Here is a 45405-nt window from a genome sequence, read left to right on the forward strand (position 1 = left end):
GCGCCGCTGCACCGACCTGCTGCCGCAGCTCCTCGCCCTCGCCGCGGCCGAGGTCCGCCACACCCTGCGCGGCACCCGCTCCCACCTGGACGCCCGTGCCGCCCGCGCCCTCGACACCGCACTGAGCGCGGTCTCGCTGGACGGGCACGCCGACGCGGCGGCCGCTTCCCTTGCCAGAATGGGTGAATGAGCGGGCGCTGGGAGTTCTGGATCGACCGAGGCGGCACCTTCACGGACGTGGTGGGCCGTCGGCCCGACGGACGGCTGGTCACCCGCAAACTGCTGTCGCACAACCCGGAGCGCTACCGGGACGCCGCGGTCGCCGGCATCCGGCTGATGCTGGGCCTCGGCCCGGACGCCCCGGTGCCCGCGGACCGGGTCGAGACCGTCAAGATGGGGACGACGGTCGCCACCAACGCCCTGCTGGAACGCCGCGGCGAACCCACCGTCCTGGTCGTCACCGAGGGGTTCCGGGACGCCCTGCGCATCGCCTACCAGAACCGTCCGCGGCTCTTCGACCGCCGCATCGTGCTCCCGGAGTCGGTGTACGACCGGGTGATCGAGGTCCCCGAGCGGGTCGCCGCCGACGGCACGGTCGTGCGGCCGCTGGACCTGCCGGCCGTCACCGAGGCGCTCCGCGCCGCCCACGAGGACGGCTTCCGCAGCGCCGCCGTCGTGATGATGCACGGCTACCGCCACCCCGCCCACGAGACCGCCGTCGCCGAGGCGGCCCGCCGGCTCGGCTTCACCCAGGTCAGCTGTTCGCACGAGGTCAGCCCCCTGATCAAGCTGGTGCCGCGGGGCGACACGACCGTCGTGGACGCGTACCTCTCGCCGATCCTGCGCCGGTACGTCGACGACGTGGCCAAGGAACTCGACGGCATCCGGCTGATGTTCATGCAGTCGAACGGAGGCCTGCGCGAAGCAGCCCACTTCCGCGGCAAGGACGCCGTGCTCTCGGGGCCGGCGGGCGGTGTCGTCGGCATGGCGCGCACCGCCGCACAAGCGGGCTTCGACCGGGTCATCGGCTTCGACATGGGCGGCACCTCGACCGATGTGTCGCACTACGCGGGCGAGTTCGAGCGGGTCTTCGGCACCCAGGTCGCCGGGGTGCGGATGCGGGCCCCGATGATGAACATCCACACCGTCGCGGCCGGCGGCGGCTCGGTCCTGCACTTCGACGGACAGCGCTACCGCGTCGGTCCCGACTCTGCGGGCGCCGTTCCCGGCCCGGCCTGCTACCGCCGCGGCGGCCCGCTCACGGTCACCGACGCCAATGTGATGCTCGGCCGGATCCAGCCCGCCCACTTCCCGGCGGTCTTCGGCCCGGACGGCGACCAGCCCCTGGACGCCGAGGCCGTACGGTCCGGGTTCGCGGAACTGGCCGCCCGGACCGGGGGCGGCCGCAGCCCCGAGGAAGTCGCCGAGGGCTTCCTGGAGATCGCCGTGCTCAACATGGCGAACGCCGTCAAGAAGATCTCCGTCCAGCGCGGCCACGACATCACCCGGTACGCCCTCACCAGCTTCGGCGGCGCGGGCGGCCAGCACGCCTGCGCTGTGGCGGACGCGCTCGGCGTCGACACGGTTATCGTGCCGCCGCTCGCGGGTGTGCTGTCCGCGTACGGGATCGGGCTCGCCGACGCCACCGCCATGCGCGAGCAGTCCGTCGAGGCCGAGCTCGACGACACGGCGCTGCGGCGCGTCCGTGAACTCTGCGACGCCCTGGCCGGCCGCACCCGCGCCGAGCTGCGCGCCGACGCCGTCCCGGACAGCGCGATCAGCACCCGGGCGAGGGTGCTGCTGCGGTACGCCGGCACGGACTCGAGCCTCGCCGTCGACCTGGGCACCGTCGCCGGCATGACCGCGGACTTCGAGACCGCGCACCGCGCGCGTTACGCCTTCACCATGGACAAGCCGCTGGTCGTCGAGGCCGTGTCGGTCGAGGCCGTCGGCTCGGCCGGGCCGCACGGCCCGCTGACCGCGGGCGGCGGCGACGGCGCGGGCCCGGTCGCGCCCCGGGCGACGGTCCGGATGTTCGCGGAGGGCCGCCGGCAGGACACCCCGCTCTTCCACCGCGAGGACCTGCGGACCGGGGCCACGGTCGAAGGCCCCGCGATCATCGCCGAGGCCGACGCCACCACCGTCCTCGACCCCGGCTGGAAGGCCACCACGGGGGAGCTCGGGCACCTCCTGCTCGCCCGTTCCCGCCCGCGCCCGGCGCGCACGGCGGTCGGCACCGACGTCGACCCGGTGATGCTGGAGATCTTCAACAACCTCTTCATGTCGATCGCCGAGCAGATGGGCGTCCGTCTGGAGAACACCGCGCACTCGGTCAACATCAAGGAGCGGCTGGACTTCTCCTGCGCCCTCTTCGACGCCGAGGGCAACCTCATCGCCAACGCCCCGCACATCCCCGTGCACCTCGGATCCATGGGCGAGTCGATCAAGGAGGTACTGCGACGCAACGAGGGCGCCATGCGCCCGGGCGACGTCTACGCCATCAACGACCCGTACCACGGCGGCACGCATCTGCCCGACATCACCGTGGTGACCCCCGTCTTCGACGAGGCGGGCGAACGGCTGCTGTTCCTCGTCGCGTCCCGCGGCCACCACGCCGAGATCGGCGGCATCACCCCGGGCTCCATGCCCTCCTTCAGCCGCACGGTGCACGAGGAGGGCGTGCTCTTCGACAACTGGCTGCTGGTACGGGACGGGAGACTGCGGGAGGCCGAGACCCGCGAACTCCTCGCGAACGCCCCTCACCCCTCCCGCGACCCCGACAGCAACCTCGCGGACCTGCGGGCTCAGATCGCCGCGAACGAGAAGGGCATCTCCGAACTGCGCCGGATGGTCGACCAGTTCGGACTGGACGTGGTCCAGGCCTACATGGGGCACGTCCAGGCCAACGCCGAGGAGTCGGTGCGCCGGATCGTCGCCGGGCTGAACGACGGCTCGTACCGCTACGAGACCGACAACGGCGCGGTCATCGAGGTCGCGGTGCGCGTCGACCGCGCGGCGCGCAACGCGGTGCTGGACTTCACCGGGACCTCGCCGCAGCAGCCGGGCAACTTCAACGCGCCCAAGTCCGTGGTGATGGCGGCCGTCCTCTACGTCTTCCGCACGCTCGTCGCCGACGACATCCCGCTCAACAGCGGCTGCCTGGCGCCGCTCGAGGTCCGGGTGCCGGAGGGGTCGATGCTCGCTCCCGAGTACCCCGCCGCCACCGTGGCGGGCAACGTGGAGACCTCGCAGGCCGTCACCGGCGCCCTCTACGCGGCGCTCGGCGTCCAGGCCGAGGGGTCCGGGACCATGAACAACCTCACCTTCGGCAACGACCGGGTGCAGTACTACGAGACGATCGCCAGCGGCTCGGGGGCCGGGGACGACTTCGACGGTGCGGACGCCGTCCAGACCCATATGACCAATTCGCGCCTCACCGACCCCGAGGTGCTGGAGTGGCGCTACCCGGTCCGGGTCGAGAGCTTCGCCGTCCGCAGGGACAGCGGGGGCGCGGGCCGCCGGCACGGCGGGTGCGGCGTCGAGCGGCGCATCCGCTTCCTGGAACCGATGACGCTGGCGCTGCTGACCGGCCACCGCCGGGTCCCGCCGTACGGCATGGCCGGCGGCGCCCCGGGGTCCCTCGGCGAGAACCTCGTCGAACGCGCCGACGGGACGGTGACCCCGCTGGGCGGCTGCGACACGGCCGAGGCGGCGACCGGGGACGTGCTGGTCGTCCGTACTCCTGGGGGCGGCGGCTACGGGTGGCCCGACGGCTCCTGACTCCCCCCACGACGCCTCGGCGCCCTTTGGCGGCGGCGCCGGTCTGCGCTGTTTCGACCGTTGTCGGTGCGAGGACCTAATCTGTGCACCGTGACTTCGCCTGCCGTACGGGATTCCGCTCCGCCCCAGCTCAGCATGGCGTCGCGGCCCGCACCGGGCCCGGCCGCCGACGAGGGCCTGGCGCGGCGGCTCCGTGCGCTCGCCTGCACCGCGCCGCTGCACGACCTCGACGTGCGCAAGGCCAATCTGGCCGGTGAGTACTCGGTGTACGCGATGGCGGAGGTCGCCCTCGCGGCCATCGACCTCGTGACGCTGAACATGGACTTCGACACCGGCGCCGACCACGACCAGATAGTGGCCAGGCTGGTGCCCCGGGTCGCGGCCCAGGCGCCGGACCGCCCGGCCGCCCAGCACGAGCGGGTCGCCCGCTGGGTGCTGGAGAACCTGATCAACGTCGGCAGCGTCGACCGCGGGTTCCGCGCGGTGTACGGCACCTTCGACGCGGACGGGGCGTACGTCCGCAGGGACTACGACTTCAAGCTCGTCGAGGAGGTCCCCGGGCACGGCGGGAGCGTCTACCTGCGCACCACCGACGAGGCGGTCAACGTACTCGTCGGCGCCCTCGACACGGACGTCACGAGCGCCCAGATCGCCGCCGAGGTCAAGCTGGAGGTGCTGATCAGCCGTGGCAGGCTCGCCGACGCGCAGCTCGCCGCCGAGCAGGCCCGCTACCGCACGGTGCAGTACGCCGAGACGCTCCGCAGGACCCTGGAGGCGACCCGGCGCAATGTGCGCGCGGTCGACTGGTTGAACGCCGTGCCCGACATGATCGCCGAGGCGCTCGACCACGTCGCCGACCGGTACCGCCACGAGAACGCGATCCTCACCAACATCCGCAAGGTCCGCGACGAGGCTGAGACCGGCAACGACCCGAGGACGGGCGAGCACAAGCGGCGCGCGGCCGAGCTCGTCGACATAGTCAAGGACTGCATCCGCCGGCACACCCAGCTCCAGTCCCGGCTGCTGGAGGCCGGACCGCTGTTCCGGGCCGAGCAGGACCGGCAGGCATTCGCCCAGCCCACCGTCCGCTCCGGCCTCGATCTCTACGGACAGCTGGTCGCCCCCCTGATGCCGCTTCCCGTGGAGCAGGCCACCCGGGTCACCGACGCGTTCTTCGCCCGCGGCACCGGGCTGCGCACCCCGGTCTCCGTGCGCGTCGCCGACCTCGTCGACATCCTGCTCACGCCGCCGGCCGAGCGGGAGCACCTGGGCGCGGAGATGCCGGAACCGGACCTCATCGCCACACCGGACGACAGCCGGTTCAGCGAGGAGCAGCTCGCCGCGGCCATGGAGCTGCTCGACCTGCCGCACGACGCGCCTCGACGGCTCTCCGGCCTGCTCGCCGAGGCCCGGCGCCGCGACCCCGATCTGCCGTATCTCGTCGCCCTGCTCGCCGTCCACGCCGCCAGCCCGCCGGTCGGCACGGCCTACCGGCAGGGCGAGGAACGGCTGCTCTTCGCCGTCGACGACGGCACGCGGCTGGACGACCCCGAGTTCGGCGGCGCGGACCTGATCGTGGGCACCGCCCTCCTGGACGCGGCCGCGATGGCGGCGGACCGGACGGACGCGGCATGATCATCCCGTCCACGTCGATGATCTTGAAGCAGGACCGGTCCGCGGACGACCGCGTGGACCACCGCACGAACCACCCCGCCGAGGAGCACCAGTGACCGACCAGCAGCACGCCGCCGACCCCGCCGCGCGGGTCGCGTCGGCATTCGATGCGGCTGCTGAGCCGGACTCGGCGCCTGCCTCCGTGGGCCGGGACGGCTCGGACGCCCGGGGCGGCTCGCGGACCGAGGCGGCAGCGGAGGCGCTGTCCGACGGCCTTCCGGCGGAGGCCGTTCCGGCTGTGGCCCCCGTAGCCGGGCCCGGCGATGCCGACATCGACCCCACCGCGCCCGGCGTGCCGACCGTGGACCACGACGAGGACGGGTATGCCGAGGACCGGCCGTCCTCGGGTTCCGAGTCCGCCCGCGGAGGGACGACCGCAGCCCGTTCCGCAGGCGCGGCCGGTGCCCCGCGCGCCGGCGGCATGTCGTGGGCCCGCTCCGGCGGAGGGGCCACCGCACACACGGTGGCCGAGACGTACGGAACGGCCCCCGAAGGCCCCGGAGGGAGCCGGATCACGCCCGCCGACGCCGCGGACGCCGCGCGGCTCGTCGCGTTCGGGCTCCAGCCCAAACTGCTCCCCGCCCGCGACGCCGAGTACGCCGAACTCCTGCGCCGCCACCGCGAGGACCCCGCCTTCGCACGGCTCGCGGACGCCGTCGCGGCGGGCCTCGGACTCGTGGTCCTCGAAGTCTCCCCGCGCGCCGGCATGGCGGTCACCGCAGCCGAGGACTCCGTCTTCGCCGTCCGCATGGGCGACTACGCGCGTCGTGCCGCCACGGACTCCGCCGACCGCTTCCTGCACGGCCTCGCGCACCTGGCCGTCGCTGCCATGGCCTTCCCCCGCCCCGAGGACCTCGCCGACGACGGATATATCGGGCGGATCACCGTCAACGGCGTGGACGCGTTCGTGCGGCAGGCGTGCCGTCGCCTGGAGGAGCGCGCCGAGGAGCTCGGCGAGAACACCGACCCCGAGACCGGTGCCCCGGGACTCGAGGCGGCCTGGCGCACCTACGCCCGGCGCAGCGCCACCGGAGCCACCAAGGACGCCCGGCGGCTGGCCGGTTCCACCACCGGCATCATCGCCAAGGCCGTGGTGTTCCTGACCGACTCCGGATTCCTCCAGCGCACCGGCGACGACGCGGGCGGCACGTACCGCACCACCGCCCGTTACCAGCTCCAGGTCCGCGACATGGCCGGCAGCGCCGCCATGGCCGAACTCCTGGCACTGGGCGTCGTCCCGGTCGGCGACGGCACCGCGACGCTGCTGCCGGCGCCCGACGTCGACGACCTGGAGCTGGCCGCAGACGCCGGCCTGCCCTTCCACGCCTGAGCCACGAGAACGACGAGAGTACGCCGCCATGTACGAGCTGTCCCGGGTCCGCCTCTACTCCATCGGGCCTGCCGGCGCGCGCTACGCCGACACCGTGCTCGACCTGCGCGGAGTCGGCGAGCCGGTGCCCCACCCCGCCCCGGCCCAGGCGGAGTTCTTCGAGGAGGAGCCCGTCGGCCCGCCGCGCCGGCCGGCCCCGGCGGGTGTGCTCTTCCTGGAGAACGGCGGCGGCAAGTCCGTCCTGCTGAAGCTCATCTTCTCGGTGATGCTCCCCGGCCACCGCAACACCCTCGGCGGCGCCAGCTCCGGCGTGCTGCGCAAGTTCCTGCTCGCCGACGACTGCGGCCACGTCGCCCTGGAGTGGCAGCACACCCTCACCGGTGAGCTCGTCGTGGTCGGCAAGGTCAGCGAGTGGCGCGGCCGCCAGGTCTCCAACGATCCGCGGAAGTTCGCCGAGGCCTGGTACTCCTTCCGGCCCGGCCCCGGTCTGAGCCTCGACTCGCTGCCGGTCGCCGAGTCGACCGCCGTCCGCGCGCCCGTCGAGGGGGCCTCCGGTGCACAGGGCCGCCGCCGCACCATGAAGGGCTTCCGGGACGCGATCACCGACGCGGGCAAGGCGTACCCGCACCTCGACGTGCACTGGGAGGAGATCCACGACCGCTGGAACGAACACCTCGGAGAGCTCGGCCTCGACCCCGAACTGTTCCGCTACCAGCGCGAGATGAACGCCGACGAGGGAGAGGCGGCCGGCCTCTTCGCGGTGAAGAAGGACTCCGACTTCACCGACCTGCTGCTGCGCGCCGTCACCGACACCCGTGACACGGACGGCCTCGCCGATCTCGTCGGCGGCTTCGGCAACAAACTCGGCCGCCGTGCCGAACTCACAGCCGAACGGGACTTCACCGCCGGATCCGTCGATCTGCTCGGCCGGATCGTCGAGGCCGCGGAGACCCGGTCCCGCACCCGTGACGTCCACGCCGCGGCCGAACACCGCACCCGGACACTGGCCCGCCGGCTCTCCGCCCGTGCCGGCGTCGAACGCGGCCGCGCCGCCGACCTCGCCCAGCAGGTCACCGCCTCCGCCCACGCCGTCACCGAGGCCGAAAAGGCCCGCGGCCGCAGCGCCCTGATCGCCGCCGAACTCGCCTACCGCAACGCCTCGCTGGCGCTCACCGCCGCGGAGAAGGCGGCGAACGCGCAGCGCCGCGAACTGGCCGACGCACGCACCCTGCACGCCGCCTGGCAGGCCGCCGAGGCCGTGCTGCGGCACCGGGCCGCCGCCGACCGCTCGGTGCGCGTCGCCGCCGCGATCCGCGAGGCCGAGCGGGACGCCGCCCCGGCCCTGGCCGCCCGCGCCAGGGCCGCCGCCGACCTCGTCCGGGCCCTGCACTCCGCCGCCGAGGACGGCGAGCGCATCGCCAACGAACACGAGGAGCGCTCGGCGGCGCTCCAGGAGGCCGGCGAGGCCGCGCACCGCGACGCCACCGCCGCCGCCACCGAGGCCCAGCGCGCCCGGAGCGAGACCGGGCACCTGCGCCAGCGCCTCGCCGAGGTCGAGCAGGAGACCGCCGAAGCCGTGCGGGCCGGCTGGCTCGACGACACGGCCCCCGACGCCGACCCGGCGCGGGCCGCGCTCGCCGCGAGCGACGCCGAGAAGACCGCCGTCGCCGCCTTCGAATCGGCGAAGGACGCGGCCCGCTCGACCACGGACCGGGCCAGGGAGGCCGCCGCGGCCGAGTCCCGCGCCGAGCTCGCCGCCGCCCGCGCGGAGGACGCCGCCCGCGCCGCCGGGAACGCGTACGAGGCCGAGCGCCGAGCCGCCGAGTCGATCGCCTCGGCGGAACGCCTCGCCGAACTCCTCAGCCTCCCGTCGCCGCACCCGGCACCAGCAGGTCCGGGGGTGCCGCACCCCCGCCGCGGCGGCGCCGAGGAACCGGCGACGGGCGACGCCGGGCACCCCGTCGTCCCGGGCCAGGGAACCGGGGACGACGGCCACACCGGCACCGCCGCGGAGCACACCGCGACCGGAGCGGCGGGACGGACGTCCAGCGGCGCGAGCGCCGGCGGGGACGCCCCGCGCATCGTGCGGCCGGCCGCCGGGGGACCGCTCACCGCCCCGGAACTCGACCGGTACGCCGACGAGTTGCGGGAGCTGCTCGACCAGGGCATCGCCTCGGCAGAACGCCAGCTCTTCGATCTGCGTACCGCGGCGGCCGACGACGCCCGCATCCTGGGCGCCCTCGGCGACGGAGGGCTGCTGCCGCCTGGCCCGGACGTCCTCGCCACCGTCGAGTTCCTGGGCGAGCACGGCATTCCCGCCCTGCCCGGCTGGCGCTACCTCGCGCAGGCCGTCGACCCGGCCGACCACGCGTCCGTGCTCGCCGCGCGGCCCGAGCTGGTCGACGGCGTCGTCATCACCGACCCCGCCTCGCACGGCCGCGCCCGCGAGGTGCTGGACGGTGCCGCGCTGCTGCCGCGGTCCGCGGTCGCCGTCGGCACCGCCGCCGCGCTGCTCGCACCAGTGCCGCGCGGCGGCGAGGCGCTCGACGGGGACGTGTTCCTGGTGCCGCCGAACCCGGCCATGCACGACGAGCACGCCGCCGACGAGGAGCGGCAGGCGCTGAGGGCGCGGGCCGCGGCCCGCGACGAGGAGATCCGCCGTCTCGCCGCCCGGCTCGCCGGGGACCGCGCGCTCGCCGCCCGGCTCGGAGCGTGGCGCGCCGACTGCCCGGCCGGCATGCTCGACGAACTGGCCCGGGCCGCCGAGGCGGCGAAGGAGGCCGTCCGTACCGCGGACGAGCAGCTAGCGGAGGCCCGTACGCTCCGTGCCGAAGCCGAGGAGACGGCCGCGGAGGCGGCTCGGGTCCGGGACGAGAGGCAGGAGACGGCCCAGCGCGCCCGCCGCGCCGCCGACGCCCTCGCGGGGCTGGCCTTCCGGCTTCGGGAGCGCGCCGGCTGGCAGCTGCGGCTGCGTGAACTCGCCGAGGAGGCCACCGAGTCCGAGGCCCGGGCACAGGCCTGCCTGGAGCGGGCACGCGCCGCCGACGAGGACCGCCGGGCCGCCCAGCGGGCCGCCGACGACGCGCGGCGCACCTCCCGCGCGCTCCGCGCCGAACGCGCCGAGATCGCCGGAGCCCCGGACCCCCTCCCGGACGAGGACGACGCGACACCGCGCGCTGCGCTGCCCGCCCTGCGCGAGGCGTACCGCGCCGCCAGCCAGGTCTACGAGAAGGTCGGCGTCGGCGCCGATCTGCGGGCCGAGCAGGCCCGCGCCGAGAGCGACGAGAGTGCTGCCCTCGCCGAGCTCGACCGGCTGACCAACAAGGTCCGCACCCGGGCCGAACAGCTCCTGCTGAGCCCCGACGGCGCCGACGGGCCGTCCCGGCAGGCCGCTGCCGCCCGCGCCGAGGCCCTCGTCCAGATGCTGGAGTCGCGGGCGTCGACCGCGTCCGAGCAGCTGGGCCGGCTGCGCGGCGAGGCGGAACGCCTCGCGCCCGGGAACGGCGAGGAGCACACCGCGCTCCCCGAGCAGCTGGTGCCCGCGGACGTCGAGCAGGCGCAGACCCTGCTGCGTACGGCCACCGGTGAACTTGCCTCCCGTACTGACGCGTTGGACACCGCGCGTGCCGTGCACACCGAGCTGCTGCGGGCGCACCGCGCGGCGGAGGACGCCGCCGGGGGCTTCGACGAGACGGCCGCGCTGCTGCGCGACCTGCTCAGGGACCACTCCGCGGACGACGAGAACGCCGAGGCACCCGAGCCGTACCCGGGCGCGCCCGAGGAGGCGCGTACGGCCGCGGCCGAGGCCAGGCGTTCGCTGCGCGGGTGCGCCGCCGACCTGTCCGCCGCCGACGGCGCCGTCCGTGAGGCGTGCGACGTGCTGGTCCGCCACGCCAACTCGACGCGCTACGAGCAGGTGCGCACCCCCGCCCGCCAGCAGATCCGCGAACTGCCCGCGGCCGCGCTGCCCGAGCACGCCGCGAAGTGGGCCGAGGCGTTTGCGCCCCGACTGCGGGTGCTCACAGACGAACTGGCCCAGCTGGAGCGCAACCGCGACAGCATCGTCGACCGGCTGCGCGGCCTGGTCGAGTCGTCGCTCGCGACGCTGCGGTCCGCGCAGCGGCTGTCCCGGCTGCCCGAGGGGCTGGGGGAGTGGTCGGGGCAGGAGTTCCTGCGGATCCGGTTCGAGGAACCCGACCAGGCGGTCCTCGCCGAACGTCTCGGCGAGGTGATCGACGAGGCGACCCGCGCCGCCCTGCGGAAGAACTCCGATCTGCGCAGGGACGGGATGTCACTGCTGCTGCGCGGCGTGCAGGCGGCGCTCCAGCCCCGGGGCGTGGCGGTGGAGATCCTGAAGCCGGACGCGGTGCTGCGCGCGGAGCGGGTGCCGGTCGGGCAGATGGGCGACGTGTTCTCCGGTGGCCAGCTGCTGACCGCGGCGATCGCGCTGTACTGCACGATGGCCGCGCTGCGCAGTAACGACCGCGGCCGTGACAAGCACCGTCACGCGGGCACGCTGTTCCTCGACAACCCCATCGGCCGGGCCAACGCCACGTATCTGCTGGAGCTCCAGCGGGCCGTGTCCGACGCCCTCGGGGTGCAGCTGCTGTACACGACGGGTCTGTTCGACACCACGGCGCTCGCCGAGTTCCCGCTGGTCATCCGGCTGCGGAACGACGCGGACCTGCGGGCAGGACTGAAGTACATCAGCGTCGAGGAGCACCTGCGGCCGGGCCTGCCGCAGCAGAACCCGGCCGAGCAGACGGTGCACGGTGAGATCACCGCGACCCGGATGTTCAAGCGGCCCGCGGAGTCCCCGTCGCGTCCTGCCTGATCATGTCGGCGCACTTCTCGCCGATCATCATGGTGGTGATGCAGGGGTTGACGGTGACGAGCTCCGGCATGACGGAGCCGTCGGCGACGCGCAGTCCGTGGACGCCCTTGACGCGCAGCCGTGCGTCGAGCGGCGCGGACCGGTCGTCGTCGGCGCCCATCTTCACCGTGCACGCAGGGTGGTAGACGGTGTTGTGGGTCCGCTGGATGTAGTCGAGGAGTTCGTCGTCGGTCGTGACGTCCGGGCCGGGGGCGAGTTCCGCGCCCGCCCACGCGGCCATGGCGGGGCGGCCCACGATGTCCCGGGCGAGCCGCAGCCCGAACGTCATCACGCGCACGTCGTGTTCGTGGGTGAAGTAGCGCGGGTCGACCCGCGGCTTGTCCCGGTAGTCGCGGGTGCGCAGCCGGACCGTGCCGCGGGACCGGGCCCGGGTGACGTTCGGGGTCAGACAGAACGCGTTCTCGCTGGTCGGGTAGCCGTGCCGGGCGGTGTTCATGTCGAAGGGCACCGAGCCGTAATGGAACATCAGGTCCGGCCGGTCCAGGCCCGGTTCGGTGTCGGCGAAGACCCCGATCTCCCACCATTGGTCCGAGGAGGTCACCATGGGCCGCTTCGCGTCCCACATGATGACGCCCTCGGGATGGTCCTGGAGGTTCTCGCCGACGCCGGGGGAGTCCACGACCACGTCGACGCCGACCTCGCGGAGGTGCTCCGCCGGACCGATCCCGGACAGCATCAGCAGTTTGGGCGTGTCTATGGAACCGCAGCTGACGATCACCTCCCGGCGGGCCGTGATCCGGCGGGTGTGGACGAGGTCGGGGTCCAGGTACTCCACGCCGGTGCAGCGCCGGTTCTCGTCGAGGAGCAGCTTCTTGGCCCGGATGCCGGTGCGCACGGTCAGGTTGGGCCGCTTGCCCATGACCGGATGGAGGTAGGCGACGGACGAGGACTGACGGATGTTGTTCTCGTCGGAGTTGATCTGGAACCAGTTGGCACCGCGCACCACGGTGCTGCCCGTGTTGAACGGGGTGGTGGGGATGCCTGCCTGGGCGCAGGCCTCCAGCAGGGCGGCGCCGCAGGGGTCCTCGCCCTTGATGGTGCGGAGCCTGACCGGACCGCTGCGGCCGTGGTGTTCGCCGGGTGCGTCGTTGTTCTCCAGCCGTCGGTAGAGCGGGAACGTGTCGGCGGCGCCCCAGCCCGTACAGCCGGCCGCCTCCCAGGCGTCGAGGTCCTCGGCCGGCGCCCAGAAGGCGATGCAGGAGTTGTGCGAGGAGCAGCCGCCGAGCACCTTCGCACGGGCGTGCCGGAGGAAGCTGTTGCCGCTGGCCTGGGGTTCCACCGGGTAGTCCCAGTCGTAGCCGGACTCCAGCAGCCCCATCCAGCGTTCCAGCCGCAGGACGTTGTCGTCGCCGACGTCGGAGGGGCCTGCCTCCAGGATGCAGACGGTGACGGAGGGGTCCTCGCTGAGGCGGGCGGCGACGACGTTGCCGGCGGTGCCGCCGCCGACGACGACGTAGTCGAACTCGTTCATGACTCTCCTTCTCCCGTTCAGGCAGCGGTCCGGTGGTCGGCCGCGTGGTCGGCGAGGACTCCCGTGCGGTGCCGCTGGACGAACCAGTAGTAGGCGAAGCCGCCCAATGTCACGAGCCCCACGAACAGCACCCCGCCCCAGCGCAGGTACCAGTGGTAGGGGGCCGTGGCGTTGTAGACCTCGGCACGCGGCCAGAGGAGGTTCAGCGTCATCCCCGCGCCCCACAGCACGGCGAGGACGTTGACGGGAAGGCCGAAGCGGCCGAGCGAGAAGCGTCCCTGGGCGGGCTGCCAGGTGCCGCGCAGCCGCTGAACCAGCATGGGGAGGGTGACCAGCAGGTACGCCAGATAGATCATGATGATCGCGATGCTGGTGACGACCGAGAAGATCTGCGGCTGTTTGATGTTGACCAGCAGGATCGCGATGGCCACCACTCCGCACACCACGGCGGGGGCGACGGGGGTCTTGAACCGCGGGCTGACCTTGGCGAGGCGCGCGCCGCCGGGCAGGTTGTTGTCGCGGGCCATGGCGAACATCAGCCGGATGCCCGCGGTGTGCACGGCGAGTTCGCACACCACGACGGCGATCACGACGCACCACAGCAGGGCCTGGCCCATCGTGGCGCCGAGGGTGCTGAGCACGACGTACTGCAGTCCGCTGACGGACAGTTCGGGTGCCGACAGGTCCGGGGTGGCGAGCAGCGCGAACAGCAGGATGAGTCCGCCGATGACGAAGGACGCGACCAGCGCCCGCAGGATGGCGCGGGGAGCGTTGCGGCTGGGGTCGAGGGACTCCTCACCGAGGGACGACGCCGTGTCGAAGCCGTACATGACGTATGCGGAGGCGAGCGAGGCGGTGAGGAACGCGCCGAAGTAGCCGAGCGACTGGCCGTCCCCGAGGCCCTGGGTGTCCAGGACCGCGCTGGGTCCGCGGGTGATGTGCGCGGCGAGCAGCACCACCAGGATGACGGCGGCGATCAGCTCGATGAACACGCCCGCGGTGTTGATACGGGCCATCAGCTTCACGCCGAAGGCGTTGACCAGCGTGGTGAACAGGATCAGACCGCAGGCCAGGACCACGGCGTTGGTCGCCGCGTCGTATGTGCCCGTGCCGTCGCCGACGATCTGGAACCACGCCGAGATCTGCGGCAGCGTCAGCTGCAGGGCGAGCGCCACGGCCGAGAGCGACACCATGGTGGCGATCGTCATCATCCAGCCGGCCAGCCAGCCGATGTGCGGGCCGCCGAGCCGCTTCGCCCAGTTGTAGACGGAGCCGGCCACGGGGTAGCGGGCGGCGAGCTCGCAGAAGCACAGCGCCACCATCAGCTGCCCGGCGAACACCAGGGGCCAGGACCACCAGTAGGCGGGCCCGCCGAAACCGACGCCGAAGTAGAACATCTGGAAGGTGCCGGTGAGGATCGAGATGTAGCTGATCCCGGCGGCGAAGGTGTGGAAGTTGCCCAGGGTGCGTTTCAGGCCGGGTCTGTAGCCGAGTTCGGTGAGTGCCTGGTCGTCCGAGTCACCGGTGGGCGGTGGGGGGACCGGAAGTGTCGTGGTCATGACTAATCACTCCTTGTGGGGGGAGGCAGCGGCGTCGCACCGCGCGCGACGGATGCGGGGACGGGAACCGGCCACCGCAGGGGCCCGGGGCCGGCCGGAGGCAGGCTCCCGGGGGTTCGGTCAGTCGAACCAGTGCTGGGGGCGCGGATCCGTGTTGCGCCAGATGTGCTTGATCTCCTGGTACTCGGCGAGCCCGGCCAGGCCCAGCTCGCGCCCCGTACCGGACTGCTTCATCCCGCCCCACTCCGCCTGCGGCACGTACGGGTGGTAGTCGTTGATCCAGACCGTGCCGGCCCGCAGCGCCGCGGCGACCCGCGCCGCCCGCGCCTCGTCACGGGTCCACACCGCCCCCGCCAGCCCGTACTCCGTGCCGTTGGCCAGTGCCAGCGCCTCCTCCTCGTCCCGGAACCGCTCGACCGTCAGCACCGGCCCGAACGACTCCTCGCGGACCACCGACATCGACGCCCGGCACTCGTCGAGCACCGTCGGCAGGTAGAAGTGCCCGCCCGCGAGCGCGGGATCGTCCGGCCGGGCACCGCCGCAGCGCAGCACCGCGCCCTCCGCCACCCCGGCCGCCACATACGCGTCGACCTTCGACAGATGTGCGGCCGAGATCAACGGCCCGGTCTGCGCCCGCTCGTCGAAAGGACCGCCCAGCCGGATGCCCCGCGCCCGGCGCACCACCTCGTCCACGAACCGGTCGTGCAGCGAGTCCTCCACCAGCAGCCGCGCCCCCGCCGAGCACACCTGCCCCGAGTGCAGGAACACCGCAGTCAGCGCATAGTCCACGGCCGTGTCGAAATCCGCGTCCGCGAACACGATGTTGGGGTTCTTCCCGCCCAGTTCCAGCGCGGTGCGCTTCACCGTGGCGGCGGCCGCGGCCATCACCCTCCGGCCGGTCGCCAGCCCGCCGGTGAAGGACACCAGGTCCACCCGATCGTCCTCCACCAGCGGAGCACCCACCGCGGCACCCGTACCGAGGACCAGATTGGCCGCGCCGTCGGGCACGCCCGCCTCGCGCAGCAGCCGCATCAGCATCACGGCCGTGTGCGGTGTCAGCTCGCTCGGCTTGAGGACGAAGGTGTTGCCCGCGCCCAGCGCGGGGGCGACCTTCCACGCCGTCTGCAGCAGCGGATAGTTCCACGGCGTGATGAGCGCGCACACGCCCACGGGCTCGGTCACGGTACGGCTGTCCGCGCCGGGCACGGCCGTCTCGACGGTCCGGCCCGGAGCCTGCGCGGACACCAGGTGCCCGAACCAGCGGAAGCACTCCGCGATGTCCTGCATGTCGTACTCCGACTCGGACAGCCGCTTGCCGGTGTCCAGCGACTCGGCACGGGCGAGCTCCGCCTTGTCGCGCCGGATCATGTCCGCGACCCGCAGCAGCACCCGCGCCCGCTCGGCGGACGGGGTGCGCGGCCACGGGCCGCTGTCGAAGGCCTCCCGGGCCGCCGCCACCGCGGCGGCCGCGTCCTTGGGGCCTCCCTCGTCGACCACGGCGACCAGGCTCCCGTCGGCGGGGCAGCGGATCTCCCTGCTGCCCCCGTCGACGGCGACGGTCCACTCACCGCCGATGTAAAGCTCGGGCATCTGACTCCTACCTCCCGGTCGTGCTTGCGGGCGCGCCTCCCCGGCCGGAGCCGGGTCATGCGGAATGTGACGATCAGCACGTCGTCCGGGGTGGCGGCACGGGCCGGCCCAGCCGCTCGTTCACCCAGTCGTGGAAGGCCCGGATGTGGTGCTCGCTCGGCACCAGCACCCCACCGCCGCGGTAGGCCCGGGAGTCCATCGCGGGCTGGGTCCGCTCACAGGCGTCGAAGTCCTGCACGTTCACCCGGTGGAACAGCTCCACCGACTTGGACAGGTCCGCACCCGACGCGACCACTTCGGAGGCGAACAGCCAGTCGCACTCCACCACCGTGCGGTCCGCCGCCACCGGGAACATCCGGTGCACGATCACGTGGTCCGGCACCAGATTCACGAACACCTGCGGCTTCACGGTGATCGCGTAGTAGCGGCGGTCCTGGTCGTCGCCGATCCCCTCGAGCCGGCCGAAGCCCGCGCTGCCGTCGACCGTGAAGCCCTCCGCGCCCCGGGCGAACTCCGCCCCGTGGCCGACGTAGTACTGCGCGGCGTACCCTCCGGCGAACTCCGGCAGCACACCGGTGAGTTCGGGGTGGATGGTCGCGCAGTGGTAGCACTCCATGAAGTTCTCCACCACGAGCTTCCAGTTCGCGCCCACGTCGTAACGGATGCGGCGCCCCAGGGCCAGGTCCTCGGCCCGGTAGCGCTGCACCGCCGCCGGATCGCCGAGCCGCTCGGCCGCCGCACCGACCACCGTGTCCTCGAACGACGGCGGCTCGTCCGCCAGGCACACCCACGCATAGCCCAGCCACTCGCGCAGTGCGACCCGCACCAGACCGCGTTCCTCGCGGTCGACGTCCGGCATCCTCACCAGGTTGGGCGCGGCGATCAGCTTCCCGTCCAGGTCGTACGTCCACGCGTGGTACGGGCAGCGGAGGCTCCGGCGCACCTCACCCGCCTCCTCCGAGCACACCCGCGCGCCACGGTGCCGGCACACGTTGAGGAACGCCCGCAGCGCGCCCCCGTGGTTGCGCACGACCAGGACGCTCTCCCGCCCGACCCGCACGGTGCGGAAGGAACCGGGCCGGTCCAGCTCCGCTGCGCGCACCGCGCAGAACCACAGCGACTCGAAGATCCGCTCCTGCTCCAGTTCGAACACCGCGGGGTCGGTGTAGCAGTGACCCGGCAGCGTCGCGATCAGACTGGGGGTGAGTTCCGTCGTCATGGGGACGCCTCCTGACCACCCGTGGCGGAGAACCGCTTGGGGTCGAACAGCTCGATGGGGTGGGAGGTGCTGCCGGTGAGCGCGAGATCCGCGGCGATCTCCCCGACCACCGGGACGAACTTGAAGCCGTGCCCCGAGAAGCCGCAGGCCACGGTCACCGTCTCGGGATGGACCGGATGCCGCGTGATCACGAAGTGCTCGTCCGGGGTGTTGGAGTACATGCAGGTGGCGGCGTGCCGGAAGGCGCCGGGCAGGGCCGGGATGTGCCGCCGCACATGGGCGGCCATCTCCTCGATCTCCTCCGGGTGCACCGTCCGGTCGATCGTCTCGGGGCTGCACTCGGCGCCCCTGCGGAAGAAGGCGACCTTGGCGCCGCCGTCCGGGCCGTCGATGGCGGGGAAGCCGTAGACCTGCACCCCGTCGGTGTCCTCCCAGATGTAGACGGGATGCCGCTCGGGAGTGAAGGGGCCGGTTCCGCCGACGGGCCGGAACCAGTACATGACCTGCCGCTCGATCCTGAACGGCACCCCGATGCCGGTGAGCAGCCGCGGTGCCCACGCCCCCGGGCAGATCACCAGCTGACCGGCCGTGTAACTGTTCTCCGCCGTGTGGACGCGCACGCCCCGGCCTCCCGGCACTTCCTCCCAGCGGGTCACCGCTTCTTCGAAGTGCAGCTCCGCCCCGGCCCGGGACGCGCACTGCAGATGTGCGGCGACCGTGTTCTCCGGCCGGACCAGACCCGCACGCGCCTCGTACAGCGCGACCTCGTCGTCCCGGGGAGTCAGGGTCGGGAACCGCCGGCGGATCTCCCGCGAGTCGAGCATCTCGTGGGGCAGGTCCCAGGTCCGGGCCGACAGCAGCGAGCCGGCCACGGTACGGGCGTCCGGGCGGCCCACCATGACCCCGCCGCACAGCACCGCGACCTCCCGGCCGGTGTCGCGCTCCAGCCGCTCGTAGAGCTCGTAACTGCGCAACAGCAGCGGCACGTACGCCGGATCCTCGAAGTACGCCTGCCGGGTGATCCGGGAACCGCCGTGGCTGGAACCGCGGCTGTGCACCGGGCCGAAGCGCTCCAGCCCGAGCACCCGGGCCCCGCGGGCCGCGAGATGGCTCGCCGCCGCCGAACCCATACCGCCCAGCCCGAGAACGATCACGTCGAAGGTGGGTGACACCGGGGCCTCCTGGCGGCTGCTAGCAGCGGATCCGGCTCATCTGCGGGTCGAACAGCGGCTCCTCGGCGACCGTCGCCGGGACCTTCTCACCGAAGTACTCGACGTGCACGGGCGTTCCCGGCCCCAGGGGCGGCAACCACGCGTAGGCGACGCAGCGCCCGACGGCGTACCCGTACGCGGCGCTGGTCACGTAGCCGGCGGGGGCACCGTCGACGAACACCGGCTCCTTGCCGAGGACGACGGAAGCCGGGTCGTCCAGCACGAGACACGTCAGCCGGCGCGACACCCCCTCCGCGGATCGTCCCGCGAGCGCCGCCCGGCCGACGAAGTCGCCCTTGTCCATCCGGACGGCGAAGCCGAGCCCCGCCTCGAAGGGATCGTGCTCGGCGGTCATGTCACGCCCCCACGCCCGGTAGCCCTTCTCCAGCCGCAGGCTCTCGAAGGCGCTGCGGCCCGCCGCGACCACCCCGAGCGCCCGGCCCGCCTCCCACAGGGTGTCCCACAGCCGCAGCCCCAGATCCGCGGTGGTGTACAGCTCCCAGCCCAGCTCCCCGACGTAGCTCAGCCGCAGCGCGGTCACCGGGACGTACCCGAGGTGGGTGCGCCGGGCCCTGAAGTAGCCGAAGCCCTCATGGGAGAAGTCGTCCCGGGTCAGCGGCTGCACCAGGTCCCGGGCGAGCGGGCCCCACACACCGATGCCGCACGTGCCGGAGGTGATGTCCCGGACCTGCACGCCCGGCGGCGCGTGCCGCCGGAGCCGCTCGTGGTCCGCGGCGCTGTTGGCCCCGATCCGGAAACGATCGGGGCCGAGCCGGGCCACGGTCAGATCGCTCAGCACCCCGCCCGCCTCGTCGAGGAGGAGCGTGTACGTCACCGCGCCGGGCTTCTTGGCCAGCTGGTTGGTGGTCATCCGCTGGAGGAACTCCAGCGCCCCGGGACCGGTGACCTCCAGACGCCGGAGCGGGGTCATGTCGTACAGGGCGACCCGTTCCCGGGTCGCCCGTGCCTCGGCCGCCGCGATCGGCGACCAGTAGCGGGCCGACCAGGCGTCCCGGCCGGGCACCGCCGTACCGGCGGCGAGCGGGGCGTTCGCCTCGTACCAGTGCGGCCGCTCCCAGCCGCCCCCCTCCAGGAAGAACGCGCCCAGTTCCCGCTGCCGGCAGTGGAACGGGGAGACCCGCAGCGGACGCGGCTGCTCCGGGGGCTGGAGCGGATGCACGATGTCGTACACCTCGACGAACTGCCGGGCGCCGCGTTCGGCGATGTACGCGGGGGAGAGTTGGGCGCCCTCGAAGCGGTGCGGGTCGCACTCGTGGAGGTCGAGGGACGGCCGGCCGTCGGTCAGCCATTCGGCCAGGGCCCGGGCGGCGCCCGCCGAATGGGTCACCCACACCGCCTCGGCCAGCCAGAAGCCGTGCAGCTCACGGGACTCGCCGAGCAGCGGCATGCCGTCGGGCGTGAAGGAGAAGACGCCGTTGAACGCCTCCTCGATCCGGGCGGAGCGCAGCGCGGGCAGCAGCCGGCGGCAGTCCTCCCAGCTCGGGTCGAAGTCGTCCGGGGTGAACGGCAGGACCGACGGCATCATCCGGGTCTCGTCGTACGCGGGCACGGTGAACGGGTCGACGGGGAGCGGCCGGTGGGCATACGAGCCGATGCCCATCCGGTCGGCGTGCTCACGGACGTAGAGATCGGCGTCCTGCAGGCGCAGGATCGGGCGGCTCGCCTCGGGACGCGGGCCGTGGGCGCCGCCGGGCCCCGGCAGCGGCGTGGTCCGCACGTACTGGTGGGCGAGCGGCTGGAGCGGCACGGTGACCCCGGCCATGCGGCCGATCACCGGCCCCCAGAAGCCGGCCGCGGAGACCACTACGTCGGCGGGGAAGGTGCCGAGGTCGGTGACCACGGCGGTGACCCGGCCCCCGTCCTGCGCGATCGCGGTCACCGTGTGGCGGTCCAGGAACCGGGCGCCGCGGGCCGTGGCGTCGCGGATCTGCGCCCGGCAGGCGGGCAGCGCGCGGGCCAGGCCGTCGTCGGGGGTGTGGAAGCCGCCCAGGACGAGGTGTTCGTCGAGCAGCGGCCAGAGCTCCTTGCAGCGGTCGGGGGGGAGCAGTTCGCCCCGGACGCCCCAGGAGGCGGCGAGACCGGCCTTGCGGTGCAGATCGGCCCAGCGCTCCGGGGTGGTGGCCACCTCGAGGCCGCCGACCTGCAGGAAGCAGGGGAGCCCGTCGACCTCCAGTCCGAGGAACTTCTCGACGGTGCGGGCGGCGAAGGCGGTCATGGTCCGCGACGGGTTCGTCCGGAACACCAGCCCGGGTGCGTGCGAGGTGGAACCGCCGGGGACGTCGAGCGGCCCCTGCTCCAGGACGGTGACGTCGGACCAGCCACGAGCGGTGAGTTCGTCGGCGAGCGAGCAGCCGACGATCCCGGCGCCGATGATCACCACGCGTGCGGTGGTGCGCGGGACGTGCGCAGTGCTTTCAGGCGTGCTGGACATACCCCTCCTCATTGCGGTGCGGAATGCGGGGGCCGTGCCATGTGGGGGGTGGTGCCGAGTGGGGTGTTTGCCGAGCGGGGCGGGTGCCGTGCGGGCGGGTGCGCGGCCGGCGCCCTGGGAGGCGCCGGCCGCACTCAGGCCGCGGGGACGTGCCGGCGTTCGGCGTCGATCGTGGTGTCCTCGCCGTGGCCCGTGTGCACGACCGTGCCGCCGGGCAGGGCGAGGAGCCGCTCGCGGATGGAACGGACGATGGTGTCCGCGTCGGAGTACGAACGGCCGGTCGCGCCCGGGCCGCCGTGGAAGAGGGTGTCGCCGGTGAAGACCCGGCCGAGGGCGGGCGCGTACAGGCAGACCGCGCCCCAGGTGTGTCCGGGAGTGTGCAGCACGTGGAGCGAGGTCCCGGCGACGGTGAGGACCTGGCCGTCGGAGAGTTCCCCGTCGGGTTTGCGTGCCGGGTGGGTGGCCTCCCACAACTCCCGGTCGTCGGGGTGGAGCAGCACCGGGGCACCCGCCGCCGCCGCGAGCGCGGGCGCGGCGCCGATGTGGTCGTCGTGGGCGTGCGTGCACACGACCGCGGTGACGAGCCGTTCCCCGGCGGCCGCGCGGATGGCCTCGGCGTCATGCGCCGCGTCGACGACCAGCACCTCTCGGTCGTCGCCGATCAGCCAGACGTTGTTGTCGACGTCGAACGTCTGCCCGTCCAGGCTGAACGTGCCCGACGTGACCACCCGTTCGACCCGGACGGACCCCACCGCCTCGGGTGCGTCGCTCACAGGACGACCACCGAGCGGAGCACCTCACCGCGGTGCATCTTGGTGAAGGCCTGCTCCACCTGGTCGAGCGCGACGGTCTCCGAGACGAAGCCGTCGAGGTCGAGCCTGCCCGCGAGATACAGGTCGATGAGGGTGGGGAAGTCCCGGCTCGGCAAGGAGTCCCCGTACCAGGACGACTTGAGGGCCCCGCCGCGTGAGAACACGTCGAGCAGCGGCAGGTCGATCCGCATCTCCGGCTCGGGCACGCCCACTTGGACCAACACACCCGCGTGGTCGCGCATGTAGAACCCCTGCCGGTACGTCTCCGGGCGGCCGACCGCCTCGATGACCACGTCGGCACCGAAGCCCCCGGTCAGTTCGCGCACCGCCTCGACGGGGTCGGTCCCGCGGGAGTTGACGGTGTGCGTCGCCCCGAAGCGGGTCGCGCCGTCGAGTTTGGCGTCGTCGATGTCGACGGCGATGATGCGCCGGGCGCCGGCCAGGGCGGCGCCGGCGATGGCGGCGTTGCCGACGCCGCCGCAGCCGATGACGGCCACGGTGTCGCCCCGGCCCACCGAACCGGTGTTGACGGCGGCGCCGAATCCGGCCATCACACCGCAGCCGATCAGGCCGGCGGCCTCGGGGCGTGCGGCGGGGTCGACCTTCACCGCCTGGCCGGCGGCCACCAGGGTCTTCTCGGCGAACGCACCGATGCCGAGCGCGGGGGAGAGCGGCGTGCCGTCCAGCAGTGTCATGGGCTGGGCCGCGTTGCGGCTGTCGAAGCAGTACCAGGGCCGTCCCCTGCGACAGGAACGGCAGGTCCCGCAGGGTGCCCGCCAGGCGATGACCACATAGTCACCGGGCGCCAGGTCGGTCACGCCCTCCCCGACCGCCTCGACGGTCCCGGCCGCCTCATGGCCCAGCAGGAACGGGAAGTCGTCGCTGATCGCGCCTTCCCGGTAGTGCAGATCGGTGTGGCAGACGCCGCACGCCTGTACCGCGACAAGAGCCTCCCCGGGTCCCGGGTCGGGCACGAGAACCGTCTGGACCTCGACCGGCGCGCCCTTCTTCAACGCGACGACGGCGCGGACCTCATGCGACACAGCCTCACCCCTTCTGTTGCGTATTGCACTATTCGTTGCGCGATGTGAGACATCCTCGGGACGGCTTCCGAGAGCGTCAAGGGTGGCGCGTCAATTGGCGCTAAATGACCATCAATCCGGCTGGTCGCAGCTCCTTGCGTCCACATGCCGCCTCCCGGCTGCCCGTCACAGCGCATATCCCATACGCCGGGAGAACTCCCGGGCCGCCTCGACGACACGCTCCGCGACCTCGGGCAGCCGCTCCGCGGCCAGCCGGTACGCCGGCCCGGACACCCCGATCGCGCCGATCACCGATCCGTCGTGGCCGCGTACCTCGGCCCCCACCGCGTTGAGCCCGTTCTCCAGCTCCTCGGTGGTGCACGCATAGCCCTGCTCGGCGACCGCGGCGAGTTCCGTGCGCAGCGTCTGGGCGTCCGTGATGGTGTGTGCGGTGAACCGGGGGAGCGTCCTGGACAGCACTGCCTCGCGCCGCTCCTCCGGCATATGGGCCAGCAGGGCCTTGCCGCCGGCCGTCGCGTGCAGTGGGGTGCGCCGGCCCAGCCAGTTGTGCGCCGTGACGGCCGCCGCTCCGCGCGCCTGCATGATGTTCACCGCCGCATCTCCGTCCGGTACCGCGACATTGGCGGTCTCACCGGTGTCGTCCGCGAGCGCCCGGCAGACCGGGAGGCCCTCCTGGGATATGTCCAGGCGTATCGTGGCCGCGCCGGCCAGCCGCAGCACCCCAGCGCCCAGGCGGTACTTCCCCCGTTCCCCCTCCTGGACGGCCAGGCCGCGGTTCTCCAGTACGCCGAGCAGCCGGAACGCCGTCGACCTGTGCACCCCGAGCGCGCCGGCGATCTCCGTGACACCGGCTTCCCCGTACCGCGCCAGGAACTCCAGCACGCTGATGGCGCGGTCCACCGACTGGACGGCGCTCGCCGCGCCGCGCCGGCTCTCCGTGGTCTCCTCGGCCGTGCCCGTCGTGTCGTCCAAGGGTGCGCTCCCCCACCGTCCGTGACTCGTCCCGAACCGCCGTTCCGGGGGACCCCTGAGGCTCGGGGACACCCCGGTGAGGATTCTGTCGCGCATTGCGTTGCATCACGATGCGTCGTAGGCGAAACAGCGCCTGTGTCCGGCTCGAACGCGCCAGACGGCCGGCGCACGGCATACGGCACCCCGGCGCGGTCCGGCCCCGCCCTACAGGGTCCCGAGCCGCCGAGTCGCCCGACAGGAGCGGGACACAGCGCGGTTCCGGGATGTGCGCCAGCGCGATGTCCGACAGCGCAACGCCCGGCGGCGCGACGCACGACAGTGCGCCCCCGAGCCCCGGTGCGGGAAGTCTCCCTGGGCGCCGGGCCCTTCACGCCCCGGCTGAAGCCCGCCCTCGCCGCCGTGCCCCGCCCTCGCCGTCATGCCCGCGAGAGCCGTCCCACCCCGCGGCGTCGTATTCGCGCGGCTTCCCGTTCCTGGGCCCGCGCCGCACGCCGGGCTCTCCGCCGCTCACGCCGCAACTGCCGCGCCGTACTGCTCGGTACCGACACCACGCCGTGGCGCTGGTTCCACACCTGTCGGGTCACCCAGACGTCCAGTACCGCCCAGGTCGCCACCACGGTCCCGGCCACGCTCCCCAGCACGATCGGGAAGCCCAGCCAGGATCCCGACACGGTGAACAGGAAGGCGATCACGGCCAGAACCAGCGTCACCGCCACGATCAGCACCGCCCGGACGGCCGACGTCCGTACCGGATCCGGCATCCTCGGCCGCACCGCGGGCTCTTCGATCCACAACGATCGGTGTCCCTCAGCACTCATGAAGGTTCACTCCCCACCTCGGGGTGTGCCGACGCGCCCCGCGCACCACCCCACTCCGTACACAGAGACGAATGAACGGCCGGAATGATTCCCGCGGAAGGCAGAATTCCAGCCATCCGCCCAGGTGTGGCGAAAGCGTCATGATGGGGTGTCCTCGGCCACACCCAGGGACACCATCTCCGGGAAAAGCAGGTCAAGTCGTGATCGCCCCGAACGCGGGCGGCTGAATTCAGCCCGGACGTCTCTTCGAGTTGTCACCTTGTCAGTAGTAGGCTCGCGCCGTTTGTTGACGGAAGACCACCCCGTCGGACCGGGGCAGCTGGGGGAGGCCATGCGCTTTCGCGGGAAGTCCATCCGCAGGAAGATCGTGGCGCTGCTGCTCGTACCGCTGGTCTCCCTCACCGGTATGTGGGGCTTCGCCACGGTCCTCACCGGGCGCGAGGCCGCCCAGTTGCTCGACGTCGCCCACATCGTCGACAAGATCGGCTACCCCATCGAGGACACCGTCCAGGTCATCCAGCAGGAGCGGCGGCAGACCCTCGTCCACATCGCCGACCCCGGCGCCTCCGACGCTCTGACGAGCCTGCGCCAGAAGCGCGCCGCGACCGACCAGGCCGTCGCCAGGATCAGGGCCAATGCCAAGGACCCCGACGTCAGCGGCGAGATGACCCCCGCGATGGCGGGCCGCCTCACCTCGATCCTCCAGGCCCTCGACGACATCCGGCGGATCCGCGCAGGAGTCGACGGCACCACGCTCAACCGCAGCGAGGCGCTCGACCGCTTCAACCACCTGGTCGATCCCTGCTACAGCTTCATGGCGGCCCTCCACGCCCTGGAGAACGTGGAGATGGACAAGCAGGGCCGCGCCCTCGTCGGCATCGCCCGCGCCCGCGAACTGCTCTCCCGTGAGGACGCGCTCGTCGCCTCGGCCCTCGTCGACGGCAGCATCGACGACGCCGAACTCCACCAGGTCACCACCCTCGCCGCCAACCGCCGGCTGCTGTACGACGTCAACCTGGAGATACTCCCCGCCTCGGAACGCCTCATATTCGAGCAGTACCTGGGCGGCCCGGAGATGTCCCAGCTGGAGAACACCGAGGAGGCCCTCGTCGACGAGGGCCCGGTCAAGCGCTCCGCGATCGGGGCCACCCGCTGGGCGGCGGTGGCGACTCCCGTCGTCGACGGCCTCGCCCAGGAGGACGCCGACGCCGGCCGCCGCTACCAGGACCGTGTCGAACCCGTCGCAGTCAACGTCTTCCTCAAGGCCGCCCTCGCCGGTGTGCTCGGCTTCCTCGCGCTCCTCGCCTCGATCCTGGTCTCCGCACGCATCGGCCGGGAACTGGTCCGGGACCTGTCCCGGCTGCGCAAGGACGCCCACGAGGCGTCCGGCGTCCGCCTCCCCAGCGTGATGCGCCGGCTCGCCGCGGGTGAACAGGTGGACGTCGAGACCGAGGCACCGCGCCTCGAATACGAGAAGGACGAGATCGGCCAGGTCGGCCAGGCCCTCAACACCCTCCAGCGCGCCGCGGTCGAGGCAGCCGTCAAGCAGTCCGAGATGCGCCGCGGCATCTCCGAGGTCTTCGTCAACCTCGCACGCCGCAACCAGGTCCTGCTGCACCGGCAGCTCACGCTCCTCGACACCATGGAGCGCCGTACCGAGGACACCGGGGAACTCGCCGACCTGTTCCGCCTCGACCACCTCACCACCCGTATGCGCCGGCACGCCGAGGGCCTGGTGATCCTCTCCGGCGCGGCTCCCTCCCGGCAGTGGCGCAAGCCGATCCAGCTCATGGACGTGGTCCGGGCCGCCGTCGCCGAGGTCGAGGACTACGAGCGCATCGAGGTGCGCAGGCTCCCGCGGATCGGGGTGAGCGGCCCTGCCGTCGCCGACCTGACCCATCTCATCGCGGAACTCCTCGAGAACGCCACGGTGTTCTCGCCCCCGCACACCGCCGTCCAGGTCCTCGGCGAACGCGTGGCCAACGGCTTCACCCTCGAGATCCACGACCGGGGGCTCGGCATGGCCCCAGACGCCCTCCTCGACGCCAACCTCCGGCTCGCGGAGACACCCGAGTTCGAACTCTCCGACACCGACCGGCTCGGTCTCTTCGTCGTCAGCAGGCTCGCCCAGCGGCAGAACGTCCGGGTCGCGCTCCAGACCTCGCCGTACGGAGGCACCACCGCCGTCGTCTTCATCCCGGCGTCACTGCTCACCGACGCCCCGGAGACCCACGGCACCGGCTTCCGTCTCGACCGCAAGGAGAGCGCAGAACCCGCCGACCGCCGCGTGACGGAGGGCCGCCGGAGCACCGACGGCACTCCCCGCGGCTCGAACGGCCGGCGCGGATCGCTCTCCCCGCTCCCGGTCGGAGCCCCCGCGCCCGCCGTCCTCGACGGCCCCGTCGAGCTGGAAGGCCCCGTCGGCCCGTTCGACTTCGAGGAGCCGGACCGGCTCGGCGTCCTCACCCCGCTCGACGACGGCGGACGCAGCGGACTCCTCGGCGGCGCCAGGCCCGACCCGGCACCGCGCCGTGAACGGCCGAAGCAGATCGACGACGAACCCGTGGAACGCACCGGCACCGTGCTCCCCATGGGCGGCGGCCCGGTTCCACTGCCGACCCGGCGCCGGCAGCCGACCCTGGTGTCCGACCGCGGCCGCCGGGTCGACACGGATGAACCCGCGGCGGGACCGGCGACGCGCACGGCACGGACGGAACGTCGCAGTCAGGGGGACACCGTTCCCCGGGCGGGGGACGGGCCGTCGCCGGGCGACCGTACGCCCCCGTCCGGGGGCCGGACGTCCTCGCAGGCAGCACCGACAGCGGAGGGGACCCCGGCACCCGTGCTCGCCCCCGGAGGCGCACCGCAGGGCGCAGGCCCCGCCGGGGGCCTGCCCCGCCGGGTGCGCCAGGCGAGCCTGGCACCGCAGTTGAAGGACGGATCGGCCGCCCACCGCACCCCGGTCGAGCACCCGGCGCCGCCCGAGACCGAGCGCGACGCCGACGAAGTACGCGACCGTATGGCCTCACTCCAGCGCGGCTGGCAGCGCGGCCGGCGGCAGAACGCCGAGGACGGCGCAGCCGCCGAGACAACACACCGAACCACACCGGAGGGGGACGGTCGATGACCGCACCGCAGTCCGCAGTACACGACGCCACGGGACGCAGCGGCGGAGAGCTCGACTGGCTCCTCGACGAGCTCGTCGACCGGGTCGGCAGTATCCGCAAGGCGCTGGTGCTCTCCAGCGACGGTCTGCCCACGGGCAGGTCGAGGGACCTCACCCGCGAGGACGGCGAGCACCTGGCTGCCGTCGCCTCGGGATTCCACAGCCTCGCCAAGGGCGTCGGCCGCCACTTCGAGGCCGGCCGGGTGCGCCAGACCATGGTCGAGCTGGACGACGCCTTCCTCTTCGTCACCGCCGCGGGTGACGGCAGCTGCCTCGCCGTTCTTTCCGACGCCGACTCCGACGTCGGTCAGGTCGCCTACGAGATGACGCTGATGGTCAAGCGCGTCGGTGCCCACCTGAAGACCGCCCCGCGGAGCGGTCTGCCCGCATGACGGCCGGGGGGAGGGCATGAGCGACGTGGCCCGAGCGCAGAGACCGCACCACTGGTTCGACGACGAGGCCGGACCGGTGGTACGCCCGTACGCGATGACGCGGGGGCGCACCAGCGCGACCGTACGGCACCCGCTCGACCTGATCGCCCTGGTCGTCCCCGAGCCCGCCGCCGACGACCCGGGCAGCGACCACTCGCTCTCCCCGGAACACCTGGAGATCGTCGAGCGGTGCCTGGAAACCCCCCAGTCGATCGCCGAGCTCGCCGCAGGTCTGGACCTCCCCGTCGGGGTGGTCCGGGTACTGGTCGGTGATCTCGTCGCGGACGGACTGGTGCATGTGACCCGACCCGTACCGCCGGCCGAGCTGCCGGACGAAAGCATCCTTCGCGAGGTGATCAATGGCCTTCGGGCGCTCTAGCCGCGGCACGCGGCCCGTCGAGCCGGTGACTCTGAAGATCCTGGTGGCGGGCGGCTTCGGCGTGGGCAAGACCACGCTGGTGGGCGCCGTCAGCGAGATCAGACCGCTGCGCACCGAGGAGACCCTGAGCGAGGCGGGCCGTCCGGTGGACGACACCTCCGGCGTGGAGGCGAAGACCACGACGACCGTCGCCATGGACTTCGGCCGGATCACCCTCCGGGAGGATCTGGTGCTCTACCTCTTCGGGACACCCGGTCAGGACCGGTTCTGGTTCCTCTGGGACGAGCTGGCCCAGGGGGCGCTCGGAGCCGTGGTGCTCGCCGACACCCGGCGTCTCGAGGACTGCTTCGCGGCGGTCGACTACTTCGAGCGCCGCGAGCTGCCGTTCGTCCTCGCGGTGAACTGCTTCGAGGACGCGGACCGCTATCCGGAGGAGACGGTGCGCAACGCGCTGGACCTCGACCCCGACGTCCCTCTGGTGATGTGCGACGCCAGGGAGCGGGAGTCGGTCAAGGAGACCCTGATCACCGTGGTCGAGCACGCCGCCGCCGCGGCCCGTCGCCGCCGCAGTCCGGTTCCGACCTGACCGTCCGGACACGGCCCGTACCCCCGCCGACCGGGGTACGGGCCGTGCGCCCGGAGCCCCGTCCACCCGGGAGCCGGGCGGGCGACGCCGGCGACGCACGTACTGCCGGAACTCTTCCCCTGGCCTGACGAACCGTCAAGCATCCTGCGCGTCCGCGATCCTGTGCCGCGGGGCCGGCCGCCGTCCCTTCCCCCCGACCTGTCCCCCGTCCCGTGGCTCCTCAGCCGGCGCCGGGGCGGATCCGGCCCGGGGCGGGGGCGAGGGCGCCGCGACGGATCTCATGGTTGCCGCCCGCGCGGGCGAGCACCCAGCTCGGTCCCGGCAGCCCCTTCGCCGTCTTCTTCAGCGGCGCCAGACAGGCCGCCGCCTGCATGTGCCCCGCCACGCTGCCCGGTGTGCACACCACGGTCGCGAGGGACAGCGACACCGGCACTCCGCCCGCCGACCACGGTACGTCCAGTACCGCCGCGGCGACCGCCTCCAGCTGCTCCGGGTCCGCGAGGACCAGGAAGTCGTCGCCCCCGATGTGCCCCACCCGGAGCGCTCCCGGCGCCCCGGCGGCCGTCTCGCAGGCGGCCGCCAGCTGCGCCAGCGCCCGGCCCACCCCGCGGATCAGCTCGTCCCCGGCGGCGAAGCCCGCGCCGTCGTTGATCTGCTTGAAGCCGTCGACGTCCAGCCAGCTCAGCGCGAACGGCCGCCCGGCCGCGATCCGGCGGTCCACCTCGCCGTTCACCGAGTCCGTCCCCGGAAGCCGGGTGAGCGGATTGAGCCGCGCCGCCTCCTCCACCCGGCTCTCGGCCAGCGCCCGCACCAGATCGGCGAGCCGTACGACCCCCACCCCGCGGCCCTGCCCGTCGACGACCGCCACGTCGTCGGCGGTCCGGCTACGCTCACCGTCCGCCAAGACGTCCAGGACCTCCCATGCGGTCGCGTGGAGCCCGACGGTGCGCGGGGGATCGGCGAGCCGTGCGGCGGGCCGGTCGGCGTAGAGGGCGTGCCCGTACCGTCCGGACAGCGACATCAGGAAGCGGTCCCGGTCCACCGCGCGGACCGGCACGCCCCGGTCGTCCACCAGCAGCACGCCGGACGCATCCGGTTTCCCGGTCAGCAACGCCCGCACCCGCCCGGACGACGCGGACACCGGCAGCACCGCGGCGGGCCGCAGGAACTCCCTGACCAGCGGCCCCGACGCGGCCGGCGGCCCGTACTCGCCGGCCGCGGGCTGCGGTGGTACGAAGACGTCCGCGGCGGGTATCCGCGACGGCGCCGCGAACAGATGTCCCTGCGCGAGATGGGCGCCTGCCTCGCGGGCCACGGCGTGCTGCCGCTCGGTCTCCACACCCTCGACCGCGAGCAGCGCACCCGTGCCGGCGCACAGCTCCCGCATCGCAGAGATCACCGGCGGATGGGCCAGCAGGGAGGCGTCGAGCTTGACGAGGTCGGGGGCGAGCTCGGCGAGCAGCCGCAGCGGCAGATCCCCGTCGCCGACCCCGTCCATGCTGATCCGGAAGCCGTCCGCCCGCAGCGTGGCGACCGCCTCGCGCAGCGCCGCGTGCGGCACGTGTGCGAAGGGCGGGCCGAGGTCCACCGTGATCTCCCACGGCAGCCGGTCGGCCTCGTGCACGGCGGCCCGCAGCGCACCCAGACCGCCGAGGTCGGCGGCCGTCGCCGCGAACACGTTCACGTGCAGCGGCAGCAGGGTCTCCTTGCGGGCGGCCGACAGCAGGGCGAGTGCGGCCAGTTCGACGTCGAGCTCCGGTTCGCGGCGCGCCCTTGCCAGGACGTCCCCGTTTTCGGGCCGCGCCAGTATCTCCAGGGCGCTCACCGAACCGGTCGCCAGATTGACGACGGGCTGGAACGCGAATCGGAGAGAGGCCGTCCAGGAGCGCACGGCAGCATGATGGCGCGGCGGGCCGTCCCGGCGGGCGGGTTCACACGCTGTTCATGCATCCGTGCGCTGAGTGCCCGTACCCGCCCCGGCCTGCGGGCCGGCCCTTCGGTGCCGCCGCTGACGGACGTCCGGGCCCGTCAGCGGACGGCGATCACGGCGGAGCCATGGCCGAACAGCCCCTGGTTCGCGGTGATTCCGGTCCGCGCGCCGCCGATCTGCCGATTCCCGGCGGTGCCGCGCAGCTGCCGGGTCACCTCGCAGACCTGGGCCAGGGCCTGGGCCGGCACCGCTTCCCCGAAAGAGGCAAGTCCGCCGCTCGGGTTGACGGGGATCCGGCCGCCGAGCGCGGTGGCCCCGTCCCTCAGCAGCTCGGCCCCCTCCCCGGGACCGCACAGACCGATGTCCTCGTACCACTGCAACTCCAGTGCCGTGGAAAGGTCGTAGACCTCGGCGAGCGACAGGTCCTCGGGGCCGATGCCGGCCTCTTCGTACGCGGCACGTGCGATGGAGGACCGGAACGGGACGGTGTCCGCGTGCCCGGCGGGCGCGCTGTCGGTGGCGAAGTCCGGCAGGTCCAGCACGGTGTTCGGATAGGCAGGGGTGACGGTGGAGACGGCCCGGATGCGCACCGGATCGGCGGCGCCGTGACGCCGCGCGAACTCCATGCCGGACAGCACGAGCGCCGCACCCCCGTCGGAGGTGGCGCAGATGTCCAGCAGGCGCAGCGGATCGGCGACCACGGCGGAGGCGGCGACCTCCTCCTCCGTGACGGGCCTGCGGTAGCGGGCGAGCGGATTCAGCGCTCCGGCCGCGGCGTTCTTCACCTTGACGCGTGCGAAGTCCTCGATCGTGTCGCCGTGTTCGGCCATGCGGCGCCGGGCGTAGAGCGCGAAGTACGCCGGGTTGGTCGCCCCGAGCACACGGAAGCGCAGCCAGTCGGGATCGTCCGGGCGGTCGCCTCCCGCCGGCGCGAAGAACCCCTTGGGGGCGGAGTCCGCGCCCACGACCAGAACGACGTCGGCGATCCCGGCGAGGATCTGGGCCCGCGCGGTGGCGATGGCCTGGGCGCCCGAGGCGCACGCCGCGTAGACGCTGGTGACCCGGGCGCCCTGCCAGCCGAGTGCGCGCGCGAACGTCGCCCCGGCCACATAGCCCGGATAGCCGGACCGCACCGTGTCGGCACCGACCACCGACCGGACGTCCCGCCACTCGATGCCGGCGTCGGCCAGCGCCTGGCGGGCGGCGGCCGTGCCGTACTCCACGAAACCGCGTCCCCATTTGCCCCAGGGGTGCATGCCGATGCCGAGGACGGCGACATCGCCGCTCATGACGCCGCTCCCGCCGGTCGCGCGTCCCCGGCCGGACAGGCCGGCCGCCAGTGCCAGGTCGTCCACACCGTGCCCGCTTCCTCGGACAGCACCCCGGGGACGATCTCCATCTCCATGCCTACCGCGAGATCCGCCGCCGTCGTACCCGGCGCGGCCTGGCCGAGCACCACCATGCGTTCGGCCTCCAGCTCGACCGCGACCAGGGTGTACGGCCGCCACTCCGCGTCCGGGTCCGACGGGTACGGCGCCGGCGGCCGGTAGCGCCCGTCGGTGTACGACCAGACGCGGCCGCGTTTCGACAGCGGGACCTCCACGAGCTCGCCGCCGCCGCACGAGGGATTGCGGCAGAAGGAGTCCTCGCGGGGGAAGAACACCGCGCTGCACGCCGCGCAGCGCGTGCCCAGCAGCTGGAAGTCCTCCTCGGCATCCGCGGTGAACCATCCGGCCACCACAGGCGTACGGGTTCCTGGCACGGCACCTCCCCAGCACCGATCTGACGGAACGTCAGAAGTGTGCCACGGTCAGCCGTTCGCGGCGAGCCACTTGGCAGCGGTCTCCGCCAGTTCCCGGTCCCGTCCCGTCAGCATCATCCGGATCATCCGCGCGTCGCCGCGCAGCGACCACGCGGGATGGCCGAAGGTGGCCGGGTTGTTCCTCTCGATCAGGAAGTGCGCGGACCAGGCCGTGCCGTACCCGATCAGGGGAAGCGCCGACGCATAGCGTCTCCTGCCCCGTGCCAGCCCGTACGCGCTCACGGCCAGCCCGGTCAGCGTGCCCGCGAGATGCACCCAGCGGGTGGCGGCCCGGGAATGCATCGCGACGTAGTAGGGCCAGAACTCCTCGTACGAGTCAAAGGTCTGCTGGGGCATAGGAGGCACCGTAACGGCCGCGCGGAGAAGCCGGAACGGACCAGGCAGCACTCCCTGGAATTCCCGGGCGACTCTCGCGCCTACGAGGGCGGCGAACGCGGCCACGGAGGCCACCCCTCCGCGCCGGGCGGAGCGGAAGCGGGTCACGCGGCGGGCGGTACGGCGAGTCACACCACCTCCCTCTACCAGGGGAACGGCAGTGCCGGGAAGGACCATCGACTAGAGTCCGCCGCGTGTCCGCATCCCAGAAACGACCGGTCCGGGACTCCCATTGCGCCTCCTGCGGCGCGCCCTACGCCGACCCGCGAGGATGGCCCCGCACCTGCACCTCCTGCGGCGACACCGCCTATCGCGGACCGCTCCCCGTCGCCGTCGCCCTCCTGCCGGTGACCGACGAGCAGGGCACCGGACTCGTCGTCATCACCCGCACCATCGAACCCCGGCTCGGGGGCGTCGCGCTGCCCGGAGGGTTCATCGACCACGCCGAGGACTGGCGGGAAGCCGTCGTGCGCGAACTCCGCGAGGAAACGGGCATCGAGGCCGACGCCAGGGACGTCCGCCTCGCCGAGGCCCTCGGCTCCCCGGTCCACCTCCTCCTCTTCGGCCTGCTCCCCGCCCGGCGCGCCGAGGAACTGCCGCCCTCCACCGCCACCGCGGAGACCAGCGGCTGGCACGTCCTCCGCGGACCCGCCGAGCTCGCGTTCCCCCTCCACACCGAGGCCGTCCGCTCCTGGTTCGCGGGCCGCTACGGCTGACCGGCCGTCGCCCGCGCCCCGCCCCCACCGCCGCGCACCCTCACCGGGCGGTCCGGCTGGGCGCGCGACCCGTCGTCCAGCAGCCGTTCCACCACCACACGGCCACGCTTCACCCGTGTGGTGAACCGCTCCACCACCGGCTCGTCCCACCCGTCACCGGTGTCCGTGACGAACGCCCCGCCGCCCGTGCGGCCCACGGCGGGCGTCCATACCTCCAGCTCCGCCCCGCCGTCCGGGCCGCGCACCGGTATCACCGAACCGGCCCGCGCCAGCACCGGAATCCTCGACTGCGGGGCCTCCAGCAGCACCTGCCCCGGACCCTCGTGGGCGGCCCCGGTCGCCGTGTCGTACCAGCGGCCCCGCGGCAGCCGCACGGCCCGTCGGTCGGCGCCGCGCTCCAGCACCGGCGCCACCAGCAGCGCGTCGCCCAGCAGGAACGCGTCCTCGCAGTCGCGCAGGGCGCGGTCCGCGGGCGTGTCCCACCACACCGGCCGGACATACGGCGCACCCGTCAGCCGCGCCAGGTGCGACAGCGTCACGAAGTACGGCCGCAGCCGCTCCCGCTCCGCGAGCGCGGCCCGGGCGCCCTCCAGCACCTGCGGACCGAACTCCCACGGCTCGCGCCGCCCCGCCGAGAGCGCCGCGTGCGTACGGAAGAGGGGGAGGTACGCACCGAGCTGGAACCACCGCAGGAACAGCTCCGGCGACGGCGTCCCGTCGAAACCGCCCACATCCGGCCCCGAGTACGGCACACCGCACAGCCCGAGGCCCAGGACCAGCGCCAGCGAGGCCCGCAGCCCGGGCCAGCCGGTCCCCACGTCCCCGGACCACGTCCCCCCGTACCGCTGCATCCCCGCCCAGCCGGAACGGGAGAACTGGAACGGCCGCTCGCCGGGCCGCAGCCGCCGCAGCCCCTCGTAACCCGCCCGCGCCATCAGCAGTCCGTAGACGTTGTGCGCCTCCCGGTGGTCGCCGCCGCGCCCGTCCATCGCGTGCCGCGCCGAGCGGGGCAGCGACGGATCACCGAACGGCGCGAACGACACGGGCTCGTTCATGTCGTGCCACACCCCGGAGAACCCCTGGCGAAGCCGCTCCTCGTACAGCGACCCCCACCAGTGCCGTACCTCCGCATCGGTGAAGTCGGGGAACGCGCACTCCCCGGGCCACACCACGCCCCGTACCTCCTCGCCCCGTGCGTCCCTGACGAACGCCCGGGCCTTCCGGCCGCTGTCGTACACCGCGTTCCCGGGTTCGGCGGGCACCGCGGGGTCGACGATCGACACCAGCCGTACCCCCTCCTCACGCAGATCCGCCGCCAGCCGGGGCAGTTCAGGGAAGCGCTCCCGGTCGACGCTGAACACCCGGTGCCCGTCGTAGTGGTCGATGTCCAGGTGCAGCACCGACAACGGCAGCCCCCGCTCCCGGTACCCGGCCACGACCCGCCGCACCTCGGTCTCGCTGCCGAACCCCCAGCGCGCGTGCTGCGGACCGAGCGCCCAGGCAGGCGGCACCGCCGGCTGCCCGGTGAGTACGGCCCAGCCCTGCAGCACCCGGGCCGGCGTGCCCGTCAGCACCCAGCAGCGCAGCGGGCCGCCCTCCATCCGCAGCTCACTGGTGCCCCGGCGGTCGTGCCCCGAGCCCGCCCCCTCCGCACCCTCGCGCAGCACGAACCGTCCGTCCCACGAGTTGTCGTAGAACGTCATGTGGGTGGCCGCGTCGGAGACCACCAGCTGCACCGGCATGGTGATGTACAGGGGATCGTCACCGGGCGCGAAACTCCCGCCGGGATCCGTGTTCCACAGCCGGTACACCCCGTTCCGCAGCCTGGGCCCGGCGGCGCGCCCGCCGAGTCCGAAGAACCGGGCGTCCGCGGGCACCTCCGACCGCACCGCCCAGCGCACCGCCCGGTCCGGCGCCCCGGGCCCCTCGCAGCCCGGCCCGGGGCCACGGCCTCCGGGCCCGGTGGCGGCGCCCGATCCCGTCCGGACCGCTCCGGCGGGGCCCGATCCGCCCCGGCCGCCCCCGCCGGTGCCCGTGACCGGCTCCCACCAGCGGGGCGGCAGCTCCCGGCGCAGCACCATCCCGCCCGGGGTACGGATCCCGACCGCGCCATGCCGCGACACGGTGACCGTCACCCGCTCCGACACCACCCGCCAGCCGCCGCCGGTGTCCGGCTCCAGCTGGGCACGCGTATCGGGCTCCGGACACACGTCGCCCAGCGCGTACGAGGGCAGGGGGTCCGCCCCGTCCCAGCCCCAGAAGACCGCCCCGCCCGTCGCGACGAACACCCGCAGCCGGGCCCGGGCGAACCGGATCACCCCGCCCCCCGGGCACGGCGCCGCGCCGACCGCCGGACCCGGCACACGCGCCCGCTCCGCGCCGCGGTCCGGCAGATCCCGCGCGTCCGTGCGATACCGCCGCCACGCCGACCGCACCGTCCGCATCCCCTGCAACGAGCCGACCAACCTCACCGAGCGCACCAGATCATGAGCGTCCATGCAGCTCAGCCTGCCATCCATCGGCCCGGCCGGTACGTCCGTTCAACTGCCGTTCATCCGTGGCGGGACCACATGCCGGAGCGCCACGCTATGGAGGGGGCGACCCTGGTGCACAGCCCGATCACATGGCATGGTCCCTGTGAGCCGCGCCCGCGCACACCCTCGCACGTGCGCGGGCCACACGCACACGACGCGTACGCCGTACAGCCGGGAGCCGCCCCATGACCGAAGCAGCGAACACCGCCCCCCTCTGGCAGCCGGACCGGGAGCGTGTCGACCGCGCCCGGATCACCCGCTTCCAGACCTGGGCGGCCGAGCGGTACGGCGCCCCCGCCGCCGGCGGATACCCGGCACTGCACCGCTGGTCCGTCGACGAGCTCGAGACGTTCTGGAAGGCCGTCGCGGACTGGTTCGACATCCGCTTCTCCGCCCCCTACGAGCGGGTCCTCGCGGACTCCGCCATGCCCGGCGCCCGCTGGTTCCCGGGCGCCACCCTGAACTACGCGGAGCATGCCCTCCGCACCGCCGAGGACCCCACCCGGGCCGACGACGCCGCTCTCCTCCACGTCGACGAGACCCACGAGGTCACCCCGATCAGCTGGGCCGAGCTCCGCCGTCAGGTGGGCTCGCTCGCCGCAGAGCTCCGAGCGCTGGGCGTCCGGCCCGGCGACCGGGTCAGCGGCTACCTCCCCAACATCCCCCAGGCCGTCGTCGCCCTCCTCGCCACCGCCGCCGTCGGGGCCGTGTGGACCTCCTGCGCACCCGACTTCGGCGCGCGCAGCGTCCTCGACCGGTTCCAGCAGGTCGAACCGGTCGTCCTCTTCACCGTCGACGGCTACCGCTACGGCGGCAAGCAGCACGACCGCGGCGACGTCGTCGCCGAACTCCGCCGCGAACTGCCCACGCTGCGCGCCGTCGTCCACATCCCGCTGCTCGGCACCGCCGCCCCCGAAGGCGCCCTCGACTGGTCCGCCCTCACCGGAGGCGACGACGAACCCGTCTTCGAGCAGGTGCCCTTCGACCATCCCCTGTGGGTCCTCTACTCCTCCGGGACCACCGGCCTGCCGAAGGCCATCGTCCAGTCGCAGGGCGGGATCCTCCTGGAGCACTTCAAGCAGCTCGGACTGCACTGCGACCTCGGACCCGAGGACCGCTTCTTCTGGTACACGTCCACCGGCTGGATGATGTGGAACTTCCTCGTCTCCGGCCTGCTCACGGGCACCACAGTGGTTCTCTACGACGGCAGCCCCGGCTACCCCGACACCGGCGCCCAGTGGCGGGTCGCCGAACGCACCGGCGCCACGCTGTTCGGCACCTCCGCCGCCTACGTCATGGCCTGCCGCAAGGCCGGTGTGCATCCGGCCCGCGACTTCGACCTCTCCCGCATCGGCTGCGTGGCCACCACCGGCTCACCGCTGCCGCCCGACGGCTTCCGTTGGCTGCACGACGAGTTCGCCGACAGCACGGGCGACCTGTGGATCGCCTCGGTCAGCGGCGGCACGGACGTGTGCAGCTGCTTCGCCGGTGCCGTGCCCACGCTGCCCGTGCACATCGGCGAACTCCAGGCGCCCTGCCTCGGCACCGACCTGCAGGCCTGGGACCCGCACGGCAAGCCGCTCATCGGCGAGGTCGGCGAACTCGTCGTCACGAGCCCGATGCCCTCCATGCCGATCCACTTCTGGAACGACCCGGACGGCAGCCGCTACCGCGACAGCTACTTCGAGATGTTCCCCGGCGTCTGGCGCCACGGAGACTGGATCACCATCACCGACCGTGGTTCGGTGATCATCCACGGCCGCTCCGACTCCACCCTCAACCGGCAGGGCGTCCGCATGGGCTCCGCCGACATCTACGAGGCCGTCGAACGGCTCCCCGAGATCCGTGAATCCCTCGTCATCGGCCTGGAGGAGGCGGACGGCGGCTACTGGATGCCGCTGTTCGTGCACCTCGCCCCCGGCGCGGCCCTCGACGACGCCCTGCGCGACCGCATCAAGCGGACCATCCGCGAGCAGCTCTCGCCGCGGCACGTCCCCGACGACATCATCGAGGTCCCCGGGGTCCCGCACACCCTCACGGGCAAGCGCATCGAGGTGCCGGTCAAACGCCTCCTGCAGGGCAGCCCCCTGGACAAGGCGGTCAACCCCGGCTCCGTCGACAACCTCGAACTGCTGCGTTTCTACGAGGACCTGGCACGGGAGCGCCGCGGCTGAGCCACACCCGTCCGGCGGATCACGGCCCAGCCGGGCCCTGATCCGCCGGACCCGGGGGCCCTAGCCGCCGTACGTGGCCTCGGACTCGCCCAGCACCGCGGCGAAGTCCGAGGCCAGACGTGCGGCGTCGGCCGGCTCCAGGCCCGCCGTGGTGATCCGGACGCCCGGGGGCGACGCGATCCGGAACCGGGCACCTGCCGCGACCCACCAGCCGCGGGACCGCAGCCCGTTCACCACCGCTGACTCGTCGCGCACCGGGACCCAGACGTTCATACCGCTCGCGCCGTGCCCGGTCACACCCCGCTGCGCGAGCTCCGTCAGCAGCGCCCTCCGCCGCTCCCCGTACGCCTCGCCCGCCCGGGTCACGAGCGCCCGGGTCTCCTCTCCGGTCAGCAGTCCGAGCACCGTCTCCTGGAGCAGGTGACTCACCCAGCCCGAGGTCAGCAGCAGCCGCCCGTCATGACGGGCCGCGGTGACGGGATCGCAGGCGGCCACCGCCCAGCGCAGGTCCGTGCCCAGGTACTTCGTCACCGTACGGATATGGGCCCATCGCCCGAGGCCCCCGGCGGCGAGCGAGTACAGCGGCGCCCCCGAGACGTCCGCAACGTGATCGTTCTCGACCGCCAGCACCTCGGGCGCGCCCCGCAGGACGGCCACCAGGTCGTCGCGCCGCCGTTGCGAGAAGCAGCCGCCGTACGGATTCTGCGCCCTCGGGCTGTACACCACGGCCCGCGTTCCGGCGCGCAGGGCCTCCCGCAGGGCGCCGGGCAGCATCCCCTCGTCGTCCACGGCCACGGGAACGGTCCGCAGCCCCATGGACTGCACCAGATCCAGCAGGTGGTGGTAGCCGGGGTCCTCCATGGCCACCACGTCACCGGGCCGCAGCTCCGTCGTCAGCAGCCGCGCCACACAGTCGAGCGCACCATGGGCGAACGTCACCCGGTCCGCCGGTACGCCGTCCGCCGCCAGCCAGTTCCGCGCGGCCTCCTCCAGCGCCGGCAGTCGCGGCGTAGCGCGGTGCGAGCGCGATCCGGGCGAGATGCGCACCAGCGGCAGGAGATCGGGGAGGAACGCCGGGTCGGGATGACCACCGGCCAGATCTCGCAGCCCTTCCGGAACCTTCGGGGGCCGTCGCGAGGCCACCGAAGGCGCGGCCGCGACGACCGTGCCGCCGCGGCCGCGAGTGACCACCACACCCCGTCCGCGCAGCTCCTTGTAGGCCGTGGCCACCGTGCCGGGGCTCACCCCGAGGTCATCCGCGAGCCGGCGGACGGGAGGCAGGGAGTCCCCGGGGCCGAGCGCGCCCTCGGCGACCGCGTGTTCGACGGATTCCGCAATTCCCTTGGCCGTCGTACCAGAGATCGAATATTGTGCTGCCACGAAGAGAATTATGTATCGATACATAAATGGCGTCAAGGGGGAGCCAGTGAGCCTGCCGAGCCGAGCAGCCGCACTGAAAGAACGGGCCGCCCGCATCCCGGGCGGCGTCGACGGCCGCAGAATGCTCTGGGTCGCCCTGGTCGACAAGACCGGCAACGGCCTCTGGGCGGCCACCGCCGCCCTCTACCTCACCTACGTCTCCGGCCTCTCCGTCGTCGAGATCGGCACCCTCATGGGCGTGGCCGGCGCCGTCGGCATCGCAGGATCCCCCGTCGCCGGCCGCATCGCCGACCGGGTCCCCGTCACCCGGCTCCTCATCGCCCTGCAGATCGTCCGAGCACTGGCCGCCCTCGCCCTGCTCACCACCGACGACTACGCACTGCTGCTCCTGTGCACCGCCGCCGGCACCTTCGGCGACCGCGGGGCGAACGTCCTCACCAAGCTCTACGCCGCACGCATCACCGGCTCGGACCGGATCCGCTACCAGGCCCTCCACCGCACCGTCGCCAACGCGGGATGGGCCATCGGCGGACTGGCCGCGGCCGCCGCACTCGCCATCGGCGGCGCCACCGTCTACCGCGTCCTCCTCGTCGGGGACGCCCTCTCCTTCATCGGTGCCGCCCTGATCACCCTGCGCTGCGCCGAACCGCCGTCCACGGGGCGGACCGTCACCGGGTCCGGCACCGCCGCGCCCGGTGCACGCCGCCCCGGGAGCCCCTGGCGGGACCGCACCTATCTGCTGTTCACCCTCACCGAAACCGTCCTCTTCCTCGACGACGCGGTCTTCAGGATCGGCCTCCCGCTCTGGATCGCGCACGCCACCGACGCCCCGCACGGCCTCGTCCCGCTGCTCATGGTCCTCAACAGCGTGATGGTCGTGGTCCTGCAGGTGCCCGTGGCCCGCTTCGGCCCCACCTCGCAGTCATGCCGAGGACTCCTGCTGCCCCTCGCGGCGGTCTTCGTCGCCGGCGGCCTCGCCATGACCGCGTCCGCCCTCGACGGGGCATGGCTCGCGAGCATCGCCGTCACCGTCGCCGCTGCGGTCTTCACCCTCGCCGAGATGCTCCACGCGACGATCTCGTGGGAACTCTCCCTCGCCCTCGCGCCGAGCACCGCCCAGGGCGCCTACCTCGGAGTGCACGGACTCGCCGCGTCCGCCCAGCGAAGCCTCGGCCCCCTCGCCGTGACGGCTGTCATCGCGACAGGACCCGCGGGATGGACCGTGTTCGGCGCCGTCATCGCCGCGACCTGCGTCTTCCAGCACCGACTGGTGCGCAGACGCCTCAGCAACCCCTCACTGTCAGTATCCTCGGTTACGGTGAGTGAGCATTGATCGACCGTGCAGAGGGGGACCCATGCCGCACACCGGCAACAGCAAGACGAACGAGCGGGACAACCTGCGGCGGGAGGTGCCCCACACCCTCGGGCTCCTCGCCGACGAGCAGGACTTCTCGGAGATGCGCAAATACCGCTCGTTCTCCTTCGACGACCACACGGCTTACCTGCGCCACGCCGAGTACCTGCTGGAAACACTCGCCGCTCAGGGCCTGCACACCAGCGTCGCCCTGTTCGACCCCCACGAGTTCGCCGCCTACTGCACCTCGGCCGGACTCGATCCGGACTCCGCCACCAGCCGCACCCGCTTCACCGCGGAGATCGGCGCAAGCGGCGTCCGGCTCACCTACACCGGCCAGCCCATCGACACCCTGATCCCCCTTCTCATCGACGCCGCCGCCCGCAAGGCCACCTGGGACTACGCGACCACGATCCTGTCCGGCCTCGGCACGTGCACCGACTGCGGAGGCGACATCGGGCACGCCGCACAGGACCAGGCCTCCCGGACACTGCTCGCGGTGCTGGCAGCCGCGGGACCCGGTACCCACCAACTGGTCTGCAGCATCCCCGCGGGACAGGAACAGCTCCTGGCCGCCCTCCAGGTGGAATCGGAACCGGACGGCTCCACAGCATCGGCCGACTCCGAGACCGCCGAGTTCGTGACCGTGGTCGCGGTCGGCATCGCTCTCGAGAGCCCGGGTGGGCTCGTCATGAGGACCTCCCGCCCGGGCGCCCCCGACCGCCTCCGAGGCTGGCGCCTGGGGCACGGACGCCTCGTGCCGCTGACCGAGGGAGAGGTGTTCAGCGCCTACTGCACCGACGCCGACACCGGCGAACCCCTTTCTCCGGAACCCGGCGTCGAGTACTGCGCGGGCTTCGCCGTGGACGTGCCCGACGACGGCGGAACCCACCGAAGGAAGCCCTGACAGCCGACGGGCGGCGGTCGGCAGGAACGGCCGAGGGGTCTTCCGCCGGCTTCCGGCGGAAGACCCCCTCGGGCCACGGCACTCACACCCGCAGCGCCGCTACTCGCCGGACAGCACCACCTGCGCCGCGACCCGCGCCTCCTCGGCACTGTCCGCGGCACGCGCCGCAGCCGCCGCACGCCTGCACTGCGCCAGCGTGTACTTCGCCAGCGTCGCCCGGACATAGGGGATGGACGCCGAGCCCATGGAAAGAGAGGTGACGCCCAGGCCCGTCAGCACACACGCCAACAGCGGGTCCGACGCGGCCTCGCCGCACACCCCACAGCTCTTGCCCTCGGCCTGCGCCGCCCCGGCCGCCAGCGCGACCAGGTCGAGCAGCGCCGGCTGCCACGGATCCTGCAGTCGCGAGACGGCCCCGACCTGACGGTCGGCGGCGAAGGTGTACTGGGCCAGGTCATTGGTGCCCAGTGACAGGAACTCGACCTCCTTGAGGATCGACCGCGCCCGCAGAGCGGCGGACGGGATCTCGACCATCGCACCGAACTTCGCGGGGAGCCCCGCATCCCGGCAGGCATCCGCGAACGCCTTGGCGTCCGCCCGGTCCGCGACCATCGGCGCCATGACCTCCAGGTGCACCGGCAGGCCCTCGGCCGCCCGGGCCAGCGCGGTCAGCTGCGTCCGCAGAACCTCCGGATGGTCGAGCAGCGTCCGCAGCCCCCGCACACCCAGCGCAGGATTCGGCTCGTCCGCCGGCGTCAGGAAGTCGAGCGGCTTGTCCGCACCCGCGTCCAGGACCCGCACCACGACGCGCCCCTCGGGGAACGCCTCCAGGACCTTGCGGTACGCATCGATCTGCTTCTCCTCGGACGGCGCGGTCTTGCTGTCGTCGAGGAAGAGGAACTCGGTACGGAAGAGACCCACGCCCTCGGCACCGGCCTCCACCGCGGCGGCGACGTCACCCGGACCACCGACGTTCGCCAGCAGTGGCACCCTGTGCCCGTCCGATGTCGCACCCGGTCCCGTCGAAGCAGCGAGCGCGGCCCTGCGCTCGGCCGCCACCCGCTCCAGCTCCGCACGCTCCTCGGCACTCGGCTCCACGAAGATCTCACCGGTGCTGCCGTCGACGGCGATCACCGTTCCCTCGGCCAGCTCGCACGCCCCCGGCAGAGCGACGACAGCCGGCACACCGAGCGCCCGGGCCAGAATCGCGCTGTGACTGGTCGGCCCGCCCTCCTCGGTCACGAAGCCGAGCACCAGACCCGGGTCGAGCAGCGCCGTGTCCGCGGGAGCCAGATCGCGCGCGATCAGCACGTACGGCTCGTCACTGTCCGGCACGCCCGGCATCGGCACGCCCAGCAGCCGCGCCACGATCCGGTTCCGGACGTCGTCGAGGTCGGCCACCCGCCCGGCCAGGTACTCGCCGGCACCCGCGAGGAGCGCCCGGTAGGCGGCGAACGCGTCGTACACCGCGCGCTCCGCAGTGGAACCGACGGCGATACGCCGCTCCACGTCCGCCATCAGCTCAGGGTCCTGGGCCATCATGGCCTGCGCCTCGAGCACCGCCTGCGCCTCGCCGCCGGCCAGATTGCCCCTGGCGATCAGGTCGGCCGACACGGCGTCCACGGCCTGCCGGGCCCGCCCCTGTTCACGTCCCGCCTCCTCCGGCGGAATCCCCTTGGCGGGCGGCTCCAGGACCGCCGTGCCCATGTGCCGGACCTGGCCGATCGCCACTCCATGACTCACACCCACGCCTCGCAGCGTCGTCTCCATCTCACCCGTCCCCGAATCGGTGCGGCCTGCCGGCCGCCGTCTGTGCATGCCCCTGTCGCCGTCGGCACGGCGAAATGCGACTACTGCCAGCTGAACAGCTCGTCGCCGACCTTCACGTCCCCGTCCTCGCGGAGCCCGCTGAGGGACTCGGCGCCGGCCTCCAGCGCCACGACCGGGCTGATGGGGGACTTGCCCGCCGCCTCGACCGCGGCGGGGTTCCAGCGGATGAGGGCCTGGCCGCGGCTCACGGTGTCCCCCTTGTGCACGAGGAGTTCGAAGCCCTGGCCGCCCAGCTGCACGGTGTCGATGCCGAGGTGCGTGAGCACCCCATGTCCCTCGGGGTCGACGATGACGAAGGCGTGGGGGTGGAGAGAGAGGACGACACCGTCGACCGGAGCGACGGCCTCACACGGCTCTCGCTCGGGATCGATGGCCGTGCCCGGACCGACCATCGCGCCGGAGAAGACGGGGTCGGGCACGGCGGCGAGTCCGATCGCACGTCCGGGGATAGGGGACGTCACGGTGGTCATGGAGCCTCCCAGGGGCGGAGATCAGTGAGCTGCCGTCACTCCCAGTCCTGGACGGCGCACTGATCAGAAGCGTATGTCATATGAAGTCCCGGTTCTTCCGTGATGTCATGGTTTGCGCACCTCGGGACCACCGGAAACGATTTGCCTGGACTACTGACGGCCTGTACTGTCGTACCCCTGCCTACGCGCCGACACGAGTCGTGTCGCGGGAGGCAGTGCCTGCTCTGGCCGAGATACTAACTGGTCTACACCACTGGTCTACACCTCCCGGGCGCATCTGTGTGCCGAGGGTGTGGTCAGAAGGCCGGTGAAGAGCTGATAGAGTCGGCACCCGCCGGAAAGAAAACCGCGAAAGCGGAATTCTTCGCGGCAGCCCGCTCCAGCGGGTGGCGGAAACGGAAATCGGATCTGCTAGGCTGGAAACACGAAATACCGAAGGGAAGCGCCCGGAGGAAAGCCCCAGAGAATGTCGCTGCGGGTGAGTACGAAGGAAGCGTCCGTTCCTTGAGAACTCAACAGCGTGCCA

General features: G+C 73.0%; 31 protein-coding genes (1 of these 31 cut by a window edge). 13 read left to right on the forward strand and 18 right to left on the reverse strand.

What is annotated here, in order from left to right:
- The 5 genes from ACZ4Z5_RS29705 to ACZ4Z5_RS29725 form a co-directional block, all read left to right on the forward strand.
- Positions 1 to 190, forward strand: the end of a protein-coding gene (locus tag ACZ4Z5_RS29705) for an SGNH/GDSL hydrolase family protein (protein WP_468268462.1). 818 nt of this gene lie to the left of the window's left edge; the window shows 190 of its 1008 coding nt (coding positions 819-1008); the start codon falls outside the window, past its left edge; its stop codon occupies positions 188 to 190.
- Positions 187 to 3780, forward strand: coding sequence for a hydantoinase B/oxoprolinase family protein (locus ACZ4Z5_RS29710; protein WP_468268465.1), 3594 nt, complete (start codon positions 187 to 189; stop codon positions 3778 to 3780). Before ACZ4Z5_RS29705 ends, ACZ4Z5_RS29710 begins: the two co-directional genes overlap by 4 nt.
- Before the next feature lie 90 nt (positions 3781 to 3870).
- Positions 3871 to 5415, forward strand: a complete 1545-nt coding sequence (locus ACZ4Z5_RS29715; protein WP_468268468.1) for a hypothetical protein — start codon at positions 3871 to 3873, stop codon at positions 5413 to 5415.
- Between the two features lie 460 nt (positions 5416 to 5875).
- A complete protein-coding gene (locus ACZ4Z5_RS29720) occupies positions 5876 to 6784 on the forward strand; it encodes a hypothetical protein (protein WP_468268549.1) in 909 nt (302 codons plus the stop codon).
- A 28-nt stretch (positions 6785 to 6812) separates the two neighbouring features.
- A complete protein-coding gene (locus ACZ4Z5_RS29725) occupies positions 6813 to 11618 on the forward strand; it encodes a hypothetical protein (protein WP_468268471.1) in 4806 nt (1601 codons plus the stop codon).
- Here the strand turns inward: ACZ4Z5_RS29725 and ACZ4Z5_RS29730 are convergent.
- From ACZ4Z5_RS29730 to ACZ4Z5_RS29775, 10 genes are all read right to left on the reverse strand, one after another.
- The gene (locus ACZ4Z5_RS29730; protein ID WP_468268473.1) at positions 11581 to 13149 is read right to left on the reverse strand and encodes a GMC family oxidoreductase; all 1569 of its coding nucleotides are present in this window, start codon (positions 13147 to 13149) and stop codon (positions 11581 to 11583) included. The two genes, ACZ4Z5_RS29725 and ACZ4Z5_RS29730, sit on opposite strands and share 38 nt — an antisense overlap.
- 17 nt (positions 13150 to 13166) lie before the next feature.
- On the reverse strand, positions 13167 to 14708 hold the full coding sequence (locus ACZ4Z5_RS29735) for an APC family permease (protein ID WP_468268475.1): 1542 nt from the start codon (positions 14706 to 14708) through the stop codon (positions 13167 to 13169).
- Positions 14709 to 14828: 120 nt separating this feature from the next.
- Positions 14829 to 16298, reverse strand: a complete 1470-nt coding sequence (locus tag ACZ4Z5_RS29740; protein WP_468268478.1) for an aldehyde dehydrogenase family protein — start codon at positions 16296 to 16298, stop codon at positions 14829 to 14831.
- Positions 16299 to 16371: 73 nt separating this feature from the next.
- Complete coding sequence (locus ACZ4Z5_RS29745; protein WP_468268481.1) at positions 16372 to 17517, reverse strand: aromatic ring-hydroxylating oxygenase subunit alpha; 1146 nt, start codon at positions 17515 to 17517, stop codon at positions 16372 to 16374.
- Positions 17514 to 18689: an N-methyl-L-tryptophan oxidase gene (gene solA, locus ACZ4Z5_RS29750; RefSeq protein WP_468268484.1), complete on the reverse strand. Its 1176-nt coding sequence runs from the start codon at positions 18687 to 18689 to the stop codon at positions 17514 to 17516. The genes ACZ4Z5_RS29745 and solA overlap by 4 nt, the downstream gene beginning before the upstream one ends.
- A gap of 19 nt (positions 18690 to 18708) precedes the next feature.
- Positions 18709 to 21180, reverse strand: a complete 2472-nt coding sequence (locus ACZ4Z5_RS29755) for a GcvT family protein (RefSeq protein WP_468268487.1) — start codon at positions 21178 to 21180, stop codon at positions 18709 to 18711.
- Positions 21181 to 21314: 134 nt separating this feature from the next.
- Positions 21315 to 21932, reverse strand: a complete 618-nt coding sequence (locus tag ACZ4Z5_RS29760; RefSeq protein ID WP_468268552.1) for an MBL fold metallo-hydrolase — start codon at positions 21930 to 21932, stop codon at positions 21315 to 21317.
- 17 nt (positions 21933 to 21949) lie between these two features.
- The gene (locus ACZ4Z5_RS29765) at positions 21950 to 23035 is read right to left on the reverse strand and encodes an S-(hydroxymethyl)mycothiol dehydrogenase (protein WP_468268489.1); all 1086 of its coding nucleotides are present in this window, start codon (positions 23033 to 23035) and stop codon (positions 21950 to 21952) included.
- 165 nt (positions 23036 to 23200) lie between these two features.
- Positions 23201 to 24007: an IclR family transcriptional regulator gene (locus ACZ4Z5_RS29770; RefSeq protein WP_468268491.1), complete on the reverse strand. Its 807-nt coding sequence runs from the start codon at positions 24005 to 24007 to the stop codon at positions 23201 to 23203.
- Positions 24008 to 24423: 416 nt separating this feature from the next.
- Positions 24424 to 24825, reverse strand: coding sequence for a hypothetical protein (locus tag ACZ4Z5_RS29775; protein WP_468268493.1), 402 nt, complete (start codon positions 24823 to 24825; stop codon positions 24424 to 24426).
- 331 nt (positions 24826 to 25156) lie between these two features.
- Between ACZ4Z5_RS29775 and ACZ4Z5_RS29780 the strand changes: the two genes are divergently transcribed.
- The 4 genes from ACZ4Z5_RS29780 to ACZ4Z5_RS29795 are packed head-to-tail and all read left to right on the forward strand — an operon-like array spanning position 25157 to position 29387.
- Positions 25157 to 27952 carry a sensor histidine kinase gene (locus ACZ4Z5_RS29780; RefSeq protein WP_468268496.1) on the forward strand — a complete coding sequence of 932 codons (2796 nt, stop codon included), beginning with the start codon at positions 25157 to 25159 and terminating at the stop codon, positions 27950 to 27952.
- Positions 27949 to 28383, forward strand: a complete 435-nt coding sequence (locus ACZ4Z5_RS29785; protein ID WP_468268499.1) for a roadblock/LC7 domain-containing protein — start codon at positions 27949 to 27951, stop codon at positions 28381 to 28383. Before ACZ4Z5_RS29780 ends, ACZ4Z5_RS29785 begins: the two co-directional genes overlap by 4 nt.
- Positions 28384 to 28399: 16 nt before the next feature.
- On the forward strand, positions 28400 to 28801 hold the full coding sequence (locus ACZ4Z5_RS29790; RefSeq protein WP_468268502.1) for a DUF742 domain-containing protein: 402 nt from the start codon (positions 28400 to 28402) through the stop codon (positions 28799 to 28801).
- Positions 28782 to 29387, forward strand: a complete 606-nt coding sequence (locus ACZ4Z5_RS29795; RefSeq protein ID WP_468268505.1) for a GTP-binding protein — start codon at positions 28782 to 28784, stop codon at positions 29385 to 29387. The genes ACZ4Z5_RS29790 and ACZ4Z5_RS29795 overlap by 20 nt, the downstream gene beginning before the upstream one ends.
- A 220-nt stretch (positions 29388 to 29607) precedes the next feature.
- On the opposite strand, the gene ACZ4Z5_RS29800 is transcribed toward ACZ4Z5_RS29795, so the two are convergent.
- The 4 genes from ACZ4Z5_RS29800 to ACZ4Z5_RS29815 all read right to left on the reverse strand — a co-directional run bounded on the left by ACZ4Z5_RS29800 (position 29608) and on the right by ACZ4Z5_RS29815 (position 33475).
- A complete protein-coding gene (locus tag ACZ4Z5_RS29800; protein WP_468268508.1) occupies positions 29608 to 31278 on the reverse strand; it encodes an EAL domain-containing protein in 1671 nt (556 codons plus the stop codon).
- Between the two features lie 137 nt (positions 31279 to 31415).
- Positions 31416 to 32606: a lipid-transfer protein gene (locus ACZ4Z5_RS29805; RefSeq protein WP_468268511.1), complete on the reverse strand. Its 1191-nt coding sequence runs from the start codon at positions 32604 to 32606 to the stop codon at positions 31416 to 31418.
- A complete protein-coding gene (locus ACZ4Z5_RS29810; protein WP_468268555.1) occupies positions 32603 to 33058 on the reverse strand; it encodes a Zn-ribbon domain-containing OB-fold protein in 456 nt (151 codons plus the stop codon). The genes ACZ4Z5_RS29805 and ACZ4Z5_RS29810 overlap by 4 nt, the downstream gene beginning before the upstream one ends.
- A gap of 69 nt (positions 33059 to 33127) precedes the next feature.
- Positions 33128 to 33475, reverse strand: coding sequence for an Mpo1-like protein (locus tag ACZ4Z5_RS29815; RefSeq protein WP_468268514.1), 348 nt, complete (start codon positions 33473 to 33475; stop codon positions 33128 to 33130).
- Between the two features lie 233 nt (positions 33476 to 33708).
- On the opposite strand from ACZ4Z5_RS29815, the gene ACZ4Z5_RS29820 reads away from it, so the two are divergent.
- A complete protein-coding gene (locus ACZ4Z5_RS29820) occupies positions 33709 to 34230 on the forward strand; it encodes an NUDIX domain-containing protein (protein ID WP_468268517.1) in 522 nt (173 codons plus the stop codon).
- On the opposite strand, the gene ACZ4Z5_RS29825 is transcribed toward ACZ4Z5_RS29820, so the two are convergent.
- The gene (locus ACZ4Z5_RS29825) at positions 34221 to 36728 is read right to left on the reverse strand and encodes a glycoside hydrolase family 31 protein (protein WP_468268519.1); all 2508 of its coding nucleotides are present in this window, start codon (positions 36726 to 36728) and stop codon (positions 34221 to 34223) included. The genes ACZ4Z5_RS29820 and ACZ4Z5_RS29825 overlap by 10 nt on opposite strands.
- A gap of 221 nt (positions 36729 to 36949) precedes the next feature.
- Between ACZ4Z5_RS29825 and ACZ4Z5_RS29830 the strand changes: the two genes are divergently transcribed.
- Positions 36950 to 38938, forward strand: coding sequence for an acetoacetate--CoA ligase (locus tag ACZ4Z5_RS29830; RefSeq protein WP_468268522.1), 1989 nt, complete (start codon positions 36950 to 36952; stop codon positions 38936 to 38938).
- 60 nt (positions 38939 to 38998) lie between these two features.
- Here ACZ4Z5_RS29830 and ACZ4Z5_RS29835 read toward each other — a convergent pair whose 3' ends face one another.
- Entirely contained in the window at positions 38999 to 40318 is a 1320-nt protein-coding gene (locus tag ACZ4Z5_RS29835) for an aminotransferase class I/II-fold pyridoxal phosphate-dependent enzyme (RefSeq protein WP_468268525.1), read from the reverse strand.
- Between the two features lie 46 nt (positions 40319 to 40364).
- On the opposite strand from ACZ4Z5_RS29835, the gene ACZ4Z5_RS29840 reads away from it, so the two are divergent.
- Both ACZ4Z5_RS29840 and ACZ4Z5_RS29845 read left to right on the forward strand, forming a co-directional pair.
- A complete protein-coding gene (locus tag ACZ4Z5_RS29840; RefSeq protein ID WP_468268528.1) occupies positions 40365 to 41651 on the forward strand; it encodes an MFS transporter in 1287 nt (428 codons plus the stop codon).
- Between the two features lie 22 nt (positions 41652 to 41673).
- A complete protein-coding gene (locus ACZ4Z5_RS29845; protein WP_468268531.1) occupies positions 41674 to 42579 on the forward strand; it encodes a hypothetical protein in 906 nt (301 codons plus the stop codon).
- A 99-nt stretch (positions 42580 to 42678) separates the two neighbouring features.
- Here the strand turns inward: ACZ4Z5_RS29845 and ptsP are convergent, their stop codons facing one another.
- A complete protein-coding gene (gene ptsP / locus ACZ4Z5_RS29850) occupies positions 42679 to 44349 on the reverse strand; it encodes a phosphoenolpyruvate--protein phosphotransferase (RefSeq protein WP_468268534.1) in 1671 nt (556 codons plus the stop codon).
- A gap of 80 nt (positions 44350 to 44429) precedes the next feature.
- Positions 44430 to 44879: a PTS sugar transporter subunit IIA gene (locus ACZ4Z5_RS29855; protein WP_468268537.1), complete on the reverse strand. Its 450-nt coding sequence runs from the start codon at positions 44877 to 44879 to the stop codon at positions 44430 to 44432.
- Positions 44880 to 45405: the final 526 nt, after the last annotated feature.

Source organism: Streptomyces sp. NPDC030222 (assembly GCF_055573115.1).

Coding starts and splice junctions, on each gene's coding strand:
- ACZ4Z5_RS29805 (WP_468268511.1), bottom strand. CDS start 32,606: ATGAGCGGCGATGTCGCCGTCCTCGGCATCGGCATGCACCCCTGGGGC.
- ACZ4Z5_RS29725 (WP_468268471.1), top strand. CDS start 6,813: ATGTACGAGCTGTCCCGGGTCCGCCTCTACTCCATCGGGCCTGCCGGC.
- ACZ4Z5_RS29755 (WP_468268487.1), bottom strand. CDS start 21,180: ATGTCCAGCACGCCTGAAAGCACTGCGCACGTCCCGCGCACCACCGCA.
- ACZ4Z5_RS29745 (WP_468268481.1), bottom strand. CDS start 17,517: ATGACGACGGAACTCACCCCCAGTCTGATCGCGACGCTGCCGGGTCAC.
- ACZ4Z5_RS29780 (WP_468268496.1), top strand. CDS start 25,157: ATGCGCTTTCGCGGGAAGTCCATCCGCAGGAAGATCGTGGCGCTGCTG.
- ACZ4Z5_RS29785 (WP_468268499.1), top strand. CDS start 27,949: ATGACCGCACCGCAGTCCGCAGTACACGACGCCACGGGACGCAGCGGC.
- ptsP (WP_468268534.1), bottom strand. CDS start 44,349: ATGGAGACGACGCTGCGAGGCGTGGGTGTGAGTCATGGAGTGGCGATC.
- ACZ4Z5_RS29775 (WP_468268493.1), bottom strand. CDS start 24,825: ATGAGTGCTGAGGGACACCGATCGTTGTGGATCGAAGAGCCCGCGGTG.
- ACZ4Z5_RS29710 (WP_468268465.1), top strand. CDS start 187: ATGAGCGGGCGCTGGGAGTTCTGGATCGACCGAGGCGGCACCTTCACG.
- ACZ4Z5_RS29795 (WP_468268505.1), top strand. CDS start 28,782: ATGGCCTTCGGGCGCTCTAGCCGCGGCACGCGGCCCGTCGAGCCGGTG.
- ACZ4Z5_RS29730 (WP_468268473.1), bottom strand. CDS start 13,149: ATGAACGAGTTCGACTACGTCGTCGTCGGCGGCGGCACCGCCGGCAAC.
- ACZ4Z5_RS29720 (WP_468268549.1), top strand. CDS start 5,876: ATGTCGTGGGCCCGCTCCGGCGGAGGGGCCACCGCACACACGGTGGCC.
- ACZ4Z5_RS29735 (WP_468268475.1), bottom strand. CDS start 14,708: ATGACCACGACACTTCCGGTCCCCCCACCGCCCACCGGTGACTCGGAC.
- ACZ4Z5_RS29740 (WP_468268478.1), bottom strand. CDS start 16,298: ATGCCCGAGCTTTACATCGGCGGTGAGTGGACCGTCGCCGTCGACGGG.
- ACZ4Z5_RS29825 (WP_468268519.1), bottom strand. CDS start 36,728: ATGGACGCTCATGATCTGGTGCGCTCGGTGAGGTTGGTCGGCTCGTTG.
- ACZ4Z5_RS29815 (WP_468268514.1), bottom strand. CDS start 33,475: ATGCCCCAGCAGACCTTTGACTCGTACGAGGAGTTCTGGCCCTACTAC.
- ACZ4Z5_RS29845 (WP_468268531.1), top strand. CDS start 41,674: ATGCCGCACACCGGCAACAGCAAGACGAACGAGCGGGACAACCTGCGG.
- ACZ4Z5_RS29855 (WP_468268537.1), bottom strand. CDS start 44,879: ATGACCACCGTGACGTCCCCTATCCCCGGACGTGCGATCGGACTCGCC.
- ACZ4Z5_RS29830 (WP_468268522.1), top strand. CDS start 36,950: ATGACCGAAGCAGCGAACACCGCCCCCCTCTGGCAGCCGGACCGGGAG.
- ACZ4Z5_RS29790 (WP_468268502.1), top strand. CDS start 28,400: ATGAGCGACGTGGCCCGAGCGCAGAGACCGCACCACTGGTTCGACGAC.